General features: G+C 47.9%; 53 protein-coding genes, 3 tRNA genes and 2 other RNA genes (1 of these 58 cut by a window edge). 19 read left to right on the top strand and 39 right to left on the bottom strand.

What is annotated here, in order from left to right:
• Positions 1–75: the beginning of an 8-amino-7-oxononanoate synthase gene (bioF, locus tag BMX14_RS06545; protein WP_092674487.1), read on the bottom strand. It extends 1,074 nt beyond the left edge of the window; only the first 75 of its 1,149 coding nucleotides appear in the window; the start codon lies at positions 73–75; its stop codon lies off the left edge, out of view.
• Positions 75–1,106, bottom strand: coding sequence for a biotin synthase BioB (gene bioB, locus BMX14_RS06540; protein WP_092674484.1), 1,032 nt, complete (start codon positions 1,104–1,106; stop codon positions 75–77). The genes bioF and bioB overlap by 1 nt, the downstream gene beginning before the upstream one ends.
• An 81-nt stretch (positions 1,107–1,187) precedes the next feature.
• Here bioB and bioA point away from each other — a divergent pair, with 81 nt between their 5' ends.
• Positions 1,188–2,477, top strand: a complete 1,290-nt coding sequence (gene bioA / locus BMX14_RS06535) for an adenosylmethionine--8-amino-7-oxononanoate transaminase (protein WP_092674481.1) — start codon at positions 1,188–1,190, stop codon at positions 2,475–2,477.
• An 87-nt stretch (positions 2,478–2,564) separates the two neighbouring features.
• Here the strand turns inward: bioA and pgl are convergent, their stop codons facing one another.
• On the bottom strand, positions 2,565–3,557 hold the full coding sequence (gene pgl / locus BMX14_RS06530; protein ID WP_092674479.1) for a 6-phosphogluconolactonase: 993 nt from the start codon (positions 3,555–3,557) through the stop codon (positions 2,565–2,567).
• A gap of 136 nt (positions 3,558–3,693) precedes the next feature.
• Between pgl and BMX14_RS06525 the strand changes: the two genes are divergently transcribed.
• Positions 3,694–4,512 carry a pyridoxal phosphatase gene (locus tag BMX14_RS06525; protein ID WP_092674475.1) on the top strand — a complete coding sequence of 273 codons (819 nt, stop codon included), beginning with the start codon at positions 3,694–3,696 and terminating at the stop codon, positions 4,510–4,512.
• Positions 4,513–4,548: 36 nt separating this feature from the next.
• Here BMX14_RS06525 and BMX14_RS06520 read toward each other — a convergent pair whose 3' ends face one another.
• Positions 4,549–4,689, bottom strand: a complete 141-nt coding sequence (locus BMX14_RS06520) for an AcrZ family multidrug efflux pump-associated protein (protein WP_048911819.1) — start codon at positions 4,687–4,689, stop codon at positions 4,549–4,551.
• Between the two features lie 162 nt (positions 4,690–4,851).
• Between BMX14_RS06520 and modF the strand changes: the two genes are divergently transcribed.
• From modF to gpmA, 5 genes are all read left to right on the top strand, one after another.
• On the top strand, positions 4,852–6,324 hold the full coding sequence (gene modF, locus BMX14_RS06515) for a molybdate ABC transporter ATP-binding protein ModF (protein WP_092674473.1): 1,473 nt from the start codon (positions 4,852–4,854) through the stop codon (positions 6,322–6,324).
• 479 nt (positions 6,325–6,803) lie between these two features.
• Complete coding sequence (locus BMX14_RS06510; RefSeq protein ID WP_092674470.1) at positions 6,804–7,850, top strand: UDP-glucose--hexose-1-phosphate uridylyltransferase; 1,047 nt, start codon at positions 6,804–6,806, stop codon at positions 7,848–7,850.
• Entirely contained in the window at positions 7,850–9,001 is a 1,152-nt protein-coding gene (galK, locus tag BMX14_RS06505; RefSeq protein WP_092674785.1) for a galactokinase, read from the top strand. The genes BMX14_RS06510 and galK overlap by 1 nt, the downstream gene beginning before the upstream one ends.
• The gene (locus BMX14_RS06500) at positions 8,995–10,014 is read left to right on the top strand and encodes a galactose-1-epimerase (protein WP_092674468.1); all 1,020 of its coding nucleotides are present in this window, start codon (positions 8,995–8,997) and stop codon (positions 10,012–10,014) included. The genes galK and BMX14_RS06500 overlap by 7 nt, the downstream gene beginning before the upstream one ends.
• A gap of 142 nt (positions 10,015–10,156) precedes the next feature.
• On the top strand, positions 10,157–10,909 hold the full coding sequence (gene gpmA, locus BMX14_RS06495; protein ID WP_092674466.1) for a 2,3-diphosphoglycerate-dependent phosphoglycerate mutase: 753 nt from the start codon (positions 10,157–10,159) through the stop codon (positions 10,907–10,909).
• 34 nt (positions 10,910–10,943) lie between these two features.
• Here the strand turns inward: gpmA and aroG are convergent, their stop codons facing one another.
• Positions 10,944–11,999: a 3-deoxy-7-phosphoheptulonate synthase AroG gene (gene aroG / locus BMX14_RS06490; protein WP_092674463.1), complete on the bottom strand. Its 1,056-nt coding sequence runs from the start codon at positions 11,997–11,999 to the stop codon at positions 10,944–10,946.
• Positions 12,000–12,097: 98 nt separating this feature from the next.
• Positions 12,098–12,814: a nicotinamide riboside transporter PnuC gene (gene pnuC, locus BMX14_RS06485; protein WP_092674461.1), complete on the bottom strand. Its 717-nt coding sequence runs from the start codon at positions 12,812–12,814 to the stop codon at positions 12,098–12,100.
• A gap of 157 nt (positions 12,815–12,971) precedes the next feature.
• Here pnuC and BMX14_RS06480 point away from each other — a divergent pair, with 157 nt between their 5' ends.
• Positions 12,972–13,736 carry a DUF3750 domain-containing protein gene (locus tag BMX14_RS06480; protein ID WP_177173105.1) on the top strand — a complete coding sequence of 255 codons (765 nt, stop codon included), beginning with the start codon at positions 12,972–12,974 and terminating at the stop codon, positions 13,734–13,736.
• Positions 13,737–13,817: 81 nt separating this feature from the next.
• Here the strand turns inward: BMX14_RS06480 and BMX14_RS06475 are convergent.
• The 22 genes from BMX14_RS06475 to sdhC all read right to left on the bottom strand — a co-directional run bounded on the left by BMX14_RS06475 (position 13,818) and on the right by sdhC (position 33,346).
• A non-coding RNA gene (locus tag BMX14_RS06475) (RtT sRNA) lies at positions 13,818–13,940 on the bottom strand.
• Between the two features lie 46 nt (positions 13,941–13,986).
• Positions 13,987–14,109, bottom strand: a non-coding RNA gene (locus BMX14_RS06470) — RtT sRNA.
• Positions 14,110–14,156: 47 nt separating this feature from the next.
• Positions 14,157–14,232, bottom strand: a tRNA-Lys gene (locus BMX14_RS06465).
• A gap of 37 nt (positions 14,233–14,269) precedes the next feature.
• A tRNA-Lys gene (locus BMX14_RS06460) sits at positions 14,270–14,345 on the bottom strand.
• 166 nt (positions 14,346–14,511) lie between these two features.
• Complete coding sequence (gene cpoB, locus BMX14_RS06455; protein ID WP_092674456.1) at positions 14,512–15,303, bottom strand: cell division protein CpoB; 792 nt, start codon at positions 15,301–15,303, stop codon at positions 14,512–14,514.
• A gap of 9 nt (positions 15,304–15,312) precedes the next feature.
• Entirely contained in the window at positions 15,313–15,843 is a 531-nt protein-coding gene (gene pal, locus BMX14_RS06450) for a peptidoglycan-associated lipoprotein Pal (RefSeq protein WP_092674454.1), read from the bottom strand.
• Between the two features lie 44 nt (positions 15,844–15,887).
• Entirely contained in the window at positions 15,888–17,183 is a 1,296-nt protein-coding gene (gene tolB / locus BMX14_RS06445; protein ID WP_092674451.1) for a Tol-Pal system beta propeller repeat protein TolB, read from the bottom strand.
• A gap of 112 nt (positions 17,184–17,295) precedes the next feature.
• Positions 17,296–18,714, bottom strand: a complete 1,419-nt coding sequence (gene tolA, locus BMX14_RS06440) for a cell envelope integrity protein TolA (RefSeq protein WP_092674449.1) — start codon at positions 18,712–18,714, stop codon at positions 17,296–17,298.
• 25 nt (positions 18,715–18,739) lie between these two features.
• On the bottom strand, positions 18,740–19,168 hold the full coding sequence (gene tolR / locus BMX14_RS06435; protein WP_092674446.1) for a colicin uptake protein TolR: 429 nt from the start codon (positions 19,166–19,168) through the stop codon (positions 18,740–18,742).
• Positions 19,169–19,182: 14 nt separating this feature from the next.
• On the bottom strand, positions 19,183–19,869 hold the full coding sequence (gene tolQ, locus BMX14_RS06430; RefSeq protein ID WP_092674443.1) for a Tol-Pal system protein TolQ: 687 nt from the start codon (positions 19,867–19,869) through the stop codon (positions 19,183–19,185).
• A complete protein-coding gene (gene ybgC / locus BMX14_RS06425; RefSeq protein ID WP_092674441.1) occupies positions 19,866–20,270 on the bottom strand; it encodes a tol-pal system-associated acyl-CoA thioesterase in 405 nt (134 codons plus the stop codon). Before ybgC ends, tolQ begins: the two co-directional genes overlap by 4 nt.
• A gap of 243 nt (positions 20,271–20,513) precedes the next feature.
• The gene (gene cydX, locus BMX14_RS06420; RefSeq protein WP_092674438.1) at positions 20,514–20,621 is read right to left on the bottom strand and encodes a cytochrome bd-I oxidase subunit CydX; all 108 of its coding nucleotides are present in this window, start codon (positions 20,619–20,621) and stop codon (positions 20,514–20,516) included.
• Between the two features lie 12 nt (positions 20,622–20,633).
• Entirely contained in the window at positions 20,634–21,773 is a 1,140-nt protein-coding gene (cydB, locus tag BMX14_RS06415) for a cytochrome d ubiquinol oxidase subunit II (protein ID WP_092674436.1), read from the bottom strand.
• A gap of 18 nt (positions 21,774–21,791) precedes the next feature.
• Positions 21,792–23,354, bottom strand: coding sequence for a cytochrome ubiquinol oxidase subunit I (gene cydA / locus BMX14_RS06410; RefSeq protein ID WP_092674433.1), 1,563 nt, complete (start codon positions 23,352–23,354; stop codon positions 21,792–21,794).
• Positions 23,355–23,766: 412 nt separating this feature from the next.
• Entirely contained in the window at positions 23,767–24,642 is an 876-nt protein-coding gene (sucD, locus tag BMX14_RS06405; protein WP_062812403.1) for a succinate--CoA ligase subunit alpha, read from the bottom strand.
• Positions 24,642–25,808, bottom strand: a complete 1,167-nt coding sequence (gene sucC / locus BMX14_RS06400; protein WP_092674431.1) for an ADP-forming succinate--CoA ligase subunit beta — start codon at positions 25,806–25,808, stop codon at positions 24,642–24,644. Before sucC ends, sucD begins: the two co-directional genes overlap by 1 nt.
• Before the next feature lie 56 nt (positions 25,809–25,864).
• A complete protein-coding gene (gene odhB, locus BMX14_RS06395; RefSeq protein ID WP_092674429.1) occupies positions 25,865–27,079 on the bottom strand; it encodes a 2-oxoglutarate dehydrogenase complex dihydrolipoyllysine-residue succinyltransferase in 1,215 nt (404 codons plus the stop codon).
• Between the two features lie 15 nt (positions 27,080–27,094).
• Positions 27,095–29,905 carry a 2-oxoglutarate dehydrogenase E1 component gene (gene sucA, locus BMX14_RS06390; protein WP_092674426.1) on the bottom strand — a complete coding sequence of 937 codons (2,811 nt, stop codon included), beginning with the start codon at positions 29,903–29,905 and terminating at the stop codon, positions 27,095–27,097.
• Between the two features lie 215 nt (positions 29,906–30,120).
• Positions 30,121–30,834 (bottom strand): succinate dehydrogenase iron-sulfur subunit, encoded by a 714-nt coding sequence (locus BMX14_RS06385; protein ID WP_092674424.1) that lies wholly within the window; start codon positions 30,832–30,834, stop codon positions 30,121–30,123.
• 15 nt (positions 30,835–30,849) lie between these two features.
• Positions 30,850–32,616, bottom strand: coding sequence for a succinate dehydrogenase flavoprotein subunit (sdhA, locus tag BMX14_RS06380; RefSeq protein WP_092674421.1), 1,767 nt, complete (start codon positions 32,614–32,616; stop codon positions 30,850–30,852).
• A complete protein-coding gene (gene sdhD, locus BMX14_RS06375) occupies positions 32,616–32,963 on the bottom strand; it encodes a succinate dehydrogenase membrane anchor subunit (protein ID WP_092674417.1) in 348 nt (115 codons plus the stop codon). The genes sdhA and sdhD overlap by 1 nt, the downstream gene beginning before the upstream one ends.
• Positions 32,957–33,346 (bottom strand): succinate dehydrogenase cytochrome b556 subunit, encoded by a 390-nt coding sequence (sdhC, locus tag BMX14_RS06370; RefSeq protein ID WP_092674414.1) that lies wholly within the window; start codon positions 33,344–33,346, stop codon positions 32,957–32,959. Before sdhC ends, sdhD begins: the two co-directional genes overlap by 7 nt.
• A gap of 609 nt (positions 33,347–33,955) precedes the next feature.
• Here sdhC and BMX14_RS06365 point away from each other — a divergent pair.
• Positions 33,956–35,236 carry a citrate synthase gene (locus BMX14_RS06365; protein WP_092674412.1) on the top strand — a complete coding sequence of 427 codons (1,281 nt, stop codon included), beginning with the start codon at positions 33,956–33,958 and terminating at the stop codon, positions 35,234–35,236.
• Positions 35,237–35,279: 43 nt separating this feature from the next.
• Here the strand turns inward: BMX14_RS06365 and aroE are convergent, their stop codons facing one another.
• From aroE to seqA, 8 genes are all read right to left on the bottom strand, one after another.
• Positions 35,280–36,137, bottom strand: a complete 858-nt coding sequence (gene aroE / locus BMX14_RS06360; protein WP_230527353.1) for a shikimate dehydrogenase — start codon at positions 36,135–36,137, stop codon at positions 35,280–35,282.
• A gap of 171 nt (positions 36,138–36,308) precedes the next feature.
• Positions 36,309–37,241, bottom strand: coding sequence for a 5-oxoprolinase subunit C family protein (locus BMX14_RS06355; RefSeq protein ID WP_092674410.1), 933 nt, complete (start codon positions 37,239–37,241; stop codon positions 36,309–36,311).
• Positions 37,235–37,891: a 5-oxoprolinase subunit PxpB gene (gene pxpB / locus BMX14_RS06350; RefSeq protein WP_092674408.1), complete on the bottom strand. Its 657-nt coding sequence runs from the start codon at positions 37,889–37,891 to the stop codon at positions 37,235–37,237. The genes BMX14_RS06355 and pxpB overlap by 7 nt, the downstream gene beginning before the upstream one ends.
• 117 nt (positions 37,892–38,008) lie before the next feature.
• On the bottom strand, positions 38,009–38,752 hold the full coding sequence (locus tag BMX14_RS06345; protein ID WP_092674405.1) for a type 2 GTP cyclohydrolase I: 744 nt from the start codon (positions 38,750–38,752) through the stop codon (positions 38,009–38,011).
• Positions 38,753–38,772: 20 nt separating this feature from the next.
• Entirely contained in the window at positions 38,773–40,206 is a 1,434-nt protein-coding gene (phrB, locus tag BMX14_RS06340; RefSeq protein ID WP_092674403.1) for a deoxyribodipyrimidine photo-lyase, read from the bottom strand.
• 10 nt (positions 40,207–40,216) lie between these two features.
• Positions 40,217–41,038 (bottom strand): YbgA family protein, encoded by an 822-nt coding sequence (locus BMX14_RS06335; RefSeq protein WP_092674400.1) that lies wholly within the window; start codon positions 41,036–41,038, stop codon positions 40,217–40,219.
• A gap of 121 nt (positions 41,039–41,159) precedes the next feature.
• A complete protein-coding gene (gene pgm / locus BMX14_RS06330) occupies positions 41,160–42,800 on the bottom strand; it encodes a phosphoglucomutase (alpha-D-glucose-1,6-bisphosphate-dependent) (RefSeq protein ID WP_092674398.1) in 1,641 nt (546 codons plus the stop codon).
• A 28-nt stretch (positions 42,801–42,828) separates the two neighbouring features.
• Positions 42,829–43,371, bottom strand: a complete 543-nt coding sequence (gene seqA / locus BMX14_RS06325; protein ID WP_092674396.1) for a replication initiation negative regulator SeqA — start codon at positions 43,369–43,371, stop codon at positions 42,829–42,831.
• Positions 43,372–43,591: 220 nt separating this feature from the next.
• Here seqA and ybfF point away from each other — a divergent pair, with 220 nt between their 5' ends.
• The 4 genes from ybfF to fur all read left to right on the top strand — a co-directional run bounded on the left by ybfF (position 43,592) and on the right by fur (position 45,987).
• Positions 43,592–44,362, top strand: coding sequence for an esterase (ybfF, locus tag BMX14_RS06320; RefSeq protein ID WP_092674393.1), 771 nt, complete (start codon positions 43,592–43,594; stop codon positions 44,360–44,362).
• Between the two features lie 147 nt (positions 44,363–44,509).
• Entirely contained in the window at positions 44,510–44,791 is a 282-nt protein-coding gene (gene ybfE, locus BMX14_RS06315; protein WP_092674391.1) for a LexA regulated protein, read from the top strand.
• Between the two features lie 120 nt (positions 44,792–44,911).
• Positions 44,912–45,442 (top strand): flavodoxin FldA, encoded by a 531-nt coding sequence (fldA, locus tag BMX14_RS06310; RefSeq protein ID WP_092674388.1) that lies wholly within the window; start codon positions 44,912–44,914, stop codon positions 45,440–45,442.
• Positions 45,443–45,540: 98 nt separating this feature from the next.
• Positions 45,541–45,987, top strand: a complete 447-nt coding sequence (gene fur / locus BMX14_RS06305) for a ferric iron uptake transcriptional regulator (protein ID WP_048911775.1) — start codon at positions 45,541–45,543, stop codon at positions 45,985–45,987.
• Positions 45,988–46,040: 53 nt separating this feature from the next.
• Here fur and BMX14_RS06300 read toward each other — a convergent pair whose 3' ends face one another.
• The 3 genes from BMX14_RS06300 to nagE form a co-directional block, all read right to left on the bottom strand.
• On the bottom strand, positions 46,041–46,988 hold the full coding sequence (locus BMX14_RS06300) for a hypothetical protein (protein WP_092674386.1): 948 nt from the start codon (positions 46,986–46,988) through the stop codon (positions 46,041–46,043).
• Positions 46,989–47,223: 235 nt separating this feature from the next.
• Positions 47,224–48,888, bottom strand: coding sequence for a glutamine--tRNA ligase (gene glnS / locus BMX14_RS06295; protein ID WP_092674383.1), 1,665 nt, complete (start codon positions 48,886–48,888; stop codon positions 47,224–47,226).
• Positions 48,889–49,040: 152 nt separating this feature from the next.
• Entirely contained in the window at positions 49,041–51,041 is a 2,001-nt protein-coding gene (gene nagE, locus BMX14_RS06290) for an N-acetylglucosamine-specific PTS transporter subunit IIBC (RefSeq protein ID WP_230527360.1), read from the bottom strand.
• A 343-nt stretch (positions 51,042–51,384) separates the two neighbouring features.
• Between nagE and nagB the strand changes: the two genes are divergently transcribed.
• The 6 genes from nagB (at position 51,385) to BMX14_RS06260 (ending at position 57,669) form a co-directional block, all read left to right on the top strand.
• Complete coding sequence (gene nagB, locus BMX14_RS06285; RefSeq protein WP_092674378.1) at positions 51,385–52,185, top strand: glucosamine-6-phosphate deaminase; 801 nt, start codon at positions 51,385–51,387, stop codon at positions 52,183–52,185.
• Between the two features lie 43 nt (positions 52,186–52,228).
• Positions 52,229–53,377, top strand: a complete 1,149-nt coding sequence (gene nagA / locus BMX14_RS06280) for an N-acetylglucosamine-6-phosphate deacetylase (protein ID WP_092674376.1) — start codon at positions 52,229–52,231, stop codon at positions 53,375–53,377.
• Positions 53,378–53,385: 8 nt separating this feature from the next.
• Positions 53,386–54,624 (top strand): DNA-binding transcriptional regulator NagC, encoded by a 1,239-nt coding sequence (nagC, locus tag BMX14_RS06275; RefSeq protein ID WP_092674373.1) that lies wholly within the window; start codon positions 53,386–53,388, stop codon positions 54,622–54,624.
• Between the two features lie 23 nt (positions 54,625–54,647).
• On the top strand, positions 54,648–55,409 hold the full coding sequence (locus tag BMX14_RS06270) for an HAD-IIA family hydrolase (protein ID WP_092674371.1): 762 nt from the start codon (positions 54,648–54,650) through the stop codon (positions 55,407–55,409).
• Positions 55,410–55,681: 272 nt separating this feature from the next.
• Positions 55,682–57,346 (top strand): asparagine synthase B, encoded by a 1,665-nt coding sequence (asnB, locus tag BMX14_RS06265; protein ID WP_092674368.1) that lies wholly within the window; start codon positions 55,682–55,684, stop codon positions 57,344–57,346.
• A 246-nt stretch (positions 57,347–57,592) separates the two neighbouring features.
• A tRNA-Met gene (locus BMX14_RS06260) sits at positions 57,593–57,669 on the top strand.
• The last annotated feature ends 2 nt before the right edge of the window (positions 57,670–57,671 follow it).

The following is a 57,671-nucleotide window of genomic DNA, read 5'->3' as shown; positions in this document are numbered from 1 at the left end:
GGCTAACCGCCGCCGCAGCAATCCTTGCTGCTGGCGATGGTGTAAGGTTTGTTCGATGCGTTGTTGCCAAGACATTAGACAGCCGCGTTATAAAAGAGTGACGTATCCGCATTGGTGATCTGCTGATGAAGCATTTCAGACTCAGATTCCACCCCAAGTTCAGTGTGCGCATGCGCAGGTTTCAACCCAAGCTTACGGAAGAGTTGCACGTCGCTGTCTTCCTCAGGGTTTTCAGTGGTTAGCAATTTACAGCCATAGAAAATTGAGTTGGCACCCGCCATAAAACACATCGCCTGGGTTTGTTCACTCATCTGTTCGCGGCCCGCAGAAAGACGCACATACGAACTCGGCATTAATACCCGTGCTACGGCAATGGTGCGGATAAAATCGAAGGGATCGACATCGTCGTTATCGGCCAGTGGTGTCCCTTTTACTTTCACTAACATATTAACGGGCACGCTTTCTGGTGGCGTAGGAAGATTCGCTAATTGCATCAAGAGTCCCGCGCGATCATCAATCGTTTCCCCTAATCCAACAATCCCACCCGAACAGACCTTAATTCCCGCCCCCCGAACATGCGACAGCGTATCTAGACGTTCTTGATAACTACGCGTGGTAATGATGTTGCCGTAAAACTCAGGCGAGGTGTCTAAGTTATGGTTGTAATAATCTAATCCTGCGGTGGCTAACTCATCGGCCTGATCAGGAGAGAGCGTCCCAAGCGTCATACAGGTTTCTAAGCCCATCGACTTGACGCCTTCGACCATTTTCTTGAGATAAGGCATATCACGCGCATGGGGATTTTTCCACGCTGCACCCATACAAAAACGCCCCGAGCCCGCCGCCTTGGCTTTCCGTGCAGAAGTCAACACTTCTTCGACTTCCATTAATTTTTCAGATTCTAAACCGGTTTTATAGCGCGCGCTCTGCGGGCAATATTTGCAATCCTCTGGGCACGCGCCCGTTTTGATGGAGAGTAAGGTGCTGACTTGTACTTTGGCAGGGTCAAAATTTTCACGGTGGATCTGCTGGGCCTTAAACATTAGCTCTAAAAATGGCATCTCAAACAGTTCAGTAACTTGCTGACGAGTCCAACGTTGTGACATGGCTTGCTCCATAACTTTAAACATCCGGTTATTGTGGTTATACTTGTAAACTAAATTTATCGAAAATAGTTTACAACAATTATGTTCCCGACAAAAGATAGTGAATTCGATCGTTATCACCTTTGGCATCCCTATACCTCAATGCTTAATCCTCTTCCTTGTTACCCCGTCGCCTCTGCCCAAGGCTGCTGTATTACCTTAGAAGAGGGTCAAGAGTTAGTGGAGGGGATGTCTTCGTGGTGGGCCGCGATTCACGGTTATAATCACCCGCGATTGAATCGCGCGATGACGGATCAAATTACCAAGATGTCTCACGTCATGTTCGGCGGCTTGACCCATCGCCCAGCGGTGGAACTTGGGCGTGAATTATTGGCGATTGTGCCGACTGGGCTAACTAAAGTCTTTTTAGCCGATTCGGGATCGGTCGCGGTCGAAGTGGCAATGAAAATGGCGGTGCAATACTGGAGTGGGACATCGCAGAACAAGCAAAAATTTTTAACGCTACGCGGCGGCTATCATGGCGATACCTATGCGGCGATGTCGGTGTGTGATCCCGAAAACTCGATGCACTCACTTTGGCAGGGTTACTTACCCGAGCACCTATTTGTCCCTGTTCCGCAGTGTGCGTTTGGCCAGGCATGGGAGGAAAGTGAAGCGGATGCGCTCCGGGCCGCCTTTACCGAACATCATCATACTTTAGCCGCTGTGATTTTGGAGCCTATTGTGCAAGGAGCCGGAGGGATGCGCTTCTATCATCCTCAACTCCTTAAGCGAGTACGGGAACTCTGTGATCAGTACGATGTACTGTTAATTGCCGATGAAATTGCCACTGGCTTCGGGCGAACAGGTAAGATGTTCGCCTGCGAACACGCTCATATCTCGCCAGATATCCTTTGTGTAGGTAAAGGCCTAACAGGTGGCACGATGACACTTGCCGCGACCCTGACCACCGATCGTGTGGCAGAAGGCATTAGCCGTAGCCCTGCTGGCTGTTTTATGCATGGCCCGACGTTTATGGGGAATCCCCTCGCCTGCGCCGTAGCGGCCGAGAGTTTAAAAATCTTAGCCGAAGGCGCGTGGCAGCAGCAAGTAAGCAGTATTGAACAACAACTTAACGCTGGACTCGGTCCGTTAATCCATCATAGAAACGTTAAAGATGTCCGGGTATTAGGCGCTATCGGTGTAGTTGAGTGTCACCGCGCAGTTTCGATGGCGGAAATTCAAGCTTTCTTCGTTGAAGCAGGCGTGTGGATAAGACCTTTCGGAAAACTGATTTACCTTATGCCCCCCTATCTGATCACTGAACAGCAACTCGCGCAATTAGTGGCGGCAATCGCGGCAGCGGTAGAGCAGGACGCACTATTTCGGTAATCGGTGGGGGAATAACATAGGTCGACACTTGGCTGACTTTCTACTCAGTTGCTGCAAAAAAGTGCCACCTCGGTGGCACCTTTCGCTTTATGCAGGCGTATGGGCAATCGCCCACATCGGTCCCTGACCTGCCGCATAACGGCCCAAGTCGGTCAGCTGTCCGCTTTGCTGGTCAATACGGTAAACCGCGACATGATGAGATTTTTGGCCCGTTGCGATTAAGAACTGCCCTGCTTTATCCAGGGTAAAACCCCGTGGTTGGGTTTCTGTCGGGTGGAAGCCCACTAGAGTCAAGGAGTCACCTTGCGCAGAGACAGCGAAGATAGTCAGTAAACTACTGGTACGATCGCAGGTATAAAGGAACTTACCATCCGGCGTGAGATGAATATCCGCCGCCCATGGCGTGCCCGTGAAATCATCAGGTTGAGTCGGCAGTGTCTGCACGACCTTGTCATTGCCTTGACCTAAGGCGATCACCATAACCGTACTGTCGAGTTCATTGATAGTGTAGGCAAACTGGCCTTGGGGATGGAAAGCCATATGGCGCGGGCCAGCCCCTGCCGCAGACTCGATTTGCGTAGCGTTAGCGTCATCTAAACTTTTGTCTTCACGCAAAGGATATACACAAATACGGTCTTGTTTTAACGCGGGCACGTAAAGCTGGTTATTGGCTAAGTTGATATTGGCGGAGTGACAACCGTCTAACCCTTTCAAGACTTGGGAAGGTGAGGTAGGTTGACCTTCAGCGCCGAGCTTACCATAACTGACGAAGCCATCATGGTAATAGCCAATATACAGAGCCTCTCCCTCGCGATCCGTAGCAAGATAGGTCGCACTCCCCGGCAGCGCCGCTTCATCTAACCAAGTCAGTGACCCCGTTGCGCCGATTTTCCACGCCGCCACACGGAAGTCAGGCTTTACGCCCGCATATAAAACTTGCTGGCGAGGGTTAATGGCTAACGGCTGCGGTTGGCCAGGTGCGTTAACCGTTTGCAGTAACGACAGCTCTCCCTGTTCAGACAGTTGCCATACATGGATCTCTTCACTTTCTGGGCTAGCAGTATAAATAACTTGTTTCATGCGCTCTCCTTAACGTTTGTTAGATCTAGTTTGCACCAATTCTATAATTGTAACAGTGATTTTGTGCGGGATTTGCTGCTTCGCTCGATTCGGGTGTAGACTTTTTTTAGACATCATACAATTAGGTGACGCTATTATGGATTATCGAGTAATCGCAGTAGATTTAGATGGAACCCTCTTAACCAGTCAGAAACAGGTACTTCCAGAGTCGATTGAAGCCCTAACCCGTGCAAAAGCGGCGGGCTATCGAGTATTAATTGTGACAGGTCGCCACCATAGCGCAATTCATCCCATTTATCAGGCCTTAGCACTAACAGATCCCGCCATTTGTTGTAATGGCACCTACTCTTATGATTACCAAAAACGTTCGGTAATTAATAGTGACCCGCTTCCCGCTGAAGATACTGAGATTGTGATCGAGGCTCTGCGCCAAGCGAAAATCAAGGGGTTACTGTATGCGGGTGATGCCATGTATTACGAGCAACCCACCGCACATGTCATCCGTATGCAGGCTTGGGCGGAACAGTATCCGGCAGAATTACGCCCGGTATTTCGTCAAGTTAATGACCTTAGATCGGTGATAGAAAGTGGTGAACCCTTATGGAAATTTGCATTAGCCCACGCTGACTTGGCGCAATTACACAGCTTTGCAGACCGTGTGGAAGCTGCCGCACAGGTGGTATGTGAGTGGTCATGGACAGATCAGATTGATATTGCTAAACGCGGTAACAGTAAGGGTAAGAGACTTGCAGAATGGGTGAGCGCACAACAGCTCTCGATGGATCAAGTCGTCGCCTTTGGCGATAACAATAACGACTTAAGTATGTTAGAGCGTGCGGGAATTGGGGTAGCGATGCAAGAAGCGAAACAGGAAATTAAGGATCGCTGTCAGGTGGTGATAGGGAGTAACGATGCGCCATCTATCGCGCAATTTATTGAGTCGAGGCTTCTATAAGAATTCTGCCTATGCCGAACAGGCATAGGCGACACATCAGGCTGAGTTTTTTTCGTTTTTCGTTCCAGAAATTAGGTTGAATAGCTCACCCAATCCCCAAATTAAACCCAAAATAACGGCCATCAGTACAGGTACCATGATGATCGCCATCAGCAAACTTTTCAGCAGTTCCAGCATAGTCTTATCCCTTCGGCGTCTAAAACCCTTATTTTAACGAGACTCGAGCAGCGTGGATACCGCTTTTTGTGCCTTTATTCTGTTAAGCCCCTACCAAGCAAGGATTGACAAGGCCGGAGCGGGCCGCTAAAACTAAGGTAAATGCACAATACGGAACAAAATATGAAAATATTGCATATTTCGCAATGTACGTTTCATCGAGGGGAACACTGGTCGTTGCATATTGACACGCTCCATTTAACAGCCGGCGAGAGTATCGCTCTAGTGGGCACCAATGGCAGTGGTAAATCTTCACTCGCTTTAGCGTTACAAGGGGAACTCCCTAAGGCTAAGGGAACCTTCGAAAATCACTTTACCTCACCGACGCGACTTTCCTTCGAACAGCTTTCCGCATTTGTCAACCAAGAGTGGCAACGCAATAATAGCGATCTGTTTAGCGAGGGGGAGAATAGTGATGGAAAACTCACGCGGGATGTTATTCAAGAAGCTCACCAAGATAGCGCACGCTGCGAAGCTTTAGCCGAGCGCTTTGGTATCACATCACTGCTTAATCGCCCGTTTAAAGTACTGTCGACGGGGGAAACGCGTAAGACATTATTGTGCCAAGCCTTAATGGGCGAACCGGATCTCTTAATTCTCGATGAGCCTTTCGATGGGCTGGATGTCGAATCGCGTGCCGCCCTGCAACAGCTCTTGCTAGCGTTACAGCAACAGGGGCTTACGTTGGTTTTCGTGATTAATCGCTTCGAAGATATCCCGCCATTTGTTGACCGAGTCGGGTTACTGATTGAAGGCGACTTACAGCCTTTAGCAGCGCGTGAGCAAGTGTTAGCGGATAATGTCGTGGCACAACTTCACCATCTCGAGCAGTTGTCAGCCATACAACTTCCTGAGCGCGACACGCCTGTTACCGTTCCAGCGCAGCCCTCTTCTACGCCATTAATACGCTTAGTGTCTGGCCGTGTCTCATGGGATGATAATGTGATCATCAATAACCTCACCTGGCAAGTGAATCCTGGAGAACATTGGCAGATCACGGGACCTAACGGTGCGGGGAAATCGACGTTACTCAGCTTAGTGACTGGCGACCACCCACAGGGCTACAGCAACGATCTGACGCTATTCGGCATTCGTCGAGGCAGTGGTGAGACCTTGTGGGATATTAAGAAGCATATTGGATATGTCAGCAGCAGCTTACACCTTGAGTACCGCGTCAGCGCCTCAGTCCGTACCGTTGTCCTCTCTGGCTATTTCGATTCCATTGGCCTCTACCAAGTTCCAGGCGACCGCCAACAGGCACTCGCTGATCAATGGCTCGCGTTGATCGGGATCGCCGCTGACCAGGCACACCTCCCCTTCCATGACCTATCGTGGGGCCAACAACGGTTAGTGCTGATTGTACGGGCCTTGGTGAAACATCCTCAATTACTTATTCTTGATGAGCCTTTGCAAGGATTGGATGCGCTCAATCGTCAGCTGATCAAACAATTTGTCTCGATGCTGATCGACCAAGGTACCACACAGCTACTCTTTGTTTCTCATCATGCAGAAGATGCCCCGCGCTGTATCACTCACCGTTTGCGCTTTGTCGCAAATGGGCGCGGGGGTTATGATACTTTACAGGATAGTCTTTAGATTGACGTTACCCACTGTTCAGGCAGTGGGTTCTATCACTGAAATAATTGCTGACGGTATTCTTAGACGATGAAAGTGATAGGCTAAGGGAGCCATGAATTCGACACGTTCAAAGAGACAGTCCTGGTTTTGACAGCTACTACGCTGATACCTCATAGAGGATATCTATAAGCCCCGCCAGATCCTTACCGTCTCCTTAACCTACCGTTCAATAATCCCCCTATTTCACGTTGGGGAACCTTTAAGGTTACATTGCCCTTAACCCCACACGCCTACCCCATACTCTACTTAACGCGATGACAGTATCTTCGAACTAAGATGTAACCGATTACACATAATATTATTTTCTAGACATATAATCGCCTTATAGCCTTTAATATTCAGTGTAAACGCTTCCATAATTACTAGCATGATCACAAAAATAAGGCCGTGCTCATGCTACGCTTGATTCATTACGGCTTAATCATTACGAGACGACTATGCAAACCTTTGATCCCCTCGACCATCCCCATCGCCGGTTTAACCCTCTTACCGGTGAGTGGGTATTAGTTTCCCCCCATCGCGCGAAGCGGCCATGGCAAGGTGCTGAGGAGACGGTGAGTCCTCAACAGTTACCGCAACATGACCCAGAATGCTACCTTTGTCCGGGGAACACGCGAATTAATGGCGAGTTGAATCCTAATTACGATGCACCTTTCGTCTTCACTAACGATTTCTCGGCTTTATTACCCGATACGCCCTCCTCGGAAGAGTGTGAAGACGAATTATTCCAATTAGAAAGTGCGCGTGGGATCAGTCGAGTTATCTGCTTCTCCCCCGATCACAGTAAAACGCTGCCAGAATTACCACTTTCCGCTATCAGCCAAGTCATTCAGGTATGGCAAGCGCAGCTGACAGAGCTGGGAAACACTTACCCATGGGTACAGGTTTTCGAAAATAAAGGAGCAGCAATGGGTTGCTCAAACCCTCATCCTCATGGCCAGGTGTGGGCAAATAGCTTTATTCCTAATCAAATCGCTACCGAAGACCGCCAGCAACGTGACTATTATCAACGCCATCAGCGTCCTCTTTTATGGGACTATGCTCAGAAAGAGCTGCAGCAAAAAGAGCGGCTGGTCGTTGAAACTGAACATTGGATCGCCGTCGTTCCTTGGTGGGCGGTGTGGCCATTCGAGACCCTATTATTACCTAAAGCCAAAGTGGCTCGTTTGACCGAGATCTCTACGGCACAGCGCGATGATCTTGCCCTAGCCCTAAAACAGCTAACCAGTCGCTACGATAACCTATTCCAGTGTTCTTTCCCCTACTCTATGGGCTGGCATGGTGCACCTTTTACCGATGAAGAGAGTACGCACTGGCAGTTACATGCTCATTTTTACCCACCACTCCTGCGCTCCGCGACCGTGCGTAAATTTATGGTGGGGTATGAAATGTTAGCAGAAGTCCAGCGCGACCTTACCCCTGAACAAGCCGCGGAACGCCTACGGTCCGTGAGTGACCGCCACTTTCGAGAGACTCCACAATGATGACTGAACTCAAACAGCGCTGTGAACAGCGTTTTCAGCAGTATTTCGGCTATGCGCCAACCGATTTTTTCCAAGCGCCGGGGCGCGTTAATCTTATTGGTGAGCATACCGATTATAACCAAGGCTTTGTGCTGCCTTGTGCCATTGATTACCAAACCGTCATCAGCTGTGCCAAACGTCAAGATAACCAAGTACGAGTGATTGCCGCCGATTACGACGATCAATTGGACGAATTCTCTTTGGATGCGCCAATCGAATTTCATCAGTCTGCGATGTGGGCAAATTATCTGCGTGGAGTAGTCAAACATTTACGCCAGATTAATGACCAGTTTCAAGGAATGGATATGGTAATCAGTGGTAACGTACCACAAGGTGCTGGGTTGAGTTCCTCTGCTTCCTTAGAGGTTGCCATTGGTACCGCTATCAAACATTTATGGCAACTGCCCATCACCCCTGTCGACATTGCGTTGAATGGCCAAGCGGCCGAGAACCAGTTCGTCGGCTGTAATTGTGGCATTATGGATCAGATGATTTCGGCAATGGGTCAGGCTGACCATGCCTTGTTACTCGATTGCCAGTCGCTTGAAACAAAATCGGTTTCAATGCCAAACGACATTGCGGTATTGATTGTGAATTCCAATTTCCGACGGACACTGGTAGGCAGTGAATATAATCTGCGTCGCGAGCAGTGTCAGCAAGGGGCCGCCTTTTTCGGCCAGCAATCATTACGTGAGGTTGCATTGGAGACCTTTTACGCCCGCGAAGCAGAAATGGACCCTACCGTTGCAAGACGCGTCCGCCATATTTTAACGGAAAATAAACGCACTTTAGAGGCTACAGAAGCGCTGAATCGAGGTGACTTAACACGAATGGGGCAGTTGATGGCCGAGTCACACAACTCCATGCGCGATGACTTCGCAATAACCGTTCCACAGATCGATCGTTTAGTTGAGTTATTGCAAGCAGCGATCGGTGAGGAAGGCGGCGCGCGTATGACCGGTGGCGGCTTCGGCGGCTGTGTCGTTGCGCTGTTACCCTCACACAAAGTCGAGGCAGTTAAAGCCGCCATGGCCGATCATTACTTTGCCGCAACGGGAATCAAGGAAACTTATTATCTCTGTCACGCTTCACAAGGAGCTAGCCCATGTTAACCTCAATGGCCCTCGCGCCCGACGGTCAACCCTTTAACCTCGCCGAACTGCGCAATGCACAAGGAATGGTTGTACGCTTTATGGACTGGGGAGCAACCTGGCTGAGTGCGCAAATTCCACAAACGGATGGCCGCTTTCGTGAGGCACTCCTTAGCTGTGGCTCACCTGAGCGTTATCTGCAACAATCCGCTTATCTTGGTGCAACGGTGGGACGATATGCTAATCGTATTCGTAATGCTTATTTATCCCCCCTCAATTGTCAGCTAGCAACGAATCAAGGTCCTCATCAACTTCACGGTGGGCCAGTTGGATTGAGTCATCGTCGCTGGCAACAGGTTAGTCAGACAGAGAATACCTTGGTCTATCGTTTGCATTCTGCCGAGGGCGACCAAGGGTTTCCCGGTAATCTCGATATCGAGTTAACCTTAACGCTGAATGACGATAATCGTCTCGATTTCAGTTTTAGTGCACACTCAGATGCCCTCACCCCGCTATCGTTAACCAACCATGCCTATTTCAATCTTGATGGAATACAAGGCGATATTCGAGCACACCACCTTGCCCTGTACGGCTCATCTTTCCAACCGGTCGATGCTGACGGTCTTCCTGATGGCGACTGTTTACCTGTCGCCGACACTGCATTCGATTTTCGCTCGCCTAAAGCGCTCGCCCAAGACTTTTTAGCGGACCGTTATCAACAGATAACAGGCGGTTATGATCACGCTTTCGTCGTCGATCCTCATGAGGCAGACCAGCCCGTTGCGACGCTCAGCGCCGCTGATGGCCAGTTACAGATGAATCTGTTCAGTAGCGAACCCGCGTTACAGCTCTATACCGGGAACTACCTGTCAGGAACGCCTTCCCCTCAAGGGGAATACCAAAACTATCAAGGTATTGCGTTAGAACCAGGTTATCGTCCTGACGCGGCGAACGACACGCCACTGGCGGGATGTTGGTTACCGGCAGGAGAAATCCGACAGATTCGTTTTGGATATCACTTTATCAGTGCTTAAAAAGCCACCGCAAAGGTGGTCAGAGACTTACGCGACGCGCCCTTTTCCGCTATGGTAGTGGCAGTAGTGTCTCTTGACCGAGCAGTAATCGCGGTGAGAACCATTTTTACAGTGAATGATTAATCATTGAAGGAGCTTTACGATGGCAGTAACTAAGCTTGTACTGGTCCGCCACGGCGAAAGCCAGTGGAACCAAGAAAACCGCTTCACCGGTTGGTATGACGTTGACCTTTCTGAAAAAGGACGTGGAGAAGCGCAAGCTGCGGGCAAACTTCTCAAGCAAGAGGGGTTCACATTTGACTTCGCTTACACCTCTGTTCTCAAACGTGCCATTCATACGCTCTGGTCTGTGTTAGATGAGCTTGACCAAGCTTGGCTCCCTGTTGAAAAAAGCTGGCGTCTGAATGAACGTCACTACGGTGCGCTGCAAGGTCTGAACAAAGCAGAAACCGCAGAAAAATACGGTGACGAGCAAGTTAAACAATGGCGTCGTGGCTTTGCCGTCACACCACCAGAATTAGAGCGTTCTGACGAGCGTTTCCCGGGCCATGACCCACGCTATGCGTCACTGAGCGCTGAAGAGCTGCCAGTCACCGAAAGCTTAGCAACCACCATCGAGCGCGTTATTCCCTACTGGAATGAGACCATCCTGCCGCGTATTAAGAGCGGTGAGAAAGTGATTATCGCCGCACATGGTAACTCCCTGCGTGCAATGGTTAAATATCTTGAAGGTCTTTCGGAAGACGAGATCTTAGAACTGAATATCCCGACTGGCGTGCCATTAGTTTATGAGTTCGACGAGAATTTCAAACCCCTGAAACGCTACTATTTAGGTGATGCCGAGGAAGTGGCTGCCCGTGCCGCGGCGGTCGCGAACCAAGGTAAAGCGAAATAAATAAATAAAAAAGGCCGGAGTATCCGGCCTTTTTTTAGGCTTGACGACGTGCTCGTACTGCCTCGGCTAATTGTTTCAACACTTGCTCGGTAGCAGGCCAACCGATACAAGCATCCGTGACGCTCTGACCATAGGTTAGGGGCTGTCCGCTTTCTAAACTCTGGTTACCCTCTACTAAGTGGCTTTCAATCATTACGCCCATAATAGCGTTATCGCCCTGCGCGATCTGCCCAGCAACATCCGTCGCAACGTCCATCTGCTTTTGATACTGCTTGGAGCTGTTGGCATGACTAAAATCTATCATCACCTGCGCCGGTAAACCTGCTTGGATCAGGCCTGCCTTTACTGCGGCAACATCTTCCGCGCTGTAATTAGGCGTTTTGCCGCCTCGAAGAATAATATGGCAATCTTTATTCCCTGCGGTCTCCACGATCGCCGAGTGGCCATATTTGGTTACCGATAAGAAGCAGTGTCCAGCAGAGGCTGCATTGATGGCATCAATCGCCACTTTGATGGTGCCGTCGGTACCATTTTTAAAACCAACGGGGCAAGAAAGACCAGACGCCAATTCACGGTGTACCTGTGATTCGGTGGTACGGGCACCAATCGCCCCCCAGCTCATCAAGTCGGCCAGGTATTGAGGGGTGATCATATCGAGAAACTCACCCGCGGTCGGCATACCTAGGTCATTAATATCCAGAAGTAGCTTACGGCCGAGTCGTAATCCTTCATTGATATCAAAGCTACCGTCCATATACGGATCGTTGATCATTCCTTTCCAACCCACGGTCGTGCGTGGTTTTTCAAAGTAGACACGCATAACGATTTCTAACTCACCTTTTAATTCATCCCTTAAGGCGAATAGACGTTGTGCGTACTCCATGGCGGCAGTTGTATCATGAATCGAGCAAGGGCCAATGACGACAAGCAATCTATCGTCTTGTTGCTGCAAGACCTGCTGAATAGCTTGACGGCTTCTCGCCACTGTTTCAGCGGCACGATCCGTTGCAGGAAATTTCTCTAGTAATGCCACTGGCGGTAAAAGTTCTTTAATGTCGGTGATCCGTAAATCGTCGTTTTTATAGCTCATTATTATTCCATCACGATAAGTGTGCTGTTGTCCTAGCGATACTCTAACGTGCCGCTGTCAAACTGCAAACCCTAATTACGACTTTTTCCCTTAGGGGATCAAGAAGTGTGTGGACCGTTATTCTGGGCGGCTTTGCTCGACCAGAGTCGGACACCGTTAATCGCGATCAGCGTGAGGATCATATATTCAATCGACATGGCATAAACCCCTTGTAGAGTAAAGATTGCCACGCTGATGAGGTTGATCACTACCCAAAGTATCCAGTTTTCTACCCATTTACGTGTCATGAAAATCATCGCTACGACCGATAAGATCGTCATACAGGCATCCCAGAAGGGATAGGCATCGGGTTGCAATACGGGAAGCTGAGCCTCTAGCCCAAATTGATTGAGAAGAATGACGGTAAGTCGAGCAAATTGGCCAAAAATAGTATCAATAAAGAATGTCATCACCAGAATAGCGATGATCGAGACCGCCAACCAAGCCGTCCGCGCCCGCGCGCCCAGCCAACGAATCTGCAGTTCTGCCTGCTGTGAAGCCGTTTGTCTAGTCCAAGCATACCAGCCGTAGACATTGGCCAGTAAGAAAAATATTTGTAGAAGGAGGCTGGAATAGAGCTGAATCTGATAAAAAATGACCGCAAACAATAAAACATTAATAATACCGAAGAGATAATTGATGACTTTCTCTTTGCTTGCCAACCCGATACAGAGTAATCCACACAGGGTGCCCACCGCTTCTATCCACGAGAGATCGTAGCCCTGCTTACCCAAAGGAATATGCACTAACAATGTATTGATACTGAAAAAATTCATCGCGGAACCTCATGTTTAGTATACTAAACAACATACCTGAAGTGAGAAGGTTTGTCTTTTAATTCCTTAATTTTACCTACGCCCCCAAGATAAGTTGTGTTTCCGTGATGGCTTCCTACACTTTACCTTACCTACATCCGATTAAGGGAGCATGATTATTCTTATGCTACGTCGATGCCTACTCGCCTATGTCATCATAGCGCTGTTAGCGTTACTCGCCAGCTACCTCACCGACAGGGCGGCTAATCGTCCAGTCGCGGGAGACAGCTGGACCACAGCACGTCGAGACTCTGCACAACTGTTAGCTGACCCGAGGTCGATAAAGGATCGCGCTCTGGTCGCGGTATTCGCAGCAAAGACCTATGGCTGGCGCGGGCACTTTGCCGTGCACACGTGGCTAGTCTTCAAACGTCGTGGGGAGACCCACTATACGCGTTATGACGTTATTGGCTGGCGAAGCAGTGATCTGATCAGGAAAGACTATACCCTTGCCGATGGCTATTGGTATGGGGCCCGTCCACATATCCTGGTCGCGCATTCTGGACAAGCCGCTGAGGCCATGATCCCGCGCCTTGAAGAGGCTGTTCGCAGTTACCCCTACCCGCATACCTATCATGCTTGGCCTGGCCCGAACAGCAATACCTTTATTGCTCACATCGGCCGTCAAGTTCCCGCACTTCAATTGAATATGCCCGCCAATGCGATAGGTAAGGATTATCGCCCCTTAACCCATCCAATCGGTCGCCCGCCTTCGGGTAAAGGGGTACAACTGTCGATATTAGGGCTATTGGGAATCAATCTTGGCGAACAAGAAGGGATTGAATTCAACTTATTGGGGATGGATCTAGGGGTAAACGTCTCACCGTTGCAAGTTCGACTCCCCTTCATCGGCAACTTACCCGCAGAACACAGTGAGCCTTAACGAGTTTATTTGAGATAAAAAAAAACCGCGTCAGCATTCACTGGCGCGGTCATTACAAGAGACTTGGCTCGTGTAAGAATTTGGTGGGTCGTGCAGGATAACTCGCTACGCTCGCCCTACGGGTCGTTGCCAAGGGCAACGCTGTCTCACTGCGTTCGACTCGAACCTGCTGCAGGTTCTCATCCTTCACGGTTTAACACTGAGCGTTGGAACGAAAAAAAAGCACCGGAAGGTGCTTTTTTACTAAATTTGGTGGGTCGTGCAGGATGACTCGCTACGCTCGCCCTACGGGTCGTTGCCCGTGGCAACGCTGTCTCACTGCGTTCGACTCGAACCTGCTGCAGGTTCTCATCCTTCACGATTTAACACTGAGCGTTTGGAACGAAAAAAAAAACCCGGAAGGTGCTTTTTTACTAAATTTGGTGGGTCGTGCAGGATTCGAACCTGCGACCAATTGATTAAAAGTCAACTGCTCTACCAACTGAGCTAACGACCCATCTTAAATCATTCTGGAAAATCAGTCCCCACTTAAGTGGTGGGTCGTGCAGGATTCGAACCTGCGACCAATTGATTAAAAGTCAACTGCTCTACCAACTGAGCTAACGACCCAATTTTCCTTGCCTAAAACACTGTTTAAGTTTGTCTCGGCAACGGCGGCATATATTACTGATTTACCGAGACAGCGCAACCATTAATTCAAAATAAATCATCAGTTGCTTACCTTTACAGCGACACGGACACTATTCAGCCAGAAATTGCTGAAAAAATCTTAACATTACTCCGCTAAGGCTTTTTGCGCCGCTTTCGCCGAAGGCGTATTAGGATAGAGCTGAATCACCTGTTGCCAAACCGATTTGGCTTTATCCAGCTGATTTTTATCCTTCATGATTGTACCGATCTTCAACAAGGCTTCTGCCGATTTCGGAGATTTAGGATATTTTTTCACTACCGTCGCAAAATAGTAAGCGGCATCGTCTTTCTGCCCCTTATTATAATAGAGCTGCCCTAACCAATAGTTAGCATTTGGCTGGTAAGTGGAGTCTGGATATTTCTTAACCCAAGCCTGTAATGCAGCCATCGCATCGTCAGGCTTGTTCTGTTTCAACGCCAAGTCGACCGCCGCGTTGTAATCTTTATTTACATCGCCCGTCTGGGTTCCCACCTGACCTGCAGAGTCGCTAGCAGATGAGTCGCTAGAAGCCGCCTGTTGACTGCTCTGCGTCGAATCGGAAGTGGAAGCAGAGGCAGCCGCCCCACGACTACTTAGGGTGTCGATTTGTTGATAGAGCTGTTTTTGCCGTTCAACCACTTGATTCAGTTGATAGCTATTTTGTTGGATCTCGCCACGCAGCGTATCAATATCACTTTGGGTATCGTTCAACTGCTGTTGCAATTGTTGGAGAAGTTGAGATTGTGCGTTAGAGATTCGTTCGAGGGTGGTGACACGGTCTTCGGTAGATCCCGAGCCAGCGCTACTGATTGACGCCTGGGCATGAGCGGCCGGAACGGCCGCTACGCCAATCAGTAACGACAGACCCAATGTATGAAGTCTGAAGTTACTAATCATAGTTTTCTCTTAGTATACCAATACAGCACGACGGTTTTTAGACCATGCAGCTTGGTCGTGACCTAAGACTGCTGGTTTCTCTTTACCGTAAGAGACGATAGACATTTGGTCTTCGCCTACGCCTTTACCTTGCAGGTACATTTTAACTGCGTTAGCACGACGCTCGCCTAATGCGATGTTGTATTCTGGCGTACCGCGCTCATCCGCATGACCTTCGATAGTCACTTTGTAAGATGGGTTGCTACGTAAGAAGTTAGCGTGTTGATCTAACATCTGTGCAAACTCAGGCAGGATGTCGTACTTGTCCAGACCAAAGTAAACAATGTTGTTTTGTTGCAGCTGTTGCATCTGCAGACGAGCTTGCTCATCTGAAGACATATTACCGTTGCTGCCGTTGCCAGACATGCCGTTACCGTAAGCGCTATCTGCACCAGTGGTAGAGCCTGATTGGTCATTGTTGTTCTTATGAGAAGAACATGCAGCAACCGCTAACACTGGCAGAGCCAGCAGTAAACCTTTCAGCACTTTATTGAATTGCATTTCGAAAATCCTATTATAGTTTGCCATACATATTTACACATGCATCACAGATACGGCGACCAGGCAGGGAATTTTACCTGTCCATCAGTCGTCGGAAGACGCGCTTTGAAACGCCCGTCGGTCGAAACCAACTGCAATACGGAACCATAACCCTGTGTGGAGCTATAGATCACCATCGTGCCGTTAGGTGCTAGACTTGGCGTCTCATCCAGATAAGAGCTAGACAATGTTTGTACTGCTCCTGACTCTAGATCTTGTCGAGCGATGTGTTGCGCACCACCTGCAGTGCTTACCATCACCATTGATTTACCATCGGTTGCCACATCAGCGTCTTGGTTTTGACCACCTTGCCAAGTGATACGCTGTGGTGCGCCACCGTTGATATTTAATTTATAAATCTGCGGCAGTCCACCTTGGTCAGACGTGTAAGCAATGTTCTGACTATCAGGGAACCACGTCGGTTCTGTACTATTATAACGGCCATTAGTAATTTGACTAATTTGGCCTGATCCTAAATCCATCACATAAAGATTTAAGCTACCGCTTTTAGACAACGCAAATGCCAATTTAGTCCCATCGGGCGAGAAGGAAGGCGCACCGTTGTGGCGTGGGAAAGAGGCAATTTGACGAATACTGCTGTTCGATAATGTTTGTACCACTAGAGCCGAACGACCACTTTCAAATGTCACATACGCGACTTTGCTACCATCTGGCGACCAGGCTGGAGACATCAATGGTTCGCTTGAACGATGTACCACAAATTGATTATAACCGTCATAATCTGACACGCGCAGTTCGTAACGGAATTGGCCACCATTGGTTTGGACCACATAAGCGATGCGCGTACGGAAAGCACCCTTAATGCCGGTTAACTTTTGGAAGACTTCGTCACTTGCTGTGTGAGCGGCATAACGTAACCATTGCTTGGTGACTTTATACGAGTTCTGAGACAACACGGTACCCGGTGCGCCCGCAGTATCAACAAGTTGATAGCTAATTTGATAACTTCCATCAGCATTGCCTTTAACTTGTCCTACAACTACTGCATCAATACCCAACGCTGACCATGCTGCAGGTTGTACCTCTTGAGCACTCGTCGGTTGTTGTGGGAGTCGAGAACGATCTAGAGGGTTAAACTTACCGCTATTACGTAAATCTGCCGCGACGATACCGCCGATATCTTCAGGGCCTGAACCACCGCCACTCCATTGGAAGGGAACAACACCAATAGGACGAGCCGTATTTACCCCTTGAGTAATTTCAATATGTACTTCTGCTTGCGCGACAGCCGCCCACACTAGCAAAAAAAAGCTCAACGTTATTCGTAATGCCTGTTTCATTTAATCTCCCATATCTGAGTAGTGGCTCATGATAAGTAGTTTCCTAATATCTAAAGATCGCTAATGCGATACTCCAGCCTTCCCTGTCGCCACAGGTCGTGTTACAACAAACTCATTGACCCGGTTTAAAGGTAATAGTTGCTTCTTTCACCGCCGCCCAGACCTCTTGACTCGGCGGTTTCGGAATATGGGCCAAACGCGAAGCGGTAAGTGCCGCTTGGCATAGCGCCAGATCGCCTCCTGCCGAGGTTGCAGAGATTAATAATCCATCGGGCGCTAATTTTATGTGTACAGAACATTGTTTACCGGCATAGTTATCTGCATCATAAAATTTACTCTGAATCGCACTTTGTACTTGACCAAGATAGCTCTGAATCGCTGCACCGGAAGCCCCTGATTTTTTCTGATTCCCCTCTCCGGAAGCACCACCTCTTTCAGCAGATTTCGGCGCATTTTTTCCGGACGATAACCCCCCAAGCAGATCATCAAGTGCTGCATCACTTTTCGCAGCTTTCGCTTTTGCGTCTGCGGCGGCCTTCGCTTTAGCATCGGCTTTCGCCTCAGCAGCCGCTTGAGCTTTAGCCTCTTGAGCGGCTTTCGCTTTCGCCTCAGCAGCGGCTTTAGCCTTAGCTTCTTGAGCGGCTTTCGCTTTTGCCTCAGCAGCCGCTTGAGCTTTAGCCTCTTGAGCGGCTTTCGCTTTTACCTCAGCGGCAGCTTGAGCTTTAGCCTCTTGAGCGGCTTTCGCTTTTGCTTCAGCGGCAGCTTGAGCTTTAGCCTCTTGAGCGGCTTTCGCTTTTGCCTCAGCGGCAGCTTGAGCCTTGGCCTCTTGAGCGGCTTTCGCTTTTGCCTCAGCGGCAGCTTGAGCCTTGGCCTCTTGTGCGGCCTCAGTTTTTGCTTGCGCAGCAGCTTGCTTGGCTTGTTCAGCCGCTTCGGCTTTCGCTTGCGCAGCCGCTTGCTTGGCCTGTTCAGCCGCGTCGGCTTTTGCTTGGGCAGCCGCTTGCTTAGCTTGTTCAGCCGCGTCGGCTTTCGCTTGCGCAGCAGCCTGCTTAGCTTGTTCAGCCGCTTCAGCTTTCGCTTGGGCAGCCGCTTGCTTCGCTTGTTCAGCCGCGTCGGCTTTCGCTTGCGCAGCAGCCTGCTTAGCTTGTTCTGCCGCCTCGGCTTTGGCTTGCGCAGCGTCTTGCTTCGCTTGCTCTGCGGCCTCGGCTTTCGCTTTAGCAGCCGCTTGCTTAGCTTCTTCGGCCGCTTCCTTTGCCTGCTCCGCCGCCTCAGCTTTGGCTTGGGCTGCGGCTTGCTTCGCTTGTTCAGGCTTGGACTCGCGCTGACTCTGCTTAGATGCGTTATATTGTTCGACTACAGCACCAGGATCGACCATCACGGCGTCAATGTCACTGCCGCCACCGCCACCAGAGCTTGTTTCGATATGTTCATTCATTGAGCTAATGATCAGTATAGCGATTAACACAATGTGCAGCGCTATAGAGATGATTACCGCTCTTTTCAACTTATCGTTTTGTTCCGTTAACTTCGACACTCACGATTCCCGATATGATTCGCTATTAAATGGGTTGTGTCATCAAGCCCACTGATTTTACTCCTGCTTGATGCAGTAGATTCAGTGCCTTAATAATTTCGTCGTACGGTACTTCCTTCGCCCCACCAATTAGGAAAACCGTTTTAGGGTTTTGTGCCAACTGACGCTGCGCTTCATTAACTACCTGTTCAGGAGGTAGTTGTGACATACGGTTGTGATCCACAACAATACTGTATTGACCGACCCCTGCAACTTCGACGATTACCGGAGGGTTATCGTCGCTCGAAACCGTTTTAGAGTCTGTTGCATCGGGCAGGTCTACTTCAACGCTTTGCGTAATAATCGGTGCCGTAGCCATAAATATCAGTAATAGAACAAGTAATACGTCCAATAACGGTACGATATTAATTTCTGATTTTAAGTCACGACGTCCGCGACCGCGCAATCTAGCCATGAGTCAACCCCTGATTACTTAGTCATTTCGCTGTTATAAGCCTGACGGTGCAAAATGGCAGTAAATTCTTCTGCGAAATTGTCGTAACCTTGCTCAAGCTTATTCACGCGCTGAGTCAAACGGTTATAAGCCATGACGGCAGGAATCGCCGCAAAAAGACCGATAGCGGTAGCAATAAGGGCTTCCGCAATACCTGGCGCAACCATTTGTAACGTCGCTTGTTTGACCGCGCCTAATGAAATGAAGGCATGCATGATACCCCAAACAGTACCAAATAGACCGATATAAGGGCTGATAGAACCGACAGTGCCTAAGAAAGGAATGTGCGCCTCTAAGGTTTCCAACTCACGATTGGTCGAGATACGCATAGCACGAGTCGCCCCTTCCACCACCGCATCAGGAACTGGGCTATTAATTTTATGCAAGCGTGCAAATTCTTTAAAGCCAGAGTAGAAAATCTGTTCGGTACCCATTAACTCGTCACGACGAGTCAGGCTTTCTTGGTATAACTTGGAGAGGTCAACACCAGACCAAAATTTCTCTTCAAACTCGACAACTTCACGAGATGCCGCATTGAGAATCCGAGTACGTTGAATAATAATAGCCCATGAAACAACGGAAAAAGCTATTAAAATCAACATGATGAATTTGACCAAAAGGCTAGCCTTAAGGAACAAATCAAGAATATTCATGTCAGTCACTGCGTAAACTCCGCGACAATAAACGTAGGAAGCGCTATTGGCTTCATCTGGTGTAAATTAATGCAGGCAATCAACACCTCTGCTTCATTAATTACTTTTCCTTTAGCGTCTAAAATACGTTGCAGAAAAGTAATGGTAGCGCGTGTCATCTTGACGATTTCAGTCGTCACCTCAAGCATATCGTCTAAACGCGCAGCCGCCCGATAATCGACACTCATTCTTCGAACGACAAAACCCACTTGTTTTTCGAGAAGAAATTGTTGATTAATCTCTTTAGCACGTAACATTTCTGTTCTCGCACGTTCGTAAAACGCAATATAGCTAGCATGATAAACCACGCCTCCGGCATCAGTGTCTTCATAGTAAACTCTGATTGGCCAACGAAACAGCATTTGACTCACTCCACATCCCTATAATGGTGTAAACTCCGCTACTATACGCAAGAGCATTGAGCTTGGGAATGGGGCAAAGTCTGCTTAATAAAATAATTATTTTTCTTTACGTTTTGATGTTGCAAAGCTAAAACCCTAATAAATAATTACAGTTATTTATCAACGAGTTAATAACCATCATAAAAAAACCCTTCTGCCGGGTAACAGAAGGGTTAACGCAAAATACTAACAAATTAATTTAATCAATCAGGATCAAGAATTAGGTGTTTTCTCTTTTTCACTATTTTCTAGCGCTAAGGCTGTCATAACACCAAAAGAACAGGCAAGTAATGTGCCTAAGATCCAAGCGAAATACCACATAAGTCTTACCTCTTAATATAGTGAGTGAGTGTTCTTTTCAATGTCTTGGTGTGTGATCCGACCAAACATCTTGTAATAGCACCAGATGGTATAGGCCAAAACAATGGGAACGAAGATCATTGCTGCGAATGTCATAATAGTCAGAGTGAGCTGACTTGAGGTCGCGTCCCACATTGTCAAACTATTATTGATGACGGTGCTCGATGGCATGATAAAAGGAAACATTGCCACACCCACTGTCATAATGACGCATGCAATGGTCAATGATGAACTCAAGAACGCCCACCCTCCTCGCTGCAACGAAGCCAAAAGAAAGGTTGCTAAGGCAAAAATCAGTCCACCTATTGGAAAAAGCCATAGGCTTGGTGTGAGGGAGAAATTCTCAAGCCACAAACCTACACCAGTCACCACCTCTTTACCCATCGGATTAGATTCGGCAGCATGATTGAGGGTAGACGCTAACTGATACCCCTCTATCCCATTCGCCAACCACACTCCGGCTAAGGCAAAACAGACAAACATCACTGCGCTACTGATTTGGCTACAACGCTGACTTCTTTTCAATAGCACTGAATCGGTGCGCATCATAAGATAAGTCGCACCTTGCGTCAGGATCATGGTGAGACTGACCACTCCCGTTAATAATGCAAACGGATTGAGTAACTGGAAAAAGTTGCCGGTGTAAAATAAGCGCAAATCATTATCAAAGTGGAAAGGGACCCCTTGCAGTAGGTTGCCAAATGCCACCCCAATCACTAGAGGCGGTACAAAGCTACCAATGAAAATTCCCCAATCCCACATGCCCCGCCATTTGGGATTTTCCAGTTTAGATCGGTAGTCAAAACCAATCGGACGGAAGAACAGTGAGGCCAGCACCAGCATCATCGCCACATAAAATCCCGAGAATGCCGCAGCATAAACCATTGGCCACGCAGCGAATAGCGCTCCGCCTGCCGTAATCAGCCAGACCTGATTACCATCCCAGTGGGGAGCAATGCTGTTAATCATAATACGGCGCTCTGTATCGGTACGACCAATCAAGCGCCCCAACATCCCAACGCCCATATCGAAACCATCTGTCACCGCAAAGCCGATAAAAAGGATGCCGATGAGCAGCCACCACACAAAGCGTAATACTTCGTAATCAAACATGAATGCGTCCTCGATTATTTACACTGAAGCGTTATCTGTAGATTGCTCATGATGGTAACGACCCGTTTTCAAACTCGACGGTCCTAAACGCGCGAACTTAATCATTAAATACATCTCAGCAATGATGAATAAGGTATAGAGCCCTAGTATTAAGCCCATCGAGAAAAGTAGATCGCCTACAGATAAGGATGAGTGCGCGACGGCGGTCGGGAGTACTTCGCCGATCGCCCAAGGCTGACGTCCGTACTCCGCCACAAACCAACCCGATTCGACCGCAATCCAAGGCAAAGGGAGTGCGCACACGGCGGCTTTCAATATAAATCGATTTTTTCCAATACGATTCCGTACTACCGTAATGAACGACGCGGCAATCACTAAGAACATCAGCACGCCGCAAAGCACCATAATCCGGAAAGAAAAATACAGCGGGGCAACACTTGGAATAGAGTCTTTCGTCGCTTGTTGAATTTGTGCTTCGGTCGCGTCGCTGACATTAGGTGTATAACGTTTCAGCAGTAATCCGTACCCTAAATCCTTTTTATGACTCTCAAAAGCTTCACGCACCGCCCTATCTTGATTGCCACTCCGTAACTCGGTTAATAAGGCATAGGCTTTCATCCCATTACGAATACGAATTTCGTGTTCAACCAATAGATCCTTCAATCCTAGGACGGGCTTATCGGTGGATCGGGTGGCAATTAATCCGAGTAAGTAGGGAACCTGAACCGCATAATGGTTTTTCTCAGCCTGTTGGTCGGGGAGACCAAACAGTGTAAAGGCGGCTGGCGCAGGTTGTGTTTCCCACTCCGCCTCTATCGCTGCCAGTTTAGTCTTTTGCACATCGCCCATTTCGTAACCGGATTCATCACCGAGAACGATGACAGAAAGTATCGCCGCAATACCAAAGCTCGCTGCAATAGCAAACGAACGTTTCGCAAAGGCAATATCACGCCCTTTTAATAAATACCAAGCACTGATCGCCAGAACAAAAATCGCGCCAGTGGTATAACCCGAAGCCACAGTGTGCACAAATTTAACTTGCGCGACAGGGTTAAGGACTAATTCAGAGAAGCTCACCATCTCCATACGCATGGTTTCAAAATTAAATTCTGATGCCACAGGATTTTGCATCCAACCATTAGCCACTAGTATCCATAGCGCGGATAAGTTCGATCCCAACGCCACTAACCAGGTCACCGCTAAATGTTGAACTTTACTTAAACGATCCCAGCCAAAGAAAAATAGCCCGACAAAGGTTGATTCTAAAAAGAAGGCCATTAATCCTTCAATGGCTAAAGGCGCGCCAAAAATATCCCCAACATAATGGGAATAATAAGACCAGTTGGTCCCGAATTGGAATTCCATCGTTAACCCGGTAGCAACCCCAAGGGCAAAATTGATCCCAAACAATTTTCCCCAAAACTTGGTCATATCTTTATAAATTTGCTTACCGGTAAAAACATAGACCGTTTCCATAATGGCTAATAAGAATGCCATGCCGAGCGTTAGCGGGACAAAGAGGAAATGGTACATTGCGGTTAACGCAAACTGTAAGCGAGAGAGTTCGACGATATCAAACATTCTTACTCCTTGTTTCACACTATTTTTCACCAATTACTGGAAATGACTTCAATATACTTAATGAAAATTAATGAGATGATGTTAATAATCCAGCTTAATAGTAATAAGAGGTATCATGATTAAGCTGCTTATTATCTGCCGATGCCTAGCGCTATCTTTTCAGTAAAGATAGTCTTCCACTTCATTAAACGATCTCAGTGGAGTGAGGTGATTACGGTGATAGTGGAAGATAATGTAATCTTAGTGATTAATTATTTCTAGAAACTAACAGGAGGTTATTTGATCTCGATCTAGATTATTATAAGTATATTTTCGGAAAATTATTTTGTTAGATTTAATCACTATCATTGTTTTAATTTTTAATAAAAAAAGCCACCGAATCGTCAGTGGCTTAATTAATGCTACGGATAACTTAGCGTGCAGGCAGAACGGCTTTCACTGCATCACCGATATCGGCAAGGCTGCGCACGGTTTTAACACCAGCAGCTTCCAATGCCGCAAATTTCTCATCAGCCGTTCCTTTACCCCCCGCAATGATGGCACCAGCGTGTCCCATGCGTTTGCCTTTAGGGGCGGTTACACCAGCAATATAACTCACGACAGGTTTCGTGACATGCGCTTTGATATAAGCAGCCGCTTCTTCTTCCGCACTCCCCCCAATTTCACCGATCATGACGATCGCTTCAGTTTGCGGATCTTTCTCGAATAACTCGAGGATGTCGATGAAGCTTGAACCCGGAATAGGATCGCCACCGATGCCGACGCAAGTCGATTGGCCATAGCCAATATCGGTTGTTTGCTTGACCGCTTCATAAGTCAGAGTGCCTGAACGTGAAACAATCCCGACACGGCCTGGTTGGTGAATGTGCCCAGGCATAATACCAATTTTACATTCGCCAGGCGTAATAACGCCTGGGCAGTTGGGACCGATCATCCGCACACCCGCTTGGTCCAGTTTCACCTTCACGGTGAGCATATCCAGTGTAGGGATACCCTCAGTGATGGTGATGATCAGTTTAATGCCTGCATCAATCGCTTCTAAAATACTGTCTTTACAGAATGGCGCGGGAACGTAGATCACAGAGGCTGTCGCTCCTGTGGCTTCAACCGCTTCACGCACGGTATTGAATACGGGCAGGCCTAGGTGCGTTGTTCCGCCTTTACCTGGGGTGACCCCACCGACCATTTGCGTGCCATAAGCGATCGCTTGTTCTGAGTGGAATGTGCCTTGGCCACCGGTGAAGCCTTGGCAAATGACTTTAGTATTCTTATCAATCAAAATAGACATTATTTACCCTCCGCCGCAGCAACAACTTGCTGGGCAGCGTCAGTCAAACTGGTCGCTGCGATGATATTGAGACCACTTTCTGCTAAACGTTGTGCGCCTAATTCAGCATTATTCCCCTCAAGGCGAACGACAACGGGAACATTCACCCCAACCTCTTCAACTGCGCCAATGATACCGTCAGCAATCAGGTCACAGCGGACAATCCCACCGAAGATATTGACGAGGACCGCTTTCACCGCGTCGTCTGAGAGAATAATTTTAAAGGCTTCAGTCACGCGCTCTTTGGTTGCCCCGCCGCCAACATCAAGGAAGTTAGCCGGTTGTCCACCATGGTGTTTAACGATATCCATGGTTCCCATCGCTAGGCCTGCACCATTTACCATACAGCCGATGTTACCTTCTAAGGCAACGTAATTGAGTTCCCATTGTGCCGCATGCGCTTCACGAGAATCTTCTTGGCTTGGGTCATGCATTTCGCGCAGTTCAGGTTGACGGAACATCGCGTTGCTATCAGCACCTAGTTTGCCGTCTAGGCAGATTAAGTCGCCTTCAGTGGTGATCACTAACGGGTTAATTTCAACTAATGCCAGATCACGCTCTAAGAATAGCTTGGCTAAGCCCATGAAAATTTTCGCGAATTGGCTAACTTGCTTACCTTCCAGCCCTAATTTAAATGCGAGTTCACGGCCTTGGTAAGGCATTGGGCCGGTCAATGGATCCAGTGCCATTTTATGAATCAAGTGTGGTGTCTCTTCAGCCACTTTCTCAATTTCAACACCGCCTTCGGTAGAGGCCATAAACACTACACGGCGCGTACTGCGATCAACCACGGCTCCCAGATAAAGCTCTTTATCAATATCAGTCGCGGCTTCGACCAGAATTTGATTAACCGGCTGACCTTGCGCATCAGTTTGGTAAGTCACTAAATTCTTGCCCAGCCAGCCTTCAGCAAAGCTGCGGATCTCTTCTTTACTTTTCACGACTTTCACGCCGCCCGCTTTACCACGGCCGCCCGCATGAACTTGGCATTTTACTACCCAAGGTCCACTACCAATTTTTGATGCTGCTTCTTCAGCTTCACGAGGCGTAGTACAAGCATAACCAGACGGCGCAGGTAAGCCATAACGTGCAAAGAGCTGTTTCGCCTGATATTCATGTAAATTCATAGGGTATTATCCATTCAGGTCAAAAAATAGGCGTGCAGAGCACACGCCACTGTAAATTAGACATCCAGCAGCAGACGTGCAGGATCTTCAAGTAGATCTTTAATTGCCACGAGGTAGCCCACTGATTCGCGACCATCGATTAGACGGTGGTCATAAGAAAGTGCGAGATACATCATAGGCAGGATTTCAACTTGGCCATTCACCGCCATAGGACGATCCTTGATAGCGTGCATACCTAAGATCGCGCTTTGTGGTGGGTTGATGATTGGCGTCGACATCAGCGATCCAAATACCCCCCCATTGGTGATGGTAAAGTTACCACCGGTCAATTCTTCAACCGTTAACTTACCGTCACGCCCTTTGATCGCTAGTTCTTTAATTTTCTTCTCAATGTCAGCCATGCTAAGCGCATCAACGTCTTTTAGTACTGGCGTCACTAAGCCTCGTGGCGTCGATACCGCAATGCTGACATCGAAATAGTTGTGGTACACCACGTCATCGCCATCAATTGACGCATTCACTTCTGGGTAGCGCTTAAGGGCTTCAACCACGGCTTTAATATAGAAAGACATGAAGCCTAAACGAACGCCATGACGTTTCTCGAATGCTTCGCCATATTGCTTACGTATTTGCATGATTGGCTTCATGTTGACCTCGTTAAAGGTGGTCAACATTGCCGTGCTGTTTTTAGCTTCTAATAAACGCTCTGCAACACGTTTACGTAAACGCGTCATCGGCACACGTTTCTCGCTACGGTTTGAAAGCGGTGCTGACGTAGACGTTGTAGCGGTCTCGGTTTTCGGCGCTGATTTCGTCGCAGCAAGGTGTTTTTCAACGTCTTCACGAGTGATACGCCCACCCACACCCGTCCCTTTGATTTGGGTTGCATCTAAGGTATGTTCTGCGATTAGGCGGCGAATGGCAGGTGTTAAGAAGTCATTGGACTCGTCACTACTTTGCTCAGTCGCCGTTGCAGAGTCTGAGGTTGACACTGGAGCAGGCGTAGCCGTGCTCTCTTTACCCGCACTATTGCCCTCTTTAAGACGGCCTAGCAACTGACGAGAAACGACTGTCGCGCCTTCTGCTTCAACAATGGCCTCTAAAATACCGTCGGCCGCCGCAGGCACTTCTAAGATCACTTTATCGGTTTCAATTTCTACCAGCACTTCATCGCGCTGGACGCTGTCACCAGGCTGTTTGTGCCAGGTTGCAACCGTGGCATCGGCAACAGATTCCGGTAAATCGGGAACGAAAATTTCTAAGCTACTCATTGTCTTTCCTTTTTATCAATCAACGTTCAGCGCATCATTAACTAATTCTTGCTGCTGCTTTTGGTGAACAGACATATATCCCACAGCTGGAGAAGCGGAAGCCGCCCGGCCAGCGTAGCGTAATTTAGCCCCTGCAGGGACAACATCATGGAAGTTATGTTGGCAACAATACCAAGCACCTTGGTTTAACGGCTCTTCTTGGCACCAGACGAAATCGGTCACGTGGCGATAAGCACTGATCGCCTGTTGAACCGCTTTGTGTGGGAACGGGTAAAGCTGCTCAATACGGATAATCGCGACATTATCTTGCTCGTTTTTACGACGTTGCTCTAATAAGTCGTAATAGACCTTACCGGAACAGAGCACTACGCGTTTGACCTTCTGCGCATCCAGCGCATCGATTTCTGGGATGGCGGGCATAAATTCGCCTTGCGCCAGTTCATCCATTGTCGAGATCGCTAACGGGTGGCGTAACAGGGATTTAGGAGACATCACCACCAGTGGCCGGCGCATACCGCGTAAAGCCTGACGGCGTAACATGTGATAAACCTGTGCGGGCGTTGACGGCACACAGACCTGCATGTTTTGATCGGCGCAGAGCTGTAGATAACGCTCAAGACGCGCAGAGGAGTGTTCTGGGCCTTGGCCTTCGTAACCATGTGGCAGTAACATCACTAATCCACACATCCGACCCCATTTTTGCTCACCTGAACTGATGAACTGGTCAATTACCACCTGAGCACCATTCGCGAAGTCACCGAACTGCGCTTCCCAAATCGTCAAGGTGCGCGGTTCAGCCGTCGCGTAACCATATTCAAAGGCCAGAACGGCTTCTTCGGATAACACAGAATCCCAAACTTTAAACACACCTTGTCCTTTACGGACATGGTGGAGCGGGGTAAAGGTCGAGCCATTACTTTGGTTGTGGATCACTGCATGGCGATGGAAGAAGGTCCCGCGTCCTGAATCTTCACCCGATAAGCGCACTGAAACGCCTTCATCGACTAAGGTAGCATAGGCTAAGTTCTCAGCCCCGCCCCAATCGAATGCTTTATTCCCTTCCGCCATTTCATGACGATCATTGTAGATTTTCTTCACACGTGACTGTGCTTCGATCTCAGCAGGAATTTGACTTAAGTTAACCGCCATCTGTTTGAGTCGTGTCTGATCAACCGTCGCAGGATAGGCTTCATCCCACTCGTGATTTAAATAAGGTGACCAAGTACAGGAGTTCAGCGACATTGGGCGCCACTCTTCGACCACACACTCTCCCGCATCCAGCGCATCGCGATAGAGATTGACCAATTCCGTCACTTCACCTGCACTGACAACATTCGCAGCCGTTAATTTATCCGCATAAATTTTACGAGGTGTCGGATGTTGCTTAATTTTTTTGTACATTACTGGCTGTGTCGCGCTCGGCTCATCCGCTTCGTTATGGCCATGACGGCGATAACAGACCAGATCGATAAAGACGTCACGTTTAAACGTATTACGGTAATCCAAGGCTAAACGCGTCACGAAGGCGACGGCTTCAGGATCATCGGCATTAACGTGGAAAATAGGCGTCTGAATCATCTTACCGATGTCAGTACAATAGGGGGTAGAGCGCGCATCTTTCGGATTCGAAGTCGTGAAACCAACTTGGTTATTGATCACGATACGCACGGTACCGCCTACCATATAACCGCGTGCTTGAGACATATTCAACGTCTCTTGTACCACGCCTTGGCCGATTACCGCCGCATCACCGTGAATGGTAATTGGCAGAACCTTATTAATGGCGGAAGGCTCATCAAGGCGGTCGAGTCGTGCCCGCACAGACCCCATGACGACTGGGCTGACTATTTCTAAGTGAGAAGGGTTAAACGCCAAGGCTAAATGAACTAAGCCCCCTTCTGTTTCCAGATCTGAGGAGAAGCCCATATGGTATTTCACATCACCTGCACCCAAGTGCTCATGATGTTTACCCGCGAATTCATCGAAGAGATCTTGTGTTTTTTTACCCAGAACGTTGATAAGCACGTTAAGTCGGCCACGGTGTGCCATCCCCAGAACGACTTCTTGCGTGCCTTGTTTACCGGCATGGCGGATCATCTCACGAAGCATTGGGATTAGCGCATCCCCACCTTCAAGGGAGAAGCGTTTAGCACCAGGGAATTTAGCGCCTAGATACTTTTCCATTCCTTCTGCAGCAGTCAGCTCTTTTAAGAATTTTTTCTTCTCTTCTGCACTAAAGGTGGCTTGACCGGCGACCGATTCGATACGTTGCTGAATCCAACGTTTCTCTTCAGTGTTGGTGATATGCATGTACTCCGCGCCGATTGACCCGCAGTAGGCCTGCTTCAATGCGTCAAAAATTTCGGAAAGTTTCATTGTCTCTTTGCCTGAGGCAAAAGACCCAACATTGAAGCTCTCGTTGAAATCGCTGGCACTTAAGCCGTGAAAGGCAGGATCGAGGTCGGGCACATCTTCTTGCTGCCATAACCCTAATGGATCGAGGTTGGCTTTTTGATGACCGCGGAAACGAAAAGCATTGATGAGCTGCAGTACCTTAACCTGTTTAGAGTTGGTCTCAGGGTCACTCACCGAGGTGGTGTAACGCGTGGCATCTTTGGCCAGCCGCCGAAAGTACTCTCGCGTTGTGGAATGGTATTGATCAGGTCGTAGTGCGTCCGCGGGGAATTGTGCGAACCTTTCACGCCAGACACTATCTACCGAGTCAGGATCGGTGAGGTAATCCTCATACAACTGCTCGATGTAGGACTGGTTCGCGCCGGCCAGCCAGGATGAGTCTAGCCAGGATTTCATTGCGCTATTCTGCATAGTGATCCCTTAAGCAATGCTATGCTTTTCGTAATATTATTCACCGTTAAACGGAGATACCCGAACAGATGACCGCTCTGTTCTATCGGTTCAGCGATACGAGTGCAAAAAGTACTGCCCCCGCAGGGAACCTTTGGCAATTTGACTTAGTCACGAGTCAAATTGCCAAAGATACCTTTACAACAACGGGGAGTCGCCCTCCCCGCTCGATGAAGCTATGCGCCACGCTTCAGTAGCATGGATTTGATGTGGCCAATCGCCTTAGTCGGATTTAGACCTTTAGGGCAGACATTGACACAGTTCATAATGCTATGACAACGGAATACGCTAAAAGCATCGTCCAAATTATCCAAACGTGACTCTGTCTCGGTATCACGGCTATCAATTAGGAAACGATAGGCCGCGAGTAATCCTGCAGGACCGATAAATTTGTCCGGGTTCCACCAGAACGATGGGCAGGATGTCGAGCAGCATGCACAGAGAATACATTCATACAGTCCGTCAAGATGTGCGCGGTCTTCCGGCGATTGTAAAAATTCACGTGCAGGTGGATTTTTATTATCATTGAGTAAGAACGGCTTAATCTTTTCATACTGGGTATAAAACTGCGCCATATCGACCACCAAGTCACGAATTACCGGTAATCCTGGTAGAGGACGAATAACGATTTTCCCTTTACCCGAAAGTGCAGAGACCGGTGTGACACAGGCTAAGCCATTTTTCCCATTCATGTTAATGCCGTCAGACCCGCAAACTCCTTCGCGGCAAGAACGACGAAACGCTAAAGTAGGATCTTGCTCTTTAAGTTTGATTAGCGCGTCTAATAACATCATGTCGCGCCCTTCTTCCGCTTCAAGCGTATAATCTTGCATACGCGGAGCATCATCGACTTCTGGGTTATAGCGATATACAGAAAATTCGAGTTTCATTGGTCTCTCCGCCTATTAATAAGTACGCACTTTAGGAGGGAACGCTTCGCGCAGCGTTGGCTGCATGTTCACCTCACGTCGGGTCATACTCTCACTCTGTGGCAGATAGAGGCTATGACATAACCATTTCTCGTCGTCCCGCTCTGGGTAATCGAAACGGCTGTGTGCACCACGGCTTTCTGTACGATAGTTTGCCGCCACCGCCGTTGCAAAGGCAGTTTCCATCAGGTTATCAAGCTCCAAACATTCAATACGTTGGGTATTAAAGTCAGGAGAACGATCATCAAGACGCGCATTGTGTAAACGCTGACGGATCGATTTCAGCTCTTCAAGGCCTTTGGCCATAGCATCGCCTTCACGGAATACCGAGAAGTTGTGTTGCATACAGGTTTGTAGCGCTTTACGGATCTCGGCAGGGTCTTCACCTTCACGGTTATTTTCCCAGCGTTGATAACGGCTCATGGCCTGCGCGATCTCTTCTTCGGTGGCCTCGCGTAATGGCCCTTGCGAGGCGATAGATTCTTGTAAATGTAAGCCCGCTGCACGGCCAAACACCACGAGGTCGAGTAGGGAGTTGCCCCCTAAACGGTTAGCACCATGTACCGATACGCAGGCAATTTCACCGACAGCAAAGAGACCTGGTACCACAACGTCGTTACCTTGATCATCTACGGTTAAGGCTTGACCCGACACTCTAGTCGGGATACCGCCCATCATGTAATGACAAGTCGGGATGACCGGGATCGGCTCTTTAATTGGGTCTACGTGTGCAAAAGTCCGAGACAGTTCTAAGATCCCCGGTAAGCGCGACTCCAAAACTTCGCTTCCCAAGTGATCGAGTTTCAACTTAAGGTGTGGACCCCAAGGACCATCACAGCCACGACCTTCACGAATTTCGATCATCATTGAACGGGCAACAACGTCACGACCCGCAAGGTCTTTAGCATTAGGCGCATAACGTTCCATAAAACGCTCGCCATGCTTATTCAATAAATAACCACCTTCGCCACGGCATCCTTCAGTCACCAGCACGCCTGCACCGGCGATACCGGTTGGGTGAAATTGCCACATTTCCATATCTTGTACCGGCACGCCAGCACGGAGTGCCATGCCCACGCCGTCACCCGTGTTGATGTGCGCATTGGTCGTAGATTGATAGATACGTCCTGCTCCACCCGTCGCCAATACAGTTGCCTGAGCTTTAAAGTAGACGACTTCACCCGTCTCAATACAAATTGCCGTACAGCCTACTACTGCTCCATCGGCATTTTTGACCAAATCTAAAGCGTACCACTCGGAAAATATGGTGGTGTGGTTTTTTAAATTCTGCTGGTAAAGGGTATGCAGCAAGGCATGTCCAGTACGGTCGGCCGCTGCCGCCGTTCGTGCAGCTTGCTCTCCCCCGAAGTTCTTAGACTGACCGCCAAAAGGACGTTGGTAAACGGTGCCGTCTTCTAAACGCGAGAAAGGCAACCCCATGTGTTCAAGTTCTAAAATCGCTTCAGGGCCGGTTTTACACATATATTCGATCGCGTCTTGGTCACCGATATAATCGGAGCCTTTGACGGTGTCATACATATGCCATTCCCAGTTGTCTTCATGGGTGTTACCTAACGCAACCGTAATACCCCCTTGAGCGGAAACTGTATGGGAGCGTGTCGGAAAGACTTTTGATAATAACGCACAACTTTGACCAGACTGTGAAATTTGTAGTGCTGCGCGCATACCCGCGCCGCCCGCACCAATCACAATCGCATCGAATTCTCTAACAGGCAGTTTCATTACGCACCCCATACCACAAATGTGCCATAAATCGCATAACTTGCTAATGCGATAATAATAATCAGTTGCACGACCAGACGGAGGGCAAGGTTTTTGACGTAATCAGTCAATACCTGCCACATGCCAATCCAACCGTGAATGAGGATGGATAACAGCGTGAGGAGCGTAAATACCTTGGTAAAAGGCATTGCAAAGAAGCCGCGCCACATATCGTAAGTAAGTGGGCCACTGACAACAAAAAAACCCAGAATATAGACGACATAGAGTGCAATAAGGATTGCTGCGGCACGCAGTAATAACCAGTCGTGCACACCATTTCTTCCGAGTGCGGAAACATTGTTTACCATACGAGAACCCCCGCTAAAATCGACAGTATGGCGGCAATGATAAAGGAGGCCACAGCGCTCCGTTTACCTGCCACCATGGTTTCTTCCATAAAGCCAAAGTCCGCGAGCAGATGGCGGATCCCCCCGACAATGTGGTAAGCCAGCGCGGTTAAGATTGCCCATAGGATAAATTTCACAAAGAAACTTCCCATGATGGCCGCAGCTTGGTTGAAACCTTCTGGAGATGAGAGAGAGAGCCCTAGCAGCCACAGTAAAATTCCCAACGCGACAAAGGTAATCACGCCAGATACACGGTGGAGAATGGATGCTATTGCAGTAACGGGAAACCGGATCGTCGAGAGATCCAAGTTGACAGGTCTTTGTTTATTCACGGTTTTGCCCACACAGCTCTTTTTTATTATGTCTCCTCCGGCCCTGCTGCTTGCCAACTTCTGGTGAAGCTCACTTACAGAACAGTCACATCCAGTGTTAGACGAAAAAAACGCTGGGTGCCTCCTGAAACAGGTAAATCCGGAGACCTAGCAGGGATTATAGAGAGATCACAATCTTATTACAATTACTCTACAATTTCTTTGTGTAAATTAAAACAAATCAGTGATCTAACTCACCATTACTGACATTTATTTATCGCTAATCCACTGATTTGATGCAAATAAAGGCTTTATTTTACATTTAGACACAATAAAGACGAACATTACTAAATGTTATAGTTAATCTGTATTTTGATAACTATAGATTATGAAACAATCACCTGAATGACAAAAATTTTTTTTTTTTACGAAAGATTTATGTTGTGACATAGTGGCTAAAATTATTTTAAAACAAAGGCATCCTATAGACCTTTCATCCTATTGTACGATTTTTAAGCGCATTACAGCGGATGAACGCTATACTGCTTGACTCAATTTTGATATAAATTAATGACATAATTTTAACAAATTCGCGAATCAGTCGTTGGATATCGTTCCAATCGTTCTTTTTGGAGGCAGTAAATGACAGATAAAAAGGTGACACTCACGCTCGACTCGAATGAGTCAGCCGTCGACCTGAATGTACTTAAAGGAACATTAGGCCAAGACGTTGTCGATGTGCGCGGGTTAGGATCTCATGGCGTTTTTACTTTTGACCCTGGCTTCACTTCGACAGCGTCCTGCGAATCCAAAATCACCTATATTGACGGTGAGGAAGGTATTCTGCTGCATCGCGGATTTCCGATCGCTGAATTAGCCACGAAATCAGATTACCTTGAAGTCTGCTACATTCTTTTAAATGGCGAAGTTCCGACAGCAGAACAGTACCAACAATTTAAAACGCAAGTGACTCGTCATACCATGATCCATGAACAGATCACCCGACTGTTCCACGGATTCCGTCGCGATTCACATCCCATGGCGGTAATGTGTGGCGTAACCGGTGCTCTCGCTGCCTTCTACCATGACTCGATGGACGTTAATAACCCCCGCCACCGTGAAATTGCAGCCTTCCGCCTACTGTCGAAGATGCCTACCGTTGCCGCCATGTGTTATAAGTATTCCATTGGCCAACCCTTTGTCTACCCGCGTAACGACCTTTCTTATGCCGGTAACTTCCTGCACATGATGTTTGCGACCCCGTGCGAAGAATACAAAATCAATCCCGTGCTAGAACGTGCTATGGACCGTATTCTAATTTTGCATGCTGACCATGAGCAAAATGCGTCAACCTCAACAGTCAGAACGGCCGGTTCTTCCGGAGCAAACCCTTTTGCCTGTATCGCAGCAGGTATTGCTTCATTATGGGGACCCGCTCACGGTGGGGCCAACGAAGCGACATTGCATATGCTCGAAGAGATCAGCAGTGTCGAGCATATTCCAGAATTTGTACGCAGAGCGAAAGATAAAAACGACTCATTCCGTCTGATGGGCTTTGGTCACCGGGTCTACAAAAATTATGACCCACGTGCCACGGTGATGCGTGAAACTTGCCATGAAGTGTTAGAAGAATTAGGGATGAAAGATGATTTGCTCGAAGTTGCTATGCAATTAGAACATATCGCGTTGAACGACCCCTACTTCATCGAACGTAAACTCTACCCTAATGTTGATTTCTACTCAGGCTTAATCTTAAAAGCGATGGGTATTCCTACCTCGATGTTTACCGTGATCTTTGCGATGGCGCGTACCGTCGGTTGGATTTCTCACTGGATTGAGATGCACGAAGAGGGGATGAAAATCGCGCGTCCGCGTCAGCTTTACACCGGTTATACCGAACGTAAATTTGAATCCAAGCGCTAAATATAATGTATTGATTGAGGAGAGCCTAGCTCTCCCCTTTCATTTATTTAGCGTTAAAAATCTCTTCTAACGAGGCCTTCATCGGCGCACGATCGACCTTCTTGCCAAACCAGTTATAGACGTTCTGTGCACCTTGGTTGACTAACATATTTAAACCATTCAATGTGGTACATCCCTTTTTGGCGGCTTCGCGCAGTAACTTTGTCTCCGGAGGATTAGGGATCACATCTGCCACAATCATCGCTTTTTCGATAGACGCGAGATCAATATCAGGGATGGCTTTTGCATCATTCAGACCGATTGAGGTGGCATTGACCAGAATTTCAGTTTGGCTATCAATCGCCACTTGCTGGGTCCATTGAGTGAACGATGCCTTCGCCTCGGTGTTGTCTTCAATCAGCTTAACTAAGGCTTGGCCACGCTCTTCGTTACGGTTAATCAGAGTAATATGTTTTGCGCCGGCTAAGGCAGCTTCAACGGCGATAGCGCGCGCAGCACCGCCCGCACCGAGTAGCGTAATATGCTTGCCTTTTACCGAGGTGATCTCGCTCAGCGCTTCGATAAAGCCCTGACCGTCAGTATTGTAGCCAGTAAGTTTGCCCTCTTTAATGACGACACAGTTCACCGCACCAATGACTTGCGCCGAGGTGTCGAGCTCATCAAGATATTGAATCACTTCTTGCTTGTTGGGCAGCGAACAACTAAAACCTTTCCACCCCATCGCTATCGCGCCTTTAATCGATTGCTCTAGCTTCTCAGGGCCCACTTCGCAGGTAATGAAGCGCGCGTTCATGCCTTCTTTCTGATAGCCCGCTTCGATCATGCGAACCGTCGGGTTTTCGCTACAAGGCGAAGAAAAAGAACCCGTCAGATCACTCAGGAAGTTAATGTTATTTGCCACGTGAAGCTCCTTATCATTTTAAAAATGGAACCGGTACCTTTGTGGTGCGGTTTTTCTAACGTGTTCAAATAAGTGTAGTCAATCTGCGCCAACATAAACAGTCTCCAGCTGAAGAGTCGTTGATATTCGCACTGAAAAAACGTAAAAAGATTTTACCTAATGCAGTCATTTTCATGGCTGTCGAGTCAGGCCCCACTCGATCATATTCAATACCTGCTGCTGAGCGAGCGAGGCCTCACGAGCTTGCGCTAAGGTACAAAAGAGAAAATGCAGCGGATCTCGAGGACGTAACTGCGCCAGATGATAAAGGTCGCACTCGATCACTTGTCCAATCCGCGCATATCCCCCCGTGGTCTGTGCATCGGCTAATAAAATGACGGGTTGGCCACTAGGTGGAACTTGTATTGTTCCGGGTAAGACGCCATGGGACAACAACTCTTCCTGATGAGCCAATTTCAACACCCTACCCTGTAAACGATGACCCATTCGATTGCTTTGGGGGGTGAGTGTCCAGCCGGTGCGCCATAGAGCTTGCTGAGACTCAGTGGTGAACTGCTTGAATTCGGGGCCCGGGATCACCCGTACTCGGTTACCCCAGAGAAGCTGTCTTACCCCTACTGAGCGCTCAAAGTGTTGTGGGGCCGGTCCAAAGGGCAAGCTGTCGCCACTTTGCAAGAAACGGCCTTTAAATCCGCCGAACCCCGCCGTCAGATCAGTACTTCGCGACCCCATCACCACGGGCAGATCAAAACCGCCACTGACAGCCAAATAACTGCGCATTCCTCTTAAAGGTGATTGTAGCTGTAACGTTTGGCCGGCTTTTGCAAAATAGCGCCAGCCTGTCACCACGCTCTTTCCTGCTAAAAGGCTCTGGCAGCCTGCCCCGGTTAGCGCAAACCAGCACGATTGTTCGAAACGGAATATCGCATTGCCTTGAGTAATTTCCATAACTGCGAGGTTTTTGTCATTGCCTACCAGCATATTAGCCGTTTGCATAGCGGGGCGATCTAATACCCCACCTCGGCCGACACCATATTGCGCTAACCCAAAGCGCCCGCCATCTTGTAAGGAACTGGCCAAGCCAGCTTTCACTACTGTCAGCATAGTCCATCCTTATGCGGGATAAAACGCACCGTATCCCCAGGACGCAACAAGAATGGCGCTTCACGGGTCTCATCGAATAACAGGTATGAGGTCTGGCCGATAATTTGCCAGCCCCCTGGGGAGGTCAAGGGATAAATACCGGTTTGGCTTCCCGCAATGCCAACACTGCCGGCGGGTACAGACAGGCGGGGAGTCTTATGACGTGGGCAGGCTAAGCTTGGGGATAATCCAGAGAGATAAGGAAAACCAGGTTGAAAGCCAATAAAAAATACGGTGTAACGTTCAGCACTATGGGCTTCGACCACCTGTTTGGGGGTTAGGCCAACCTTTTCAGCGAGCGAGCGTAAATCAGGTCCTGCCGCGTTGCCGTAGATCACTGGGATCTCGATGTTCCTTGACTCCGGAACAAATGACTTTGCGGCTTGCCACCATGCCTTAAGTTGAGCTATCGCCGACTGTTGCGAAGGTGGAATAGCGTGCAGTTGGATGGTGAGGTTATTCATTCCGGGAATGACTTCTGCCACCCCCGGTTCGTGGACAACCTGTTGAGCTAATCCCCAAATACGCTGTTGAACTGAAAGCGACACGGGGGGGCGTGACTCAATGACCAGTGTTCTTTCACCCAACATGTAATAACGCATCTCTGACAAAGCTCACTCCCTAGTGGTGAACACAATAGGTCCATGAAACGTTAGATTAACTTATCAGTTATTGGCGGTAGCGGTAAGGGATAAAAACCTGTTTTATTGAGTATTTAACACAGTAACTCACACCGGATTGTCAATATCGATAAAGGTGACGTCGACACCATGCGTACGCGTTAACCACTCACCCAAGGCCTGGATCCCTCCCCGCTCGGTAGCATGGTGTCCGGCACTGAAGAAGTGTATCCCACGTTCACGAGCGATATGTGCCGTTCTTTCAGAGACTTCTCCCGTAATAAAAGCATCGACGCCCGCATCAGCCGCCTGCTCGATGAAATCTTGCGCCCCCCCCGTACACCATGCAACGCGTGTAATCATTCCTTTCTCGTCAGGGCCACAATACAAGGGTTGACGTTGTAAGCGCTCAGCAAGCCGTTGTGACAGTTGCTGCGCACTCAGCGGCTGCTCAAAATGACCTTCAAGCAAATAGGTGTCAATTTCTCCGTTGACCATGATCCCCAGCAATTTTGCTAGCTGCACGTTGTTGCCTACCTCTGGATGAGCATCTAGGGGTAAATGCCATCCATACAGGTTAATATCATTGGTTAACAGGGTTTTGAGACGCTGACGCTTCATATTTTTAATCACTACTGGCTCATTTTTCCAAAAATAACCATGGTGGACAATAATCGCATCAGCCTTTAGTTCCACCGCTCGGTCCAGTAATGCTTGGCAAGCAGTCACTCCCGTCACAATTTTTTGTACCGTCTCACGTCCTTCTACTTGTAAGCCATTAGGCGCGTAGTCTTTAAATTGAGAACTGTTTAAGTAACGGTCAATGTGCTGTTCTAAGAGCGTGTTTTTCATACGTTATCCTACGTTAACGATTATCGATATTTTCGCGCCTGTTCGAATGCCTGCAGGGTCGCTTCCCGAGCCTGGCGATGTTCCACAATTGGGCGTGAGTAATCAAGTTTCTTATTCTGTTTATCCGCCCACAACCAGGGTTCATGGATATTTTTTTCAGGCACTTCTTCTAATTCAGGAAGCCATTGGCGAATGAACGCGCCTTTGGGGTCGAAACGCTCCCCCTGCCGAGTGGGGTTAAAAATTCTAAAATAAGGTGCAGCATCTGTGCCTGTTGAGGCTGCCCATTGCCAGCCGCCATTATTGGCCGCTAAGTCCCCGTCAATCAGCTGTTCGGAAAAGTACCGCTCTCCCCATCGCCAATCGACCAGTAGATCCTTCACTAAGAAGCTCGCGCAGACCATTCTTAAACGGTTATGCATCCAACCCGTTTGATTCAGTTGACGCATTCCCGCATCGACGATGGGAAAACCAGTGTTGCCTTCACACCAGGCAGAAAAATGCTGTTTATTATTCTGCCAGCGGATATGGTCGGTCCAGGTTTGGAAAGGCTGATAACGACAAAGCTGCGGTTCGGCGACTAACAGATGACGATAGAAGTCTCGCCAAATCAATTCGTTCACCCACGTCGCCGCTCCGCCTGCCTGTTCCAAGGCATGAGGGTGGTCAGCGAGTATACGTTTCACACACTGTTTCGCAGAGAGCAGTCCAATCGCTAACGCTGCGGATAGACGGCTCGTATCGTCTTCGGCAGGTAAGTCGCGCTGCTCAGCATAACCCTCAACCCCATTTTTCGAAAATTCGCGTAGCCTTGTTAACGCGGCGTCATGCCCAACTGGAAATCTTTTCGTGTCATATTCACCCGCTTTGGTCGAAAAGTTAGGTAATGTCGACGATTTGACGGCGGAAGGATGCTTGCGTTGATGAGGGAGCGCACTGCACTCTATTTCTTCCGTACTCAACTTTTTGAGTACCGCCCGGGAAAACGGCGTGAAGACATGATACATCTTGCCCTGGCCCGTCAGTACCGATCCCGGAGAAAAGAGAGTCGAATCGGTAAATCCTTGGCACACAATGTCTTGCTGGTGGCACAGCGCTTCAATCTGCTGATCGCGCTGACGCTCGTTGATTTCATATTGGTAGTTATAGAACACCTTATCTATTTTATGTTTTTCACATAATTGCATGAATTCTTTTTCAAGCGTTTTATAGGTAGGAGTATTAATGATTACCAGCGGGATCCCTCTCTCCTTCAAATCCTGCTGGAGTATACCTAATGCGTCGTATTGATAGTTGAGCTGCCGGGCAGAGACATTGTGCTGTGTCCATTGTTCTGGTGTGACGCACCATAGAGCAATGACCTCAGCCTCGTTATCGATACAGGCGGCGGAAAGCGCAGGATTATCCCTTAAGCGTAAATCGTGACGAAACCAAACTAGATGCTGCTGCGACATATCATTCTGCCTATAAATCGTAGTCAATAAACCAAGGGTAAAGATAACGTTGCTGGGCCAGCCACTTATGCGGTGCAGCAGACTGCAATGTGCGTAGCGTTGCCTTTACCCCACCTAAAGAGGCTTCCCCCAATCGATATTGGTGGATAAGCGCGGTAAGTTGTTGACGAGCCTCATCATCGACTTTTTTACGGAAATAGCCTTGTAAATGCATCACCACGTTGGTGTGATTTTGTACCGTCGCAGGGTAGCGCAGTAACCGCATAAAACGCTGACGATACTGATGCGCAAACTCATATAAGGAGGGTTCGTGCTTAATATTTGCCACGAGGGGACCAAGCTGCCGATAAGCGGGTTGGGAGTGCGCCAAAAATTGCATTTTGTAACGTGTATGAAATTCAATAAGTTTGTGAGTCGACAGGGCTTCGCCGAGCAACTGATTAAACTCGTGCAAAACACTCATCTGTTCCACAAAATGATCCCACTGTGATGCATCGGCCAAATCAATCTTATTGATTACTGGCACTACATCGAGTTCTTCAGCCAGTAAACTAAAGACCCTTCTGATTTTAGAGCTGTCGGGATGGTCCGGCGGGTAGTAGTTGTCAATAATGACGCCACACAACGTATCGAGGTATAAGCCCTGTCCATGGAACCATTTCTCTAAATGAAAAGGCGGAGTGAGGAGTTCGTCGATGCTTTTATGCGTTAAGGGAATATCAATGATGGAGACGCTCACTGGCCCCGCTTCGCTCTGAAAAACCGGAGGGAAATTAAGCGGATCGACTATTGCCTCGGCAGGCCAATAAAATCGGGCAAGTATGAGCTTCATTCATTGTCATCCTTTTCAATCGACAGGCTAAAGGGTTACCCTCCAGCAGTAATTAACATCCATGAAGTGTAGCCAATAAATAAAAAAGGCGCCATTCAGGCGCCTATTCACATCAGAGTTATTACGCGTTTTTCAGCACTTCACTAACAATCTCTACGGCTTCTTTTTCGATACGTTGGCGATGTTCCGCCCCGAGGAAACTTTCACAATAGATCTTGTAGGCGTCTTCTGTCCCAGAAGGACGGGCCGCGAACCAACCGTTCTCTGTCATCACTTTCAAACCACCGATCGCGGCATCATTACCCGGGGCACGGGTAAGGCGAGCAATGATCGGATCCCCTGCTAAGGTATCCGCGCTAACCATTTCCGGTGAAAGCTTAGATAACGCACTCTTCTGTGCAGAACTTGCTGCGGCTTGAAGGCGGTTATAGCTTGGAGAACCAAATTTTTCGGCCAGTTCATCGTAATGTTGCTGTGGATTTTTCCCCGTTACGGCGGTAATTTCCGCCGCTAGCAGACACATGATGATGCCATCTTTATCCGTAGACCAAGCCGTTCCATCGAAACGTAAGAATGAGGCACCCGCGCTCTCTTCACCGCCAAAACCGAGCGTGCCCTCATAAAGACCGTCTACAAACCACTTAAAGCCGACGGGCACTTCAATCAGTTTACGCCCAATACTCTTCACTACCCGATCAATCATCGCGCTGGAAACTAATGTTTTACCCACTGCGACGTCTTGTCCCCATTGTGGACGATGTTGGAACAGATAGTTAATCGCAACAGCGAGATAATGGTTAGGGTTCATCAGTCCCGCAGGCGTGACAATGCCGTGACGGTCATAATCTGGGTCGTTACCAAACGCCAGATCAAATTGCTCGCGGTAAGCTAATAATCCCGCCATCGCGCATTCTGAAGAGCAGTCCATACGCACAGCGCCATCTTTATCAAGGTGCATAAAGCGGAAGGTTTGATCGACATGATCATTAACCAGTGTAATATCTAACTGATAGTGCTCGGCGATACGCTTCCAGTACTCAATACCGCTGCCGCCAAGCGGATCGACGCCCAGATGTAGGCCGGCTTTCTTGATTGCCGCAAAATCGATAACGTCTGCGAGACCTTCCACATAAGGTTGGATAAGGTCAATCTGCTTCAGCAATGGGCAGGCGTTAACTTCTGTAATTGAAAGACGCTTAACCCCTTCTAAGCCTTGTTGGATTAAGGCGTTCGCACGGTCTTCGACCACTTTAGTGATATTGGTATCAGCAGGTCCACCGTTAGGCGGATTATATTTAATGCCACCATCTTCCGGCGGGTTATGTGAGGGAGTAATTACAATCCCATCAGCCTGAGGACCGGATTTCTTATTGTGTTCTAAGATAGCATTAGAGATAGCAGGAGTTGGTGTATAGCCGTTATCACTTTGGATAATCACTTCAACACCATTTGCGAGAAGGACTTCGAGTACCGAAATCATGGCTGGTTCTGATAACGCGTGAGTATCTTTACCCACGTAGCAAGGACCGGTGATCCCTTGCTTTTGACGCTCTTCAGCAATAGCTTGGGCAATGGCTAAGATATGAGCTTCGTTGAAGCTCTGACGTGCCGCGCTGCCGCGATGCCCAGAGGTGCCAAACTTTACCGCGTGTTCCGTGCTAGCTAAATCTGGCGTCAATACATAATACTGTGCCGTCAACTGCGCCACGTTAATCAGATCGTTTTGCCCAGCGGGTTGCCCTGCTCTAGGGTGAGTTGCCATGAGTCCTTCTCCGGTACAAGTTATAATATTAGAGCGTTCCGCAAACCTTCTCTGTCAGTTCCTGCGGTAACTTCATTGTTTGCATAATATGTTCAACCATACTGCACTTACGTCCAGTATTGGTATTGGTGATAACCCAATAAGGTGTGCCCGAAATGTGCTTAGGCTTGGTGTGGTTACCACTTTGTAATAACGTTAACTCATCGCCTGCAAAATAGAGACGAGTCCGCCCTTGCATGGATTGGGTCGCTTGGGCAAACGCTTCGGCGTCCAGCTGATAGAGGGTTGACAGGATTAACATGAACCGATTAACGGCACGCTTTTGCTCGGCGTACTCATCGGAGAGCAATAACTCTCGCACGGCACGAACACGATCGGCAGGCTTCTTATCAATTGACGCTTTAGCCTTAGGTAATGCCTCAGGTGCAACGGCTGCGCAGTCTGCTTCCTGCAACGCTTGGTCAGTGACTTTTAACATTCTGCGTAAAATCTCAGACGCACTTTCGCCAATATGCTGTGTATGGCTGGCGATAAAGCGATAAAGGTCGTCATCTATTTCAATCGTTTTCATTGTAGTCCGTGCAAAAATTTTGAGACTTAAGACGTTTGAATGAGATAAGCCATTCATAAGCATTAAGTTGGTGTGATTATAAATTCAAAGTGGCGTTGACCAACAGATTTTAACTGTTCTTCGCCAAAACTCAGATAATGCCTTAAGCTTTCGCTAAATAAGCGTCAAGGTTAATTTCATGATACCTTAACTTTCCCTATTAACAGTAAGATCTTTAACGATGATTTTAAATAACCGCCTGCATTCTGCACAATTTGCCGCCCATCACCCTGCAATACTTCTTATCCATGGCTTATTTGGAAGTTTAGATAATCTCGGGATCCTTGCGCGTGATCTTCGTCACACCCATACCGTGCTGCAAGTCGATGTCCGCAACCACGGATTATCGCCGCGTAGCGAGCACATGGATTATGCGTCAATGGCGCAAGATATGTTTGATACCCTTGACTCGCATCAGCTTACAGACGTTATTGTTATTGGGCATTCTATGGGCGGTAAAATTGCCATGGCAATGACGGCACTCTCCCCCGCTCGCATTAAGCAACTCGTGATCATTGATATTGCTCCCGTGAATTACACGACCCGTCGCCATGACAGTATGTTTGCTGCGATGAACGCTGTCACTCAAGCCGGAGTGACGGAACGCTCCGAAGCAAAAAGCATCATGGAACGTACCCTTGATGAACCAGACGTTATTCAGTTTCTTTTAAAATCATTTCACCACGGTGAGTGGCGCTTTGCTATTCCGACACTTTGGAACAATTACGCCACGATTTCTGGCTGGGAAACACTTCCCGCGTGGAATGGCCCCGTTCTTTTTATTCGTGGTAAAAACTCAGCCTATCTTGATGAGCGCTATCAGGCGCCACTGATTGCGCAATTTCCACAAGCGAAAGCCTACGTTATCGCTGGAGCGGGACACTGGGTTCATGCCGAAAAACCCCAAGCAGTACAACGGGCCGTGCAACGTTTTTTATCCGTTACAGGATAAAAAACCCTTCAGCTTCGATTTTCGATGGCGCTGTGCGGTGCGGTAGAGTATTATTGCGCGCTCATTTTTAGCAGGCATCAACGACCTATTTCATGATGCAGCAAAGGCTTAATCCTAAGACGTTCTGCAGGTACTCATTTTCTCATCATGGCAAAAGAACACACTGATCGAACAACCCTAGACTTGTTTGCAGAAGAGCGCCGACCTGGCCGCCCCAAAACAAGTCCTTTGACACGCGATGAGCAGTTACGTATTAATAAGCGTAATCAGTTAAGACGAGATAAAGACAAGGGCTTACAGCGTGTTGAACTGAAAATGCCCAGTGAAATAGTCGAAGCACTGAATATGCTGGCAGACCAACACAATATGAGCCGAAGTGAATTAATTGAGACGATGATCGCTTCACAACTCGCACTGAGCCGTGGGTAATTCGCACTCACGGATAAATCTGTAGACTTTACAAGTTCCGCAAGATTTTCAGGTCTGTTATCATCGTCGCAATCATTATTCACCCTATTTAGAACATAGATTCAAGAGGTAAAGCTCCCCATGGCAATCGTAGGCATCTTTTTCGGTAGTGATACCGGCAATACTGAAAATATCTCAAAAATGATCCAGAAGCAGCTTGGAAAAGAGGTTGCTGACGTTCACGATATTGCAAAATGTGCCAAAGAGGACATAGAAGCTTATGATATCCTGCTACTCGGTATCCCTACTTGGTATTACGGTGAAGCGCAATGCGATTGGGATGACTTTTTCCCAACACTCGAAGAGATTGATTTCGCTGGTAAATTAGTCGCGCTTTTCGGCTGTGGTGATCAAGAAGATTATTCAGAATACTTTTGTGATGCCTTAGGCACTATCCGCGATATTATCGAGCCTAAAGGTGCGGTCATTGTTGGGCACTGGCCAACAGAGGGTTACCATTTCGAAGAGTCCAAAGGACTTGCGGATGATAAACACTTCTTAGGCTTGGCAATCGATGAAGACCGTCAACCCGAACTCACCAATGACCGTGTAACAAGCTGGGTGCAGCAGATTTCCGATGAGATGCAGCTAAAAGAAATCCTTAATGCTTGATGGGGTTTTCAAACCAATTGTGTTACTGTAATAGGCGAATTTAAATATAAGAGGGGCTGCCCAATGTCCCTTTTAATAAAGCAACAGGACAATATTGCATGACTGATAACAACTCTGCACTGAAAAAAGCTGGTCTGAAGGTCACGCTGCCAAGATTGAAAATTTTGGAAGTGCTTCAAGAACCAGAATGTCACCACGTCAGTGCGGAAGATTTGTATAAGCGGCTTATTGATATGGGTGAAGAAATTGGTTTAGCGACCGTTTATCGCGTACTTAACCAATTTGACGATGCCGGCATCGTTACCCGCCATAATTTCGAAGGTGGAAAATCAGTTTTCGAATTGACCCAGCAGCAGCATCATGACCATCTGATTTGCTTAGACTGTGGTCGTGTCATTGAGTTTTCAGACGAATTTATTGAGACTCGTCAACGCGATATCGCAAAACGCTTTGGGATTAAATTGACTAACCATAGCTTATATCTTTACGGTCACTGTACCGATGGCGATTGTCGTAAAGACGACACGCTACACGAAGAGCGTTAAGTTAACGAGTTAAAAAAACCCCACGCTAGCGTGGGGTTTTTTATGCCTGTCACTTATTTTACTGCTGCCATTGGTTCGCTAATCCCTTTAAGCCGTACCCTCTTTCTGACACTTTCACGTAAAGGGTAAGGCGACGCATTCGAACGGAGCTGTTGGGCAAAAACTTGCACTGCTTGACTGATCTCAGGTTTGAACGCATTGGGAGAATCGACAAGTTGACCATTCTCCAAATCATAACAAAGCTCCCCGCTTTCATTCGCCTCCACGAAGATGACCTGTCGGATATCTCGCTGTTGCTCTGCGAAGTAAGTCAGTTTCTGCTGTTGAGTCATCATCCAACGCTCACTAAGATGGCTTTGATGAAGAGTCGTCAGGAAAGGCGTGATGTCGACAGCCGCTTTATTAAGAAGGAAAAAACCTTGATTAACCATCACGTACAGCCGGTTCATCGCTAACCGATAACGTTGATACTCACTAAACTGTTGTCTTAATGAGCCTCGACTCGCCACTTTTTCTTCACACGCCGTCAGTAAGGTTGCCAGGGAAGTCGCTTCTTCGAACCAAGTATCAAGTCCAGCAGATAATGAAAGATCGCCGTCGACAAAAGTGCGGTATCTATCGAAACTCTCCGTCTTATTGTAAAGAGTCGCGGCCAAATAGAGGCCTTGTTCGCTCGTGGCGATGGTGGCAGTCGCTAACATAATCTGTTGCCCTATGGCCACTAAGACATCAGACAAATGTTGCTGAACTAAAGCTTGCTTCCCACTCTGCGCATTTTTACTGAGTCGTTGAGCGCTCAAGCGTAAAGGCGAATGGACGAAAGGATCGTTGGCGGGTCGATGTAAATAATGGCCCTTCGCCGTCTGGCGATACAGATGAGAAAATAGGGGTAAATATCCTTCACCCAATTGATAAAACTGCAGGGTCTCAGGCTTCATACCGAAGTAGAAGTCTTTATAACGGCTTAGTTTTTCAAATCCAGCTAATACAGTATTTATCATTATTCATTCGTCCCACTGAACGCGCGTTGGCGTGCAATCATTTCTGCTCATTGCTTTGTAGCAATGAACGCTTAAACCATAGCTCAACACCCTCTTTTACTCTCGGATGATTAAGATAAGATTAAAAAGCGAAAAAAAGATAAATAGAGAACGAAGATAACTTGAGATAATAGGAAGTGATAAGGCAGGATGTTGCAGCAAGACCCTCGGACGAGAGTCTTACTGCGCAGTAGAATTAGACAGTTTTCTGCCAAGTGTCGCGTAATCCAACCGTACGGTTAAAGACTAGATTGTCAGCACTCGAATATTTACTGTCGGCGCAGAAATAGCCTTCACGCTCGAACTGATAAGGCTTACTCGCTTGTGCGGTCGCTAAGCTTTGTTCCACAAAACCCTGACGAATCGTCAATGATTCCGGATTGATCGCCGTGAGAAAATCGTCTTCCGCAGCAGGATTCGGCACGCTGAATAAGCGGTCATATAATCGAAACTCTGCCGGTAGCCCCGTCACTGCGGAAACCCAATGAATAACGCCTTTTACCTTGCGTCCGTCTGCTGGGTCTTTGCCTAAAGTCTCTACGTCGCAGGTGCAATGAATCACGGTAATTTCACCCTGTTCATCTTTCTCGATACGTTCAGCCTTCACCACATAAGCATTACGCAGACGCACTTCTTTGCCTAGGACCAGTCGCTTATAATGCTTATTCGCTTCTTCACGGAAATCTGCGCGATCGATCCAAATTTCACGGCTGAATGTCACTTCACGTGACCCCATATCGGTTCGGTTTGGGTGCTCAGAGACGGTTAAGGTCTGTTGATAATCCTCAGGTAAATTATCAATCACCATTTTTACCGGATCTAATACCGCCATGGCTCGAGGCGCATTTTCATTTAAATCGTCACGAATACACGATTCCAAAGAGGCCATTTCGACGATGTTATCCTGTTTAGTCACACCGATACGCTTACAAAACTCCCGTAATGAGGCGGCGGTGTAACCACGACGACGAAGGCCCGATACCGTTAACATACGAGGATCGTCCCAGCCCTCAACCACTTTTTCGGAAACCAGTTGCGTCAGCTTACGCTTAGACATCACGGCATATTCCAAGTTAAGACGGGAAAATTCGTATTGGCGTGGACGCGCTTCGATAGAGATATTATCCAATACCCAATCGTAAAGACGACGGTTATCTTGGAATTCAAGCGTACAAAGTGAGTGCGTGATGCCTTCAATCGCATCGGAAATGCAATGGGTAAAGTCATACATCGGGTAGATGCACCACTTATTACCGGTTTGGTGGTGTTCTGCAAATTTGATCCGGTACAGAACGGGATCACGCATAACGATAAAGTTAGACGCCATATCGATTTTAGCACGAAGACAAGCGGTGCCTTCTGCAAAGCCACCTGCACGCATCTTTTCGAATAAAGCTAAGTTTTCTTCGACACTGCGATCACGATAAGGACTATTTTTACCCGGCGAGGTCAATGACCCGCGATATTCACGAATTTGTTCAGGGGTTAACTCATCAACGTAGGCCAAGCCCTTGTTAATAAGTTCTACCGCATAGCCGTAGAGGCGATCGAAATAGTCAGAGGAGTAGCGAGGTTCGCCCTGCCAACTAAATCCTAGCCACTCGACATCGCGCTGAATTGACTCGATAAACTCCACGTCTTCTTTAACTGGATTGGTATCATCGAAGCGTAAATTACACTGCCCTTGATAATCTTGAGCGATACCGAAATTCAAGCAAATAGACTTCGCATGGCCAATGTGTAGGTAACCATTGGGTTCAGGGGGGAAACGAGTATGAACCTGGTTAAGTTTACCACTCGCCAGATCTTCATCAATGATCTGACGAATAAAGTTGGTTGGGCGGGCTTCAGCCTCACTCATCTTAAATCCCTCAATTACGGTGAACGGTACTTTGTATTAACAGTTATACCTTATGATCCATAAAGCTAGACCGATAAACAACCGTTAGTTAATAAACAACGATAAAAAAGGCAGGATTATCCCCTGCCTGTTGGTCATTCACCGTTAAGCGGCTATTTTATAATCGCTAACAATGGCGATTGCCCGGCTATGACTTGTTTTTCTGCTTTGAGCACTAATTGAGCATAGTCTTCGCTGTTACTGACCACGACAGGGCTAATCATTGAGGGGGCATGCTCGGAGAGGTAGGCCAAATCCATTTTTAAAATGGGTTGACCTTGCGCGACTTCAGCACCTTCTTCAACTAACCGCTCAAACCCTTTGCCTTCAAGCGCTACCGTATCAATTCCCATATGAACAATAATCTCTACCCCTTCATTCGACTCAAGACAGAATGCATGATTGGTGGCGAAGATCTTAACTATAGTCCCCGCTAAAGGAGCCACCACCCGTTCACCCGTTGGATTGATAGCGATGCCATCCCCAACGGCTTTGGAGGAGAAAGCCGCATCAGGGACTTGTTCCAGCATGACGATCTCACCGCTAACCGGGGCGACTAAGGTTGCTAGTGCGGGCTGCGGTGAATCGTTTTTAATTTCAGGCGCGACAACTTCTTCAATCTTTGGGGAAACAGTTTGTGTCGGTAACACCGCACTTATCGGGCCTTTTTTACTTACCGCTTTCATCGCATCGGCGATCGCTTCCGCTTGCGTTCCCACGACAATTTGTACGCTCTGTTTATTGAGGTGTAAAACGCCCGAAGCCCCTAATTTTTTCGCTAATGCATCATTCACTTTATCGGTATCAACCACTGACAGACGTAAACGGGTAATACATGCATCGATATTGGTCAGGTTACTCGACCCACCCACCACAGCAATATAGCGACGAGCCAGTGACTCATTGCGTGATTCCCCTTGCTCGTCTTGGCTAATACTCTCTTCTACCCCTTCCATTTCTGCCATCTCGGCTTCGGTCTCGCGCCCAGGTGTCTTGAGGTTGAATTTAAGGATAGTGAAACGAAACACAACATAGTAGATGACGAAGAACGCCAAGCCTTGCGGAATTAACATATACCAATGTGTGGCAAGCGGGTTGCGCGATGACAGGATCATATCGACCAATCCCGCACTAAAACCAAAACCCGAAATCCAGTGCATTGACGCCGCGATAAAGACAGAGATCCCGGTTAATACAGCGTGGATAACAAACAGGACTGGCGCAACAAACATAAAGGAAAATTCAAGTGGCTCAGTGATACCAGTAAAGAACGCGGCGAACGCGGCAGCAAGCATGATACTTCCTACCTTGGCGCGGTTCTCAGGACGCGCACACTGCCAGATAGCCAAGGCAGCACCCGGTAAGCCGAACATCATGACCGGGAAGAATCCTGCTTGATAACGGCCAGTGACCCCGACGATTCCGGTTCCTTGAGCAATAGATTTCGCCCCTCCCAAGAAGTTAGGGATGTCATTAATGCCTGCGACATCGAACCAGAAGACGGCGTTCAGGGCATGATGAAGGCCTACCGCGATTAAGATACGGTTGAAGAAGGCATAGATACCGGCCCCGAGTGCGCCCATCTTCTGAATATGGATCCCGAATTCGACTAACGCGTTAAACACCAATGGCCAGATATACATTAAAATAAAGGCCACCACGATCATCAGGAAAGAGACTAAAATTGGGACTAAACGGCGACCACTGAAAAACGACAGCGCCTTAGGCAGTTCAACATGGCTAAAACGGTTGTAAACTTCCGCCGAGCAAATACCGACTAAAATCCCAATAAACGGGTTTTTAATTTTCTGGAAGGCGAGTGGCACTTGTTCCAGAGGTATTTGCTGGATCAGGCTGACGGCACTCGGGGCACATAAGTTTGTCACGACGAGGAAGCCAATAAATCCAGTCAGCGCCGCCGCACCGTCTTTATCTTTCGACATCCCATAAGCGATACCTATCGCAAAAAGCGCTGGCATATTATCAAGGATGGCCATCCCTGACGTGGTGAGTAACGCGGCAATTGCGTTATTAGGATGACTACTGCTTTGTTCAATCCAGTACCCTATCCCCATCAAAATTGCCGCAGCGGGTAAGGTCGCTACAGGCACCATTAGCGCCCGCCCCACGCGTTGTAAATAATTTAATAGACTCACCTTAAACCCCTCAGCTGCGTACGTATTATGATCATGACAATGACTGGGTCGCCGTACTACCTTTTTTCGCCAATCATCAATTGCCCATTAAAGAGTTAATTAATTTTCTTCGCAAATTAAACTGTCCATTTTTATGACGGCCATCAACAATTCCGTGTTTTTAAATGGATATTTGTAGCGTTTATCGACCACTTATTTTAGTATTAAAAATATCATTCCTCGCGTCCGGAAGTCAGTCAATTGTCAGGGTGTGAAATTATCCGGTTACCGAGTCTTTCTTTAATGCATCAACGAGGTAAATATGCGATTGATTCCACTCGCTTATGCGGAACAAGTTGGCCAATGGGCTGCCCTTCACATCGTTAAGCGCATCAATGCTTTTCAACCGACTGCCACTCAACCCTTTGTTCTGGGGTTACCGACGGGAAGTACCCCTTTACAGACCTATAAAGCCCTAATCGCACTCTATCAAGCGGGTAAGGTAAGCTTTGAGCATGTGGTGACGTTCAATATGGACGAGTATGTGGGGTTACCACAAGAACATCCTGAAAGTTATCATAGTTTTATGCATAAAAACTTCTTTGATCACATTAATATTCGAAAAGAGAATATTAACTTGCTCGATGGCAATGCAGAAGATGTTGAGGCTGAATGCCAGCGTTATGAGCAAAAGATTAAGGCTTACGGCAAAATTCATCTCTTTATGGGGGGAGTGGGTAACGATGGCCATATTGCGTTTAATGAACCCGCCTCGTCACTTTCTTCCCGTACGCGAATAAAAACGTTGACTCATGAGACCCGACTCGCTAACTCCCGCTTCTTCAACAACGATATTAATGCGGTGCCTAAGCACGCCCTTACCGTTGGCGTCGGAACGCTACTTGACGCACAAGAAGTGATGATCTTGGTCACAGGCAGTGCCAAAGCTCATGCGCTACACGCGGCAGTTGAGGGCAATGTCAACCATATGTGGACCATAAGCTGCCTACAACTTCATCCTAAATCTTTGATTATTTGCGATAAAGCCGCCACTATGGAGCTAAAAGTTAAGACCGTAGATTACTTCCAAGAGATGGAAGCAGAAAATATTAAAAACGTTTAGACACAACGGGTAAGCCCTTTATTACCCGCTTGGGAGTGGAAAAATGTATGCATTAACCGAAGGTCGTATCTTTAGCGGCTCACAACTATTTGACAACCATGCGCTCGTTATTGATGGAGAGACAATTGTTGAGATCTGCCCGATAGCCGATCTCGACACCACCATTGAACGCCGCTCGGTGGCTGGCGGATATATCGCCCCAGGGTTTATCGACCTGCAACTGAATGGTTGTGGTGGAGTACAGTTTAGTGAGCAGCTCAGTGCATTGAGTGTGGAAACATTGCATCAGATGCAACGTACCAATGAAGCCTCTGGCTGCACAAGTTTCTTACCTACGTTGATTACCAGCAGCGATGAGATGATGAAGCAAGCCGTGGACACCCTGCACCGCTGGCTTGAGAGCCATCCTCATCAAGCTCTCGGCTTACACCTTGAGGGGCCTTGGTTAAATAAAGAGAAAAAAGGGACCCATGACGCGGCATTAATTCGCTCACCTACTCCGGAAATGGTGAACTTTCTTTGTGAAAACGCCGCAGTCATTAGCAAAATCACCCTTGCCCCAGAATGTGTTCCTCAGTCGGTGATTAAACAATTAGTCGCAGCAGGAATTGTCGTCTCTATTGGTCATTCGAATGCGACTTACGAACAAGCCATGGCCGGGTTTGATGCAGGGATTACTTTCGCGACGCATTTATATAATGCGATGCCGCTTCCCGCCGGCAGAGCGCCCGGAGTAATCGGCGCGGTATTCGACTCCCCATCGGTTTACTGTGGTATGATCGCCGATGGTCACCATGTTCATTTCGCCAGCCTACGCACTGCGCAGAAAATTAAACAGGCACAAGCGATTTTGGTGACCGATGCGACGGCGCCTGCTGGGACTGATATTGACCATTTCACCTTTGCGGGAAAGACCATTTATTATAAAGATGGCCTTTGTGTCGATGATCAGGGCACCTTAAGCGGGTCCGCTCTCACGATGATTGAGGCAGTAAAAAATAGCGTCGAGTATCTCGGCATCCCTCTTGATGAGGCGCTAAGAATGGCAAGCCTCTATCCCGCACGAGCCATCAATGTTGAGCGGAAGTTAGGGTCATTGCAGGCAGGGAAAATTGCAAATATCGTCGTTTTCACATCCGGTTTTGAAATTATTGAAACCATCGTCAATGGTGACACAGTTTATCATAGGTAATTATTGGTATGCCCAATAGCGGTGCTGCACAAATTGGTAATGTCGATCTGGTCAAGCAACTCAATGGCGCCGCAGTCTATGGCCTCATCGATCAGAATGGCCCCATCTCTCGTATTCAAGTCGCAGAATTGAGTCAACTGGCTCCTGCCAGCGTGACCAAAATTACCCGCCAATTACTGGAACGCGGTTTGATAAAAGAGGTTGAGCAACAAGCCTCTACTGGGGGAAGACGGGCCATTTCGATCGTTACGGAAACCCGCCCCTTCCATACGGTTGCCGTCAGATTAGGCCGCAAAGATGCAACCATCGCCTTATTTGATCTCAGCAGCAAAGTCCTCGTTGAACAGAGTTATCCTCTCAGTGCAGAGACTCAAGAGGCATTACAGCAGCAACTGTTCACCATCATTGAACACTTTATCGCAGAGAATAAGAACGTTATTCGTGAACTCATTGCGATATCGGTCATTTTACCGGGATTGGTCGATCCCGAAAATGGCAAAGTGCGGTACATGCCCCATATCGCGGTCGATCAGTGGCCATTGGTTGAAGCACTAAACAAAACATTCAAATTAGCGAGCTTTGTCGGGCACGATATCCGCAGTCTAGCGCTTGCTGAATATTATTTTGGCGCGGGTAGCGATTGCTCAGATTCATTATTGGTCCGAATTCACCGTGGCGCGGGTGCCGGTGTAATCATTAACGAAAATATTTTTGTAGGTCGCAATGGCAATGCCGTCGAAATCGGCCATATTCAAGTTGATCCCCTTGGGGAACAATGTGCTTGTGGCCACTTTGGTTGTTTAGAAACGGTCGTCTCAAATCCCGCTATCGAGAAAAAGGTTAAGCAACTCCTGTTAGCTGGATATGCAAGTTGCCTATCCGCCGAGGCCTGTACTATTCACGATATCTGTCGAGCTGCTAACCTAGGCGATTCATTGGCGACGGAGGTTCTTAAACACGCTGCAGTCACTCTCGGAAAGGTCATTGCTTCATCCATTAATTTGTTTAATCCCCAAAAAGTCATCATCGCCGGTGAGATTACCGCGGCAGATGCTATTCTTTTTCCTATCATACAACGCTGTATTGATACCCAAACGCTCAATGCTTTTGGCGAAAATTTACCCGTCGTCAGCTCGCAGCTCGGTAATCGTTCCGCGATCGGCGCTTTTGCTTTGGTAAAGCGTGCTATGTTAAACGGTAAATTACTCCAGCATCTTTTGGATGATGGGAGGAAACTCCCCAGCTAGCACGGACTATTAGGAAGATTGAGATGACACTCAAAAATGTGATTTGTGATATAGATGGCGTACTCATGTACGATAATAAAGCGGTTGAAGGGGCTGGCGCTTTTTTGCACCGCCTGATCGATAACGACGTCCCTGTTGTGTTACTGACCAACTATCCTTCCCAAACTGCTCAAGATCTTGCTAACCGCTTTCATTCCGCGGGAATAGAAGTCCCCGCCTCACTCTTTTATACCTCCGCCATGGCGACTGCAGACTTTCTTAGCCAACAACCCGGTAAGAAGGCCTATGTTATTGGCGAAGGCGCTCTGGTTCATGAACTGTATAAAGCGGGCTTTACCCTCACCGATGTTAATCCTGATTTCGTGATAGTTGGCGAAACTCGTTCCTACAACTGGGAAATGATGCATAAAGCAGCTTATTGCGTGGCCAACGGTGCTCGCTTTATTGCAACTAACCCTGACACACATGCCAAAGGGTTCGTACCGGGGTGTGGAGCACTGTGTGCAGGGATTGAAAAAATTTCAGGTCGCTCGCCTTTTTATGTAGGTAAACCGAGTCCTTATATTATTCGTGCGGCATTGAATCGTATCCACGCCCACTCCGAAGAAACGATCATTATCGGTGATAATTTACGTACTGATATTCTGGCGGGCTTTCAGGCTGGTTTGAAAACGGCACTGGTACTGTCGGGTGTCTCCCAACAGCAAGACGTCGAAAACGTTCCTTTCCGCCCCGATTGGATCTTCCCTTCCGTGGCCAGTATCGATCTCGCCGAGCTAAACTAACCTTCTATGGCCTTTTAATGAAAAAGGCCTTCTTTTATAAATATTCTAAAAAAACGACAATCGATGAATAAAATCTAATTTAAACCTCATTTAATTAGATTAAATCAATTAAATCCCTGCACTCCATATCTATTTTACGATTTTTTGTGAAACTACTTGCATTCGAGACTCCAAATAGCGCATTTTCTTATACAAGGCGTCTAGGAAAGGCCCAAATCAATAACTTAAACGCAAAACAGCTATCATCACTGGATGAGTTCAGGAGTAGAAATATGTGTTCGATTTTTGGTGTACTGGATTTACAAACTGAGACAACAGAATTAAGGAAGAAAGCGCTAGAGCTTTCAGGATTAATGCGTCATCGTGGACCGGACTGGTCAGGCATTTTTGCTGACGATCACGCTATTTTAGCGCACGAACGCCTCTCCATTGTCGATGTTAATAATGGTGCCCAACCTCTCTATAATGCTGATCGAACGCATGTCTTAGCCGTGAACGGTGAGATCTATAACCACCATACCTTACGCAGCGCGTTACAAGATAAATACGAATTCCAAACAGGGTCTGACTGTGAAGTAATCTTGGCACTCTACCAAGAAAAAGGACACGATTTCCTTGATGACCTGCAAGGCATGTTTGCGTTTATCCTCTACGATACCGTCAAACAAAGCTGGCTGATTGGACGCGACCATATCGGGATCATCCCGCTGTATTACGGCCACGATGAACACGGTAACCTATTTGTGGCGTCAGAAATGAAAGCCCTAGTGCCGGTCTGTCGGACAATCAACGAATTCCCTCCTGGAAGCTACATGAGCAGTGAGGACCATCAGATCCACCGTTACTATCAGCGGGACTGGATGGAGTACGAAAACGTAGCAGAAGCGGTTACCGATAAAGTAGCACTGAAAGATGCCCTCGAAGAGTCGGTAAAAAGCCACCTGATGTCTGACGTGCCTTACGGGGTATTACTCTCTGGTGGATTGGACTCATCAATTATTTCCGCTATTACTAAGCGCTTCGCGGCTAAGCGCGTTGAAGATGCTGACCAAAGCGATGCATGGTGGCCACAACTGCACTCTTTCGCCGTCGGGTTAAAAGGGGCGCCGGATCTTAAAGCAGCGAAAGAAGTCGCCGAAGCCTTAGGGACCGTCCACCATGAAATCAACTTCACCGTACAAGAAGGCCTTGATGCCATCAAAGATGTGATTTATCACATCGAAACCTACGATGTGACGACTATTCGCGCCTCTACCCCAATGTATTTGATGTCTCGTAAAATCAAAGCTATGGGAATTAAAATGGTACTTTCCGGCGAAGGGGCAGATGAGATTTTTGGCGGCTACCTCTATTTCCATAAGGCGCCTAATGCTAAAGAGTTTCACGAGGAGAACGTACGGAAACTTGCAGCATTGCATATGTATGACTGCGCGCGCGCCAACAAAGCGATGTCAGCGTGGGGGGTCGAAGCCCGGGTACCCTTCTTAGATAAACAGTTTTTAGATGTTGCAATGCGCATCAACCCGGCAGACAAGATGTGTGGCCAAAACGGTAAAATGGAGAAACACATTCTACGTGAATGCTTCAGTAGCGACTTACCAGAGAGCGTTGCGTGGCGTCAAAAAGAGCAATTCTCCGATGGTGTCGGCTATAGCTGGATTGATTCGCTAAAAGAGGTCGCGGCTCAGCAAGTCACGGATCAGCAATTAGCAACGGCAAGCTACCGTTTCCCTTACAATACCCCGGCGTCGAAAGAAGCCTATCTTTACCGTGAAATTTTTGAGTCACTTTTCCCTGTAGCGAGTGCGGCAGAGTGTGTGCCTGGCGGGCCATCCGTTGCCTGTTCATCTGCGAAAGCGATTGAATGGGACGAAGCATTTAAAACAATGGATGATCCTTCAGGACGTGCGGTAGGCGTTCACCAGTCGGCTTACTAAGCTTATCTGTTAAGCTCTATTAAACCCTCATTGATGAGGGTTTTTTTTCGCCCTCTATTTTTTAGGATACGGGAAAAGAGCCGAATAAATTCAGTATTTTGGTTAAGTTGCCACCAGCTTGCGTATTCTGCAACCAAACAGAGCGTAATTTAATAAAAAGCTTAAAAAAGTGGTTGACCGAGTCAGTGCAAATTAGCATAATGCGCCCCGCAACGCCGACAAAGGTAGCGCAAAAAGAGTAAAGATGGCTACGTAGCTCAGCTGGTTAGAGCACAGCACTCATAATGCTGGGGTCACAGGTTCGATTCCCGTCGTAGCCACCATC

Origin of the sequence: Rosenbergiella nectarea (assembly GCF_900111105.1) — a bacterium.
GTDB lineage: Bacteria > Pseudomonadota > Gammaproteobacteria > Enterobacterales > Enterobacteriaceae > Rosenbergiella > Rosenbergiella nectarea.
This window is presented reverse-complemented; position numbering and strand designations above follow the sequence as displayed.

Coding starts and splice junctions, on each gene's coding strand:
- bioB (WP_092674484.1), bottom strand. CDS start 1,106: ATGTCACAACGTTGGACTCGTCAGCAAGTTACTGAACTGTTTGAGATG.
- bioA (WP_092674481.1), top strand. CDS start 1,188: ATGTTCCCGACAAAAGATAGTGAATTCGATCGTTATCACCTTTGGCAT.
- pgl (WP_092674479.1), bottom strand. CDS start 3,557: ATGAAACAAGTTATTTATACTGCTAGCCCAGAAAGTGAAGAGATCCAT.
- BMX14_RS06525 (WP_092674475.1), top strand. CDS start 3,694: ATGGATTATCGAGTAATCGCAGTAGATTTAGATGGAACCCTCTTAACC.
- BMX14_RS06520 (WP_048911819.1), bottom strand. CDS start 4,689: ATGCTGGAACTGCTGAAAAGTTTGCTGATGGCGATCATCATGGTACCT.
- modF (WP_092674473.1), top strand. CDS start 4,852: ATGAAAATATTGCATATTTCGCAATGTACGTTTCATCGAGGGGAACAC.
- BMX14_RS06510 (WP_092674470.1), top strand. CDS start 6,804: ATGCAAACCTTTGATCCCCTCGACCATCCCCATCGCCGGTTTAACCCT.
- galK (WP_092674785.1), top strand. CDS start 7,850: ATGACTGAACTCAAACAGCGCTGTGAACAGCGTTTTCAGCAGTATTTC.
- BMX14_RS06500 (WP_092674468.1), top strand. CDS start 8,995: ATGTTAACCTCAATGGCCCTCGCGCCCGACGGTCAACCCTTTAACCTC.
- gpmA (WP_092674466.1), top strand. CDS start 10,157: ATGGCAGTAACTAAGCTTGTACTGGTCCGCCACGGCGAAAGCCAGTGG.
- aroG (WP_092674463.1), bottom strand. CDS start 11,999: ATGAGCTATAAAAACGACGATTTACGGATCACCGACATTAAAGAACTT.
- pnuC (WP_092674461.1), bottom strand. CDS start 12,814: ATGAATTTTTTCAGTATCAATACATTGTTAGTGCATATTCCTTTGGGT.
- cpoB (WP_092674456.1), bottom strand. CDS start 15,303: ATGATTAGTAACTTCAGACTTCATACATTGGGTCTGTCGTTACTGATT.
- pal (WP_092674454.1), bottom strand. CDS start 15,843: ATGCAATTCAATAAAGTGCTGAAAGGTTTACTGCTGGCTCTGCCAGTG.
- tolB (WP_092674451.1), bottom strand. CDS start 17,183: ATGAAACAGGCATTACGAATAACGTTGAGCTTTTTTTTGCTAGTGTGG.
- tolR (WP_092674446.1), bottom strand. CDS start 19,168: ATGGCTAGATTGCGCGGTCGCGGACGTCGTGACTTAAAATCAGAAATT.
- cydX (WP_092674438.1), bottom strand. CDS start 20,621: ATGTGGTATTTCGCTTGGATCTTAGGCACATTACTTGCCTGTTCTTTT.
- cydB (WP_092674436.1), bottom strand. CDS start 21,773: ATGTTTGATTACGAAGTATTACGCTTTGTGTGGTGGCTGCTCATCGGC.
- cydA (WP_092674433.1), bottom strand. CDS start 23,354: ATGTTTGATATCGTCGAACTCTCTCGCTTACAGTTTGCGTTAACCGCA.
- sucD (WP_062812403.1), bottom strand. CDS start 24,642: ATGTCTATTTTGATTGATAAGAATACTAAAGTCATTTGCCAAGGCTTC.
- sucC (WP_092674431.1), bottom strand. CDS start 25,808: ATGAATTTACATGAATATCAGGCGAAACAGCTCTTTGCACGTTATGGC.
- odhB (WP_092674429.1), bottom strand. CDS start 27,079: ATGAGTAGCTTAGAAATTTTCGTTCCCGATTTACCGGAATCTGTTGCC.
- sucA (WP_092674426.1), bottom strand. CDS start 29,905: ATGCAGAATAGCGCAATGAAATCCTGGCTAGACTCATCCTGGCTGGCC.
- BMX14_RS06385 (WP_092674424.1), bottom strand. CDS start 30,834: ATGAAACTCGAATTTTCTGTATATCGCTATAACCCAGAAGTCGATGAT.
- sdhA (WP_092674421.1), bottom strand. CDS start 32,616: ATGAAACTGCCTGTTAGAGAATTCGATGCGATTGTGATTGGTGCGGGC.
- sdhD (WP_092674417.1), bottom strand. CDS start 32,963: ATGGTAAACAATGTTTCCGCACTCGGAAGAAATGGTGTGCACGACTGG.
- BMX14_RS06365 (WP_092674412.1), top strand. CDS start 33,956: ATGACAGATAAAAAGGTGACACTCACGCTCGACTCGAATGAGTCAGCC.
- BMX14_RS06355 (WP_092674410.1), bottom strand. CDS start 37,241: ATGCTGACAGTAGTGAAAGCTGGCTTGGCCAGTTCCTTACAAGATGGC.
- BMX14_RS06345 (WP_092674405.1), bottom strand. CDS start 38,752: ATGAAAAACACGCTCTTAGAACAGCACATTGACCGTTACTTAAACAGT.
- phrB (WP_092674403.1), bottom strand. CDS start 40,206: ATGTCGCAGCAGCATCTAGTTTGGTTTCGTCACGATTTACGCTTAAGG.
- BMX14_RS06335 (WP_092674400.1), bottom strand. CDS start 41,038: ATGAAGCTCATACTTGCCCGATTTTATTGGCCTGCCGAGGCAATAGTC.
- pgm (WP_092674398.1), bottom strand. CDS start 42,800: ATGGCAACTCACCCTAGAGCAGGGCAACCCGCTGGGCAAAACGATCTG.
- seqA (WP_092674396.1), bottom strand. CDS start 43,371: ATGAAAACGATTGAAATAGATGACGACCTTTATCGCTTTATCGCCAGC.
- ybfF (WP_092674393.1), top strand. CDS start 43,592: ATGATTTTAAATAACCGCCTGCATTCTGCACAATTTGCCGCCCATCAC.
- ybfE (WP_092674391.1), top strand. CDS start 44,510: ATGGCAAAAGAACACACTGATCGAACAACCCTAGACTTGTTTGCAGAA.
- fldA (WP_092674388.1), top strand. CDS start 44,912: ATGGCAATCGTAGGCATCTTTTTCGGTAGTGATACCGGCAATACTGAA.
- fur (WP_048911775.1), top strand. CDS start 45,541: ATGACTGATAACAACTCTGCACTGAAAAAAGCTGGTCTGAAGGTCACG.
- BMX14_RS06300 (WP_092674386.1), bottom strand. CDS start 46,988: ATGATAAATACTGTATTAGCTGGATTTGAAAAACTAAGCCGTTATAAA.
- glnS (WP_092674383.1), bottom strand. CDS start 48,888: ATGAGTGAGGCTGAAGCCCGCCCAACCAACTTTATTCGTCAGATCATT.
- nagE (WP_230527360.1), bottom strand. CDS start 51,041: ATGGTGCCTGTAGCGACCTTACCCGCTGCGGCAATTTTGATGGGGATA.
- nagB (WP_092674378.1), top strand. CDS start 51,385: ATGCGATTGATTCCACTCGCTTATGCGGAACAAGTTGGCCAATGGGCT.
- nagA (WP_092674376.1), top strand. CDS start 52,229: ATGTATGCATTAACCGAAGGTCGTATCTTTAGCGGCTCACAACTATTT.
- nagC (WP_092674373.1), top strand. CDS start 53,386: ATGCCCAATAGCGGTGCTGCACAAATTGGTAATGTCGATCTGGTCAAG.
- BMX14_RS06270 (WP_092674371.1), top strand. CDS start 54,648: ATGACACTCAAAAATGTGATTTGTGATATAGATGGCGTACTCATGTAC.
- asnB (WP_092674368.1), top strand. CDS start 55,682: ATGTGTTCGATTTTTGGTGTACTGGATTTACAAACTGAGACAACAGAA.